Origin of the sequence: Legionella moravica DSM 19234, assembly GCF_000423305.1 — a bacterium.
In the GTDB taxonomy this organism is placed as follows: domain Bacteria; phylum Pseudomonadota; class Gammaproteobacteria; order Legionellales; family Legionellaceae; genus Legionella; species Legionella moravica.
In genome coordinates this window covers 57,672-111,323 of record NZ_AUHS01000019.1, presented here as the reverse complement: position 1 = coordinate 111,323, position 53,652 = coordinate 57,672, and the positions used below count along the sequence as shown (strand labels likewise).

Sequence of the window (53,652 nt, the reverse complement as noted above, 5' to 3'; positions counted from 1 at the left end):
GGTAACATAAATGACCAGGTAAATAGATAACACTATAAACCGGTTACACAAACTACTCCCTTCTTCATTAAAAGGGAGGAGGAAAGAAATCAATGGCAACACTCAAACCGATTGCGCTATCTGTTCCCTTCTCCCTTTTTAAGGGAGAAGGGAACAAGCATGGCATTTAAAACACTAAAGAATACATACTATTTTAATGAATTTAAAATAACGTCCATACCACCCAAATAAGGTTTTAAAACAGTAGGGATATGAATAGCGCCGTTTTTATCCTGGTAATTCTCCATAATGGCAACCAAAGTTCTTCCTACCGCCAATCCTGAGCCATTTAAGGTATGTACCAGTTCTATTTCATTAGTTTCTGGATTGCGATATCGCGCTTTCATTCGACGTGCTTGAAAGGCTTCCATATTGGAGCAGGATGAAATTTCTCTATACGTATTTTGGCTAGGCAGCCAAACCTCAAGATCATACGTTTTTGCAGATCCAGCCCCCATGTCCCCGGTGCACAGAGCAAGTACCCGATAAGGCAACTCCAATCGCTGCAAAATGACTTCAGCATGGTGGGTTAGCTGCTCCAGAGCATCATAAGAATCTTCTGGCTTCGTTATCCAGACCAACTCAACTTTTTCAAATTGATGCTGGCGAATCATCCCTTTAGTATCTTTGCCATAAGAACCGGCCTCACTTCTGAAACAGGGTGAATGGCATGCATAGCGAACAGGCAAGGATTCGACAGGCAAAATGGTATCTCTTACTGTATTAGTTACAGGGATTTCTGCTGTGGAAGTCAGATAATAACCATTATCTCCAGTCAGTTTAAACAAATCCTCTTCAAATTTAGGTAACTGACCAGTCCCCAAAAGACTGTCAGAATTCACAATATAGGGTACATAGATCTCTTGATAACCATGCTGTTGGGTATGAGTATCGAGCATAAACTGAATTAAAGCACGATGCAGTCGCGCAATTTGATGTTTCATTACTACAAAACGGCTTCCCGTAATTTTAGCAGCCAGAGCAAAATCCATTTGTCCAAGTGCATCTCCCAACTCATCATGAGATTTCACTGGAAAATCAAACTCGGGAACTGTACCCCAACGCCTAACCTCTTGGTTATCTTGTTCATCTTTACCTACAGGGACGGATTCATGCGGAATATTAGGCAGAGATAATGCAATAGCCTCAATGTGCTGTAATACCGTTTCAAGCTCTGCTTTCTGTTGCTCTAATCGCGCCCCCAATTGATTAACCTCTTCTCGCATAGGCTCTATATCTTCACCGCGAGATTTTGCCGCGCCAATGGCTTTGGAGCGCATATTCCGTTCATTTTGCAGCGACTGGGTGCTGACTTGTAATGCTTTACGTTTTTCTTCCAATTCAGAAAAGGCATCCACATCAAATTTAAAGCCACGCTTTAAAAGTTGAGAAGCAACACGTTGGGGATCTTCACGAAGTAATTGATTATCTAACATAAGTAAACACTCTGAGTTTTAAGTTGGATCAAGGTACCCTGCAAGCAAACATCGAGCAACACAGGTACCTACAAGTACCATTGTCAAGGCACCAATGTTATTAACTAAAATATTCACCAGTAATTTGAACCATTGTCCTTGTTCATACAAAAACAATGATTCAGCAGCAAAACTTGAAAAGGTGGTAAATGCACCTAAAAAACCAGTAAAGAAAAATAAACGCCAATATTCTTCAGCACTGAAACGCCCCACTAATAAAGTAAGAAAAAATCCCGCTAAAAAAGAACCTAAAGTATTGACGATTAAAGTACCGTATGGAAATCGTAATCCCCATATATTCTGCGCAAAAAGTACAGTTGCATAACGCGACATTGCTCCCAAAGACCCTCCAAAAGCTACAGCCAGGTAGGGAGCAATCATCATTTATCTCACAATACCGCGCGTGGATTGATTCAGAGCATCAATCATAGGAATAACCTCAGGACATTCCCCCTGCATCAACTCCAGTTCAGCTACAGCTTGTTGCACTGTCAAACCCTTACGGAAAATAATTTTATAAGCCCGTCTTAGACTGTCTATTGCCGAAGAAGAAAAGCCCCGTCTGCGCAATCCAACAGTATTTATTCCACATGCTGAAGTTGTATGTCCTGCAATCATAACATAGGGCAATACATCTTTAGTAACGTACGTTGCACGCGCAATAAATGCATAAGCCCCTACATGACAAAATTGATGTACCGCCGCATAAGGACCAATGATCGCGAAATCATTAACGATAACGTGACCAGATAAGGCCGCGTAATTCACCATAATAATTTGGTCACCAACCATACAATCATGACCTATATGAGAATAAGCCATTAAAAAATTATTATTTCCGATGCGAGTAACACCACCGCCTTTGACGGTGCCACGGCTAATCATACAATATTCGCGTATTACATTATTATCACCAATTTCCAAACGAGTTGGCTCGCCCTTATAAGTGATGTCCTGTGGCTCATCACCTACTGAAGCAAATTGAAATATTTTATTGTTTTTACCAATCGTTGTTGGCCCATCAATTACTACATGCGGACCAATCCAGGTATTTTCACCAATCTCAACATCTGCACCGATAACTGTACCAGGGCCAATAGATACCCCTTTTCCCAGCTTTGCAGATGGATGAATCATTGCTCTTTCATCTATCACTTTAGAATTTCCTTTGCTGCGCTTAATAAGTCTGCGGAACAAGCCAATTTATCACCTACATAAGCTTCACCATGCATACGCCAAAAATCTCTCTTTTGCCCTATTAACTTTACTTCCAATCTTAATTGATCACCTGGGGTGACTATTTGTTTAAAGCGAGCATTATCAATTCCTGCAAAATAATGCAAAAATTCGTACCCTTCTTTAGGTTGGCGGGAAAGATTAGACAAAATAGCACAGGCTTGAGCTAATGCTTCAAGCATTAGTACACCTGGCATGATTGGATTTCCTGGAAAATGGCCAGTAAAAAAATTCTCATTCATGGTCACATTTTTGATTGCTGTCAAATAATCCATTTTTTTATAATCCAGGACTCTGTCAACCAAAAGAAATGGATAACGGTGCGGCAACAGATTTATTATCTGATTTATATCAATATGCTCACTCATACATTGTTTCTCATTGAATCATTTCATCATTATGAATTCTATAAAAGAATATTCATTATCTTGTTTTACACTACTCTAATCAATCGAATAATTAAAAAATATCCAATTGACTACCTAAACCAATCAGAAATCTGAATCAACCCTACTCTTGCTGTACCTGTATTGATGGATCATCATTCCTTAGTTTTTTCTCTAGTGCACCCATTCTGGTTATATAATCATCCAGCCGTTTGAATCGCGCCGCATTTTTGCGCCATCGATTATGTTCATGGGCCATGGTTCCAGAAGAATAAATACCTGACTTGGCTATCGATTTACTGACCGTAGACATTCCAGTAATCACAATATTTTCGCCTAATCGAACATTAGCGGCAATGCTGCTTGCCCCCCCTATAATGCAATCAGAGCCAATATGAGCATAAGCACCTACAGCAGCACAACCAGCTATTGCGGTATTGCTCCCGATATACACATCGTGCGCGATCTGCACCAGATTATCGACGCAAACGCCTTCTGCGAGATAAGTATCGCCCAGAGCTCCTCTATCAATTACCGTATTGGCACCTAAATGCACTTCATCAGAAAGAATCACCGCACCAATATCAGGGCCTTGCTGCCAAACTCCATGTTCTTTGTAATAATTAAAGGGAGATGAACCAATAATACATCCTGAATTGATACGTACATTCCTTCCAAGACGACAGCCTGAATGAATCATCACGCCACAACCAATCCTGCTGTCTTCTCCAATGGACACAGCCGATTCAATGACAGTATTGGAACCCAGGATAACGCCATCAGCTATGTGGACATCTTCACCAATAACACTATAAGCACCTATGGAAACCTGGTTACCTATTTGTGCAGAATGATGAATACGAACTGTTTCGTGTATTCCCCTGTTAGGAGATTGGGCAGAGGAAAACAACTTAACTGCTTCAGTCATGGAGGCCAGAGGATTTGAAACCGCTATAGAATTCACTGGACATAGAGGCACATGCTCTGCTTTCAGAATGACAGCGCCTGCAGCAGTATGTCCTAGTGTATTGTACAACAAAGGGTTATCGAAATAAGCGACATCCCTAGATGTGGCTCGCGCCAAAGAAGACAAACCAAAAATGGCGTGACTGGCATTTCCATGCCAGACGCCATCTAAAATATCAGCTAATTGCGCAAGGGTCAGCAACTGGTCCGCCGAACTAATTTATTGCTTTAATAACTTTATCGGTTACATCTAATGAATCAGAACTGAAAGGAGTTGCATCTTTTTGTACGATTATATCGTATTTTTCGTCTTTGGCAACTTTAGAAATTGCAGAACGAACTTTAGTATACAGACCTTCCATTGCTTCATTGTGAGCAGTGCTTAATTCTTGCTGATATTGCTGTCCATCTCGCTCAAATTGTTGTTGTGCAGCAACAATTTTCTTTTCCAGATCTTTCTTTTGAGTAGCACTCATAATAGCGCTATCACGCTTGAATTTTTCCATGTCAGACTTTAGACTTGCTTCTACAGCCATTAACTTATCACGACGTGGTTTAAATTCTTTTTCCAGTTTTGCCTGGATGTCTTTCATTTGACTTGATGTCTGCATGATTTTTTGTAAATCAACAACACCTATTTTTGCCCAATCTGCAAATGCAGATGTGCCAACCAAACTAAAAACCAATGCGACTAATACCGCACCAAAACGTTTCATATTTATCTCCTAATTTAAAGATAGTGATGCTAGCACAATTCGAAAAGGGTTGCGATATGTGCAGCAACACTTTTCAACAAACCTTTTCATTACAAATTCCTTTGTGCTTTCCCCTAAAATCCTGAAGAGAGAGCAAATTGGAAATACTGTGTTTGATCAAACGGTTGTGGATTCAACGCCTTCGCAATACTGAATGCCAGCGGACCGAATGGAGAACGCCATTCTAACGAAACACCCGCTGAATAACGCATAGGACCTGCAGGAGTTCCACGTAATGCGTCTGGAGTGCCATAAGAAAACACATTACCCGCATCTGCAAAGATAGTTGTTCTGATATTGTCGCGGCTTAAAGGGTACGGCAATATAAGACCAGCACTGGCATTAAGCAGAAGGTTCGCTCCCATAGCATTACCCATATTATCCAGTGGGCCTAAAGAATAACTGTCATAACCCCGAACTTGACCCGGTTGTGCAGTACCCCCTGCATAATAGTTTTCAAAGAATGGCAGCCCATTGTAACTAAAGGTATTTCCATATCCCACATTGCCTAATGCTGAGAATATCCATCCACGAAACAATGGATAATACACGTGCGCTTGGTATGAGCTCTTATAGTAAGTTAAAGATTGCGATGTTGCAGGCAGAGCAACAAAAGCGATTGCCTGTTGATTCAAACCGCTATTGGGATAAGGCATCTGATCATAGCTGTTTCTACTCCAACCAGTAGTTAAGCGAATTTCCTGGAAATGAGTGCCATACAGATTGACGAAATTCTGAATTGGAATTACAGCGCCAACTGATTTGATATCAATATCCTGATAACCATAACCGATCTGGAAGCTGCTCGCTTCTCCCAGAGGGAAATTATAATTAATATCTCCTCCAAATCGGTTCGAGCTGTAGGTACTGACGTTCAGGTTTGTAGGGTCTATCCGAGAATAATAGAGACTGCCTCCTCGTCCAACCCCCGTATCTGTATAGAATGGATTGTAGTAATTAAATGAATAATCCTGTCCCCATTGACTGGCGTTAAAAGATGCTCCCATGGAGCGGCCTGTTCCCATAAAGTTATGTTGGTTTACAGAAGTATTAAACTGATAACCGTTAGTACCATAACCTATGGAAGCACTGGCTTCAGCAGATGGGGCTTCTTCAACCTGAACATCCAAATCAACCTGATTATTGGTTCCCTGAACAGGATTGGTCTTAACATCAATATTCTTTAAATAGCCAAGTAAGCGTAATTGTCTCTCTGATTCTTTAATATTATGTAAGGACAAAAGGCCGCCTTCATTCTGGCGAATAATATTTCTTAATACATAATCTGCGGTTTTGGTGTTGCCGTGAAAATTAATTCTACGAACATAAACATGGCGGCCTGGCTCCACTACAAAAGTAATAAAGACCGATTTATCATTCTCATCGATGCGAGGTTCGGCACTTATTGCTGGAAAACCATAACCGACATCACCTAAAGCCAAGCCAATAGCCGAAATGGATTCAGTTACTTTTTTCCGGGAAAATACATCACCCTTTTTCACTTGAACCAGAGGATCAATTTTTTCCTTCGGCAGTATTGTTTTCCCAACGACTGAATAGCCGGCGAAATGATATTGTGGCCCTTCTTCTATATGCACATTGATATAAACATCTTTCCGGTCAGGAGATAGCAGAACTTGTGATGAAACAATATTAAATTTCAAGTAGCCCCGATCCAGGTAGAACGATCTCAACGCTTCCAGAGAGGCATCCATTGATGCCTTGGAGTACTGATCCTTTTTAGAAAAATAGGTAAATAGATTACTGGTAGACAAAGCAAATTCAGGCAACAATTCATTGGTAGTAAAATCGTGATTGCCTATTATTTTGATTTCTTTAATTCGAGAAACCCGACCTTCTGAAACTGAAATGGTAATGGCTACTCTGTTATCAGTTAATGAAGAAACTTTAGCTTCAATACGTGAATTGTATTTGCCTCGAGCCGTATAAGCTTGTTTGAGTTCTTTTTCCAAGCGCTCCAATGAAGACTTCTGAAATACGCGACCTTTGACCAGTCCCATTTCCTTGAGAAAAGCTTTCATTTTATCGCTGGGAATGTCTTTATTTCCGACAACAGTGATGCTACCAATGGTTGCTCTTTCAACCACATTGACGATTAGAATGTTCCCTTGACGCTCAAGTGAGACAGACTGGAAAAATCCAGTATCATATAGGGTTCGTATAATCTGGCCTGTTGAACTTGAGTTAATCTCTTCGCCAACCTGGACTGGTATGTAATTTAACACGGTTCCAGTAGAGACTCTTTGTAATCCCGTAACTTTGATACCCCGAACGATGAACCCATCAGAAGCCATAGTTTGTGCGGACCACGCCAACATAGTAGAACAACAAACACCCAATATTATTTTATTACCGACTTTTTTCATTATTTTTTTACGTCCAGTACTACGCGATTTTCTGAAATTTTACTACAGTCCAGTCACGCCAAAAATTGAAACCGTTTTATAGGAAGAAGAAACTACTGTCAAGTTTCTTAACTCTAATATCCTATTTTAATCACTCATCTCCAGGAATTGTTCATCACCAGTACCGCGGCAGGATGGAGATCCTGAATGCATTAAATGTATAGAGACTCCTACCCCGTTAATCTTGATATATCATTAGTAAGCGCTACAAACATTAAGGCAACCAATAAGACCAAACCTAAATACACTCCAACAGTTTTGACTCCATCAGACAAAGGCTTGCGTCTAATAATTTCCAGAACATAATACAGCAAATGTCCCCCATCCAGGATAGGTATTGGTAATAAATTTAAAGCACCTAAACTAATGCTCACCAAGGCAAGAAAAAACAAATAAGATACCAAACCACCCCGCCCGGAACTTCCTGCTCCTTGAGCAATCCCAACGGGCCCGCTAATGCTGTTTAATCCCAAGCGACCTGTAACCAATCTGCCCATCAGCGTAAATGTTGTCCCCGTGAGATGGATTGTTTGATTGAATGCGGTACCCAAAGCGGATATTGGCCCCTCCCTCTCCAGGCGTAACCAATGTGCTGGCCAGTCAACTTTTTGGGAGCGAACGCCAATAATACCCTCTATCTTGTCTTTGTTTTTTTGACTTCCTGTCAGTATGGATATGCTCTGTTTTATTCCTTTTCTTTTTATTTGCAGAGTTAATTGGGTATCAGGCCGTTCTCGCACATAATCTACCAGAAACATCCAATCATCAAATGACTGGCCATCGACGCTCAATAGTTCGTCGCCGACCTTCAGACCTGCCTTTTCAGCAGGAGAGTCTGGTACAACCTCTCCAATCACGGGGGGAATTGTTGGAATAAATGGCTCAATACCAAGACTATCCAGAGGATCGGGTGCCTTATCATCGAGTTTCCAATCAGTTAAAGGCAAACTGAGCTGACTTTGATGGCCATCGACTAAAGATTTGACCGTTATGTTGACTGTTTCCCGTGAACCAATAAGCGGCATCATGGCGTATTGAAAATCTCGCCAACTGTTTATCCTGGTGCCGTTCAGTGCGATTATTTCCTGTTTAGGCCCAAGACCCGCTTTAGCTGCCAAACTGCCAGGTTTGACTGAGTCAATCATCGGAGCGAGTGAGTGCATTCCTATAACCAACACCAGCCATAATGCGACAAAAGCAAAAATAAAATTAAACATGGGGCCAGCCAGAACGATGGCTATTCGCGCCCAAACTGATTTGTTATTGAAAGCGTAAGGCTTATCCTGCTCCGCTACTTCCCCTTCCGTTTCATCAAGCATTTTGACGTATCCGCCAAGGGGAAAAAGAGACCAGGCGTATTCAGTTCCCTTTTTGTCACGCCATCTCGCAAGTACCTTTCCAAAACCAAATGAAAAACGTAATACTTTGACTCCACACCACCGTGCTACCTGAAAATGGCCATATTCATGTACGGTAACCAGTAATAATAAAGCCAGTAAAAAATACAACAGAGTTAAAAGCATGCTGTCATCCAAAATTTAATCCAACCAGTAAACTAAATTCCCAAGGGGATAAAAGTTAATCCAAAATAAAATAAAGGTAAGGCCGCTATTAAACTATCCAGACGATCCAAAATACCGCCATGGCCGGGAATAATAGTACCTGTATCCTTCAAATGACAACGTCGTTTTAAAATACTGATGAATAAATCGCCAAAAATTGAAATGGTCACAGTAATGAATGCCAGTCCAAACCAGATTAAAATGGAATAAGGCATAAAATAATAAAACCCGACACCCGCAACAACCATTGAAAGCAGATATCCTCCCAACACGCCTTCCCAGGATTTACCCGGACTAACCTGTGGAATTAATTTGTGTGTTCCCCATTGCTTTCCAGCAAGATAGGCACCAACATCAGAAGCCCAAATCAAGAACAGTAAATAAATAACCAGGGCTTTACCCTGAGGCAACTCATACACATGGGCCAGGCTTTGAATAAATAAAGGTAAAAGTATCAACAGTAGACTGCCAACAACTGAAGGATATCCCCAATAACGCTGTGAATCAGGAAAACCAAGAATGGCAATACAATTAAATACCCAAAGTACCAAACCTATGGTTAACCAATAAGAAAACAAATAACCACATAACCACAAAGCCAAGAGCATTAACGCTAAAAAGGCAATCTGGTGTGCTCTATTATTTATGGGAATGAGTTGCAAGCTTTCTTTCCATGCAGCAACAAAAACCAGCAAAAGTACGCCCGCTAAAAACCAGGATGGCGCATAAAAAAGCGTCATCAAGACCAAGGGCACTAAAATTAATGATGTGATTAAACGTTGCATGAACATATATATGCCCTTATTAAAAGTCTAAATTTGACCAAAGCGCCTTTTGCGCTTACTAAAGGAATCGAGAGCGAATTCAAGCTCTTCATTATTAAAATCTGGCCAGTGCACTTCAGTGAAATAAAGTTCGGTATAAGCTAACTGCCACAGAAAGAAATTACTAATCCGCAACTCTCCGCTGGTCCGAATAAAAAGATCAGGTTCAGGTAACCCATCTGTATCCAGAAATTGGGCGAAATTAGACTCATTTATTTCATCCAGGGCAATGGTACCATTACTAATAGCCCGGGACATTTTTTTGGCTGCGGTAACTATATCCCATTTTCCTCCGTAATTAACAACAACATTTACAATTAATTGTTGATTATTCTGCGTCAGCAACTCAGCTTCCTGCATTTCTTTTTGCAGAACAGAGGATAACGGCTCTCTGTCTCCGGTAAACCGAATACGGATTCCATGTTGATTTAATTCCGCCAGTTCATTTCTTAAAGCCTCTACGAATAACTCCATAAGAAAATTGACTTCAGCAATGGGTCTTGCCCAGTTTTCAGAACTAAACGCAAATAAGCTAAGGCAGCCAATTTTCTTTTCGAGACACGATTTGATCATTGTTTTAACTGTCTTAACGCCAGCCTTGTGCCCTTCTATTCGAGCCAAACCTCGATTTTCAGCCCAGCGACCGTTGCCATCCATCACAATGGCAATGTGTTGGGGTAATTTGTAATCCAAAACTACACTTCCTACCATTCAAAATGGCACATAGTCTAACCTCTTTAAAGTAAAAATTTAAGTGCTACCAAGAAATCAATTGACCTTATTGGTTAAAATCATCATTATGATGTTCTGCAAATCAACGAAACGAGCAATCACTTCACGTCATTGACGATTATCATGGAGAATGGACTAATGACTTTTAGTGTTCTACGAAGAATCTGGCCTGTATTGCTTATTCTGTTGTTATTATTTCTTCTCTACTCTTTTAGAGTGAATCAGTATTTAACTTTTTCATCCTTACAATTACACCATCAGCAGCTTATTTCATGGACCAATGATCATTATATTTTGGCAGTGGCAACATTCATGATTTCTTATGTTATTTGTGTCGCAGCTTCTTTTCCTGGAGCATTAATCCTCACCTTGACCGGAGGCCTTTTATTTGGCTTTTTCTGGGGAACATTGTTTGTAGTAATCAGCGCAACGATAGGCTCCATACTGATATTTCTCACTGTAAAATACGCTTTTAGTGACTTGGTTGCTCAAAAAACCTCAGGATGGGTAAATAAAATGCGACAAGGATTCCAGCATAATGCATTTTCCTATTTACTTGTTTTACGGTTGATTCCGATATTTCCTTTCTGGGTAGTCAACATCGTACCTGCATTACTTGGGGTTAAAGCCAGAACCTTTGTTCTTGCGACATTCCTCGGAATAATACCCGGATCGCTCATTTATGCTTCTGTCGGTAACAGTCTGAATCATCTTTTCGAACAGGGGCAAGCACCCAATTTTAAGATTATTTTTTCCCCGGAATTGTTACTACCTCTTTTAGCGTTAGCTTTTCTTTCCTTAATGCCTGTATTCTACAAAAAAATCAAAGGTTACTATGAACAAAGAAATTAGCTGTGATATTGCAATTATCGGTGCTGGAGCAGGAGGACTGAGTCTGGCAGCTGGTGCCGCACAATTAGGGCTAAAGGTCGTTTTGGTAGAACAAGGATTGATGGGAGGAGATTGTCTAAATTATGGATGTGTGCCCTCCAAAGCGCTTCTGGCAGCCGCTGCAGCTCATTGGCATACCGGCCATAATGAAGTTCTTGGAATGACTATTCCTCAGGAACCAGTAGATTTTACCCGCATTATGCAGCATGTCCGAGAAGTGATTGATACTATTGCCGTACATGATTCAGTAGAGCGATTTGAAGGACTGGGTGTACAAGTTATACAAGCTAAAGGAACGTTCATCAATGACCGGACTTTAAAAGCAGGTTCAGCGGAAATTAAAGCAAAGCGTTACGTGATTGCTACAGGGTCATCCGCGGCAATCCCCCCTATACCAGGGTTAAATTCTACTCATTTCTACACGAATGAAACCATTTTTAAACTCATTCAATTACCCCCTGAACTGTTAATCATAGGCGGCGGACCAATCGGTTGTGAATTAGCACAAGCCTTTGCCATGCTTGGGTCAAAAGTAACCTTATTGGAACATTTTGGCATTTTAAATCATGACGATCCTGAAGCGGTTGAACAGGTACGACAATCGCTGATTGGATATGGCATAACCCTTTATGAGCAGATCGATATTGTACGAATTGAAACCAATGAAGCCAAGCAAACACTCATTCAGTGCAAACAGAATAATGATGAAATCCTTATCACCGGAACTCACTTGCTTGTGGCTACAGGTCGAAAACCTAATATTGATCAATTAAATTGTGGACAGGCAGGAATTCAATTCAGTCCGAAAGGAATACTGGTCGATAAACGACTTAGGACGAGTAACAAAAAAATATTCGCTATTGGAGATGTTACAGGAATCATGCTGTTTACTCATATTGCAAACTATCATGCAGGGATAGTGCTGCAAAATATTGCGTTTAAACTCCCAGTCAAGATGCATGATAACGCGATCCCCTGGGTCACCTATACTACTCCGGAATTAGCCCATGTGGGTAAAAGTGAATCGATGTGTGCCTCTATGGGCATAAAATATGAACTGCTAAAAGCGGACTATTCCAGCAATGATAGAGCTCAGACCTGTAAAAAGACGAATGGATTTATTAAAGTAATCGTAAATCCAAAGGGGGTCATTCTCGGTGTCACTATAGTAGGAGATCAGGCTGGCGAATTATTACTCCCGTGGGTCATGGCGATTAGGGAAGGTAAAACCTTAAGAGCATTCACAGATACCATTGTCGCCTACCCTACTCTAAGTGAACTAAGCAAACGAGTAGCAAGCCAATTTTATACACCTAAATTGTTTTCTAAAAAGGTTAAAAAACTGGTCAAATTTTTATCCTATTTTTAATAATATAAAGCTTATTGCCAATAAGCCCATCCATTAGCCATCAGAACAAATAATAAACACATGGAGCGATAAAAGAACTATACTCTTATAAAGATAAGGAATTTTTAACGAGGGAGTTTAGGTACACTCAATGACTTGATTAGATATTCCTTTTAACGAAGATATTAGGCATTTTCGTAAGTCGTGAACATTTTATGGATTAGGAACTTATGACTTTTATCAGGAGAAATTTATGAGCTCATTAAGGCGGAATTACCCCGTTTCTCGCGCACTATTCTTCGTAATTGGTTTATCTGCTTCCATGATGTGTTTTGGCGATCGATTTGGCGGTGGATTTCATCCCAATGTCGGCTATGGAGGATGGAATCATCCTGATTACACTATTCACAATAATGATATTTCCATTGGTAATTATCACCCAGGAAATGGCTGGGTTGCACCAGTATATGTAGCGCCAGCTTACGTCGCGCCAACGTACATAATCAACAACTCATATGATGACGAAGACTCTGATTGTCAGACCGTGCAGCAATGCGATTCAAATGGAAATTGCACCCAAACTCAAAGTTGTGATTAGATACTGTGCATTTTTATCGCGGCATCCAGGATGGCTATGCTTGAACCATAGATTAGCTATGTCTCAGCATCAGGTAGCTGCCGTTAAATAAATCTAAGCCGAATTCCCGCGGCGAAGACCGCGGGATCTAATACTTGAATGCCACCATCATGGATCCCGCGGTCACAGCCGCAGGAATTCGGTTGAGATGAGAATTAAGTAGTCTGGTTGCGAGCAAACAGTACCTACAACTCCCGCAATCAATACAAGAGCACTACTCTCTCTAATAGAGCAATATGACAAAAATAAGGAACATTGTCTCGCGTTTGCAAGGATAAAAGATAAAATTAAAGCCATTCGGCATGCAAAGCCTGACAAAGCAAAAAATACCAATTGATAATGCAAAGTTTTTAATACCCCGTTAATGAAATAAATCACCCTAACAATATCAATTCTTTCAGCTATATACCTCTTTAATTACCAAAGGTATAATCATTTTTATTGACATTTAACTGCTTGATTCAGGATTTATCTCATGTCCCAAAATACTCCCCTGGTACTCATGATTCTTGATGGATGGGGCTACAACGCTAGTGATAAACATAATGCCATTGCGTCAGCTCATACACCTCAATGGGATAAATGGTGGCAAAATTGCCCCCACATCCTTCTGCAAGCGTCTGGTGAACCAGTAGGCCTTCCAGACAAACAAATGGGTAATTCTGAAGTTGGGCACATGCATATTGGTTCAGGCAGAGTTATACAACAAGATTTCACACGAATTAATAAAGCCATACAACAAGGTGAGTTTGCTGATAATCCCGTTTTTAATCAAGCGATTGAGATATTGGGGCAAACAGGTAAATCGCTACACATCATGGGGTTATTCTCTCCTGGAGGAGTTCATAGCCATGAGTGCCATTTATTTGCATTACTGAATTTATGTCACGAGAAACAATTCAGCTCCGTTTATTTGCATCTGTTCCTTGACGGCAGAGATACTCCGCCACAAAGCGCCCTGGACAGTTTGCACCGCTTGAACAAGGAACTTGAAACCCATCCTGGAATCACCATAAGCTCAATCACTGGCCGTTACTATGCAATGGACCGAGATAAGCGTTGGGACCGTGTAGAACCCGTTTATAATTTACTCACTCAGGGACAAAGTACCCACCACTTTGATGATGTAGAAACGGCTATAAAGCATTTTTATCAAAATGAGCTTTCAGATGAATTTATTCCCCCAACCCTGATTGGAAATCCTAAAATAATAGAAGACGGAGATGCTATTTTATTCTTTAATTTTCGTGCAGACAGGGCACGACAATTATCATCAGCATTTATCGATCCCGCATTTTCAGGATTTAAAAGAACGATCTGCCCCAAATTATCCTGCTTTATCAGCATGACTCAATACGATAAAAATCTGAAGACAACTCCGGCATTTCCACCTGTGCCATTAAATAATACTTTAGGAGAAGTTATTGCCCGCCAGGGTTTAAAACAATTACGAATTGCGGAAACAGAAAAATACGCTCACGTAACATTCTTTTTTAATGGTGGCAGTGAACATGTATTTGCCAACGAAGAACGAATTTTAATACCCTCCCCCAAGGTTGCAACTTATGATCTTCAACCGGAAATGAGTGCTCCTGAACTTACCGATATTTTGGTAGACGTCATCAATCAAAAAAAATATGACGTAATCATCTGCAATTATGCAAACGCTGATATGGTAGGACATAGTGGTAATTTTAATGCCACAGTTCGGGCTATAGAATGTCTTGATCAGTGCATGAAACGTGTTGGGGACGCACTCAAAAGTCAAGGCGGAACGCTGTTAATTACATCAGATCATGGTAATGCAGAAGAAATGTTTGATGACACAACCCGTCAGGCTCATACTGCCCATACCAGTGAACCAGTGCCCTTTATGTGTGTTGGAGGAGATTGGCATTTTACTCAATCAGAGGGCAGTTTAATCGACATCGCCCCCACACTTCTCTCAATAATCGGCATCACTCCACCTAAAGAAATGACCGGACACATCTTACTGGAAAATAGCCATGTCCACGCAATCTAGCCAGTATTCTTCGAAACCTGCATTCCTGAGCGTCATTGCATTGGGAATGTTGATTCATTTTAGTCTTGAGGCAACACCAGCTCCCTCGCCAGTACTGCAAACTCAAACCAAGCTAAAACAGCTGGATGCTCAGATTAACAATCTAAAGCAAACACTGGCCACAGCTCATGACAAGCGGGGGATTTTAAATCAGGAACTTTCCGGTACTGAAAAACAAATCGGTGAAGGAATACATAGACTGCGTTCAATTCAAAACGATATAAAATCTAAAGAGCAAAAAATTGCCGAATTGCATGCCAAAGCTGAATTATTGAATAAACAATTAGCCACACAGCAGCAATTACTGGCAAATCATGTACGAGCACGATATCAAATGGGTGAATACCAACCATTGAAATGGATACTTACCCAGGATGATCCCTATAAAATAAGCCGAATTTTGACTTATTATCAATACATAATTAAATCCCGGCAAGAATTGATCGACAAAATAGGCGAAACTCGTACCAATCTAAGCGAGAATAAGGATAAATTAAATAACGAATTAGCTGAAAATCAAAAACTGCATAATCAATTGTCACAACATCAGCAACAGCTGGAACAAAATAAACGATACCACACAACATTAATTGAATCACTAAATAATGATATTCAGAACAAACAACATGACTTACAAGAATTTGAAAAAGATAAAGCTAATTTATCTCGCCTGTTAAAGTCATTATCGCAACAAAGTGTTGTCCAAAGCAGCAAACCCTTCATTCAAATGCGCAAAAAATTGCCGCTACCAGTACAAAATGTACAGAGATCCTTACGTAGAATGAATCAAGGCGTGACATTTTTTGCCGATGAAGGAGCAGTAGTTACTGCCGTTTATCCAGGAAAAGTAGTATTCAGTGATTGGTTAAAAGGCTATGGTTTACTCCTGATTATCGACCATGGCCAAGGTTTCATGACCCTGTATGCCCATAATCAATCGCTGTTCAAACATAAAGGGCAGACAGTCCGCCAAAACGAGCAAATTGCCAGTGTAGGACACAGCGGTGGAATTAAGCAAAACGGTCTATACTTTGAAATAAGACTCAGAGGAAAAGCGGTGCCCCCGCTAGACTGGTTGTCTTAGATTTCGCGCTTGGCATTTAAATTGCATTTCAATAATTAATAAAAACAAAAGAAAGCGGCTGATTTTATGGCCTTGCATCCTAGGAGATCGCTATGGTTATCAAGAAAATTCTTCCCAGCACAGTAGCGCTTATTTTCGCGCTCGCGTTGATGCTCCCATTAACAGCGTTTACAGCCGATGAGACTGATACAAATAATACTAATACGAAACGTATACCATTGGAAGATGTCCAACGATTTTCTAATGCAATTGGTGAAATAAAAAAATACTACGTCAAACCAATTGACGATAAAGAACTCTTTGACAATGCCATTCGAGGCATGCTCACCGGATTGGATCCCCATTCAAGTTATCTTAATGAAGAAGAGTTTAAAGAGCTACAAACCTCAACCAGTGGTGAATTTGGTGGATTAGGCATCGAAGTTACCATGGAAGACGGGGTTGTAAAAGTAATTACACCTCTAGTTGATACTCCAGCCTTCAAGGCAGGAATAAAATCTGGGGACTATATTATTAAACTAGGTAAAGAATCAGTACAAGGTCTTACTCTAAAAGACGCAGTGAATCTGATGAGGGGCAAAGCAGGCACAACAATAGAATTAACCGTATTACGTAAAGGAGTCAGCAAACCACTTACCTTTGACCTGATTAGGGAAGTAATTCAAATTAAAAGTGTTAAAAGTAAAATGTTAAGTGATGGCTACGGTTACATCCGATTAACTCAATTCCAGGCTTTAACCGGTAAAGACATGCTGCAAGCAATCGAGCAGTTAAAGCAACAGTCTAATGGAAAATTAAAAGGTTTGGTACTGGATCTTAGAAACAACCCCGGAGGTTTACTGGATTCTGCCATCCAGGTTTCTGACGCCTTCCTAGGTAATGACAAATCCGGCAAACAAGAGCTAATCGTTTACACTGAAGGACGCTTACCGGGCTCTAAATTTACCGCCTTGGCTAATCCTGGGGATGTTTTGGATAATGCTCCAATTGTAGTTCTAATCAATAATGGTTCGGCTTCAGCATCAGAGATTGTAGCAGGTGCTCTGAAAGATAATAAGAGAGCCATTATTCTTGGTACCAAAAGTTTTGGTAAAGGATCTGTACAAACCGTATTACCTCTGGATGGTAAAACTGGAATTAAGTTAACTACCGCTTTATACTACACCCCTTCTGGAACTTCCATACAAGCTAAAGGAATTATTCCAGACATCGTTGTAGAAGAAATGGATGTTCCCAAAAATTCCATAAAAAAATCTGACGCAACCGGATTCAGTGAAGCCGATCTGAGTGGACACTTGATCAATAAGAATAATCCGGAAAATACCAATACTAAAAACGAAGCTAAATCCGACGATTTAATTCACGAAGATTACCAGCTTTATGCAGCATTAACGGTGTTGGAAGGTATGGCCTTGGCAAACAGATAATAACCAAACAGAACAATCTATTCGATGGGCATTGTTGCTAAAGCGACATGCCCATCAGTCTTTTTATAAACCATAATTAATTAAACAGTGACTACATGACCGTCTTTTATGGTTTTGATCTCAGATTTGGTAAACAAAACACCATTTTTTTCTAAATTAAATGGTCCCATTACCCCTGTTCCTTTTGCCAGTACATGAATTTGATTGGCAACTTCCTTACTGGAAAAATGATGTTTGGTTTTCAACACCATGGCAACACTTTGATTCAAAATGTGAAATACATCAAAGGCATATCCTGCTTCAGTTACAGGATAATTTAGATAGTGTTCCTTAAACTTTTGGATAAATTCAGGTTTCATTTCATGAGTATCAATATACCATTGCCCATCAAAAACTTTCATTACCTTAGGGGTCACCCTTCCGATAATACTGGTTATCGGTTTGTTCACATGAGCATGGCTCATTTCTGATTGGATGATTTCAATATCCTCAGGAGAAGCCATAATAAAATACAAATCCGGTTTTTTCTTTTCAATGCTCTGAATTAGATGCGAAACGTCCTTCATTCCAGGTTCAATCTGCTCATAAGCAGCAATTTTAATTGCAGAATGAAGCTGTAACTGCTTTATCACGCTTTGCGTTAAAACCATGGATGAAGGGCGTTTTGAAGTTATAATCCCGATTTGGCCTATCTTTTTACGCTGGAGTTCTTCAACCAAAACAGCCGCTTGTTCATAGGCAGGACTCCAGGCCAGAAAGTTATTCTTGCCATCAGCAATTGCAGGATCATTGGCCAAGCTAAAATGCAGAATATTGTTTTTACGTGCAAGGGGCGCTGCCAATAAACCATTATCAGAACCTTCAGTTACTAAAACATTGATATGGTGGGTCGTGACAAATTTTTGAAGCGTCTCAGCGGCATGACTTTGTTTTGGTAGCTCATCCAAAGTGTAGAACGTATAATGAATTCGAGAGGATTTTAATTGATCACGTCCCATTTCCATAGCGGCAAGAATATTTCTACCTATAAACGCAGATTGATTTGAGAATGGAGCGTAGATTCCCACATTAACCGTAACACTGGTTTTATCGTTCAGATCAGGCGTTCGTACAGCAGCCTGAATGATTCCTCCACCAATCATCCATACGATAAAAGCGCAGTATATCAATGTGGTTTTCAACACTATTTTAGGCATATTCATCTTCAGTGGTTATGAATCTTAAAAAATATTCTGCTATGAATGCATCATAAATACAATGATTATTCATCATTCTTCAAAGCATTCAAGAGCATAACTTCTATCAGATAGTAAACGCTGGCATCAAAACTGATTTTGGAGCTGAGGTAGGTTAAGATGAATTTAATGAAGTACCCAATCACACCAATCAATCTCTATGGTATTTAGCTGTTTTATGCGATAATTCATAATTACCTGACAATCAATAGCTCATTATGAATCTTAATAAAACACTTTCGCTGTTCTTCTGTTCATTATTCTTATCACCTGTTCATGCAGAGATTAATAATTATTTTAATACGATTAAAACAGATCCCAATGCGCTGTATGCATTTTTTAAAAACATGCCTAAAGGTGGGGAATTACATTATCATCTTGCTGGAGGACCTTATCCAGAAACCATGGTGTCGTTAGCAGCTAATGGTAAATATTGTATTGATTTATCTAATTTTTCAGTGAGTAAGACATCTCTTCATTGTGATGGCATTCAGATAAAAGACCTGTTTTATAAGCCCGAACTCTATGCCTCTGTTATTCGGGACTGGTCACTAAAAGACTTTATTCCTGGAAAAGAAACAGGGCACGATCATTTTTTTAATGGCTTCATGAAGTATATGCCGATTGTCTTTGATTACAGGCCGCAATTAATCGCAGATGTCATTCGAACAGCAGCGCAACAACAAGAACAGTATTTGGAACTAATGGACATTACTGATAATGCCAATTCGCTTCGTTTTGGAGAGTTGATCAAAAACACCGATAATTTCGACCAAAAGAAAAAAATTCTTCTGGAAAACAAAGACTTTAAAAATAATATAGAACAAACTGTTTTTGAAAGTGATCGAATGCTTAAAGAAGCCCACAATGAATTAGGCTGCACAACAACCCCGGATAAAGAGGTCTGCAAAGTTAAAATCAAAGTATTGTACTATGTGCTTCGCGAGCAACCAATAGACAGCGTATTCGCTCAGGCGTTGAATGCCTTTGAAGCAGTCAATTTGTCTAAAGGAAATCTGGTTGGCGTTAATTTGGTTCAGCCAGAAGACGGTATTATTTCTTTGCGTGACTATCACAAACAAATGCAAATCTTTGACTATCTCCATAAGCAATACCCCAATGTCAACATTTCCTTGCATGCTGGCGAATTGGCTCCAGAATCTGTTACTCCTGAAGATCTGAGGTTCCATATACACGATGCTTTAACAACCGGACAGGCACAAAGAATTGGGCATGGTGTGTCTATAGCCTATGAAAATAATGCCGAAAAAACCCTACAGTATATGGCAGATCATCATGTACCAGTTGAAATAAACCTAATCAGCAATCAGAAATTACTGAATGTATCAGGCCGTAATCACCCCCTCAATTATTACTTGGCTCATCACGTTCCTGTGGTTTTATCAACGGATGATGAAGGCGTTTTAAGGACCGATTTAACACGGCAATACGTAGAAGCAGTGCTAGGCCACGGACTGGATTATCCCACCCTGAAGCAAATTAATAGAAACACTCTGACTTATGCTTTTCTTCCAGGAAAAAGCCTTTGGAATAATGCAGATAGTGCAGAGCCAGTTGCTGAATGTAAGGATTTAAACAGTGCGATATGCCACAGTTTTATCAATCAAAGTGAAAAAGCAAAATTACAATGGCAATTAGAACAAAAATTAATAGCCTTTGAAAACACGTTTTAATTCTCAAACAGGATACATAAAAACCCGCATTTAAGACTCAATAAATGCGGGTTAATTAATCATTATAAAGTACAACCGAAACATGACCAGTGACCTAAGTACCTATCGCCTTATTTAGCAAAACAAGCACATTCACATCCTGAGAAATCATTGATATTCTTATCTACACTCTACTTGCACTTTAGGAACCCATTAATCATGCCAACCCATTCAATAGACCAGTTTTTTACATCCAGTTCATTTGCAGTCATTGGGGCCTCTTCAAATCGTGACAAATACGGTAATAAAGTATTGCGGTGCTACATTCAGCATGGGAAAAAGGTGTATCCAGTAAATCCCCATGAAGCACAAATTGAAGGTTTGGCGGTAGTATCCAATATAAGTGAGTTGCCTGATGATGTACAAAGTATCTCAATCATTACTCCACCCCCAATTACTGAGCTTTGTGTTAATGAAGCCATTAATAAAGGAATTAAAAATATTTGGATGCAACCTGGTGCGGAAAGTGAGCGAGCTATAGACAGTTGTAGGATAAATCAAATAAATGTTATTGCTAAAGGCCCCTGTATTTTAGTAGTACTAGGTTATAAAGAGTAAGAGGATGACGAGATCTGATCACGGCTGTCCCATTAAAAAAATGACGTCTTTCCGAGCGTAGCGAGGAATCTCCTGCAAGGTTGCACGATCCCATTAAAATGCGGCCATTAAAATCATATCAGTCGAAATGATATAAAAATCTAGGTACATCTTCTGATGACATCATTAAATTCCTTGTAAAAAAAAGAGTTTAAAAGGTAATGATAATTAATGCATTAATTCAGATTGTGCCAATTTGCAGGAGATTCCTCGCTACGCTCGGAAAGACGTCATTTTTTTAATGGGACAGCCGTGGAGATCTGATGGTTCATGAAATAAGCCTGGAACCAGCATGATGTTCCAGGCTATCAATGCATATTATCCTGAAAAAGGATCGCGTAAAATAATGGTTGAATCCCTTTCTGGCCCAGTAGATAACATATCGATTGGAATACCTAATAACTCTTCTATTCGCTTTAAATAAGCTATGGCGTTAGCAGGAAGGTCACTCATCACGGTCACATCAGCTGTTGTCTCGTGCCAGCCAGGCATTTCTTCATACACTGGAACAAGTCCTTCAAAATCATCAGCAGCTTGTGGCGGACGTGATAGTAAATTACCGTTACTGTCTTTGTAATTGACGGCAATTCGCAGAACATCCAGACCATCAAGAACATCGAGTTTAGTAATACATAAACCGGTAATACTATTTAACTCAATTGAACGTCTCAATAATACAGCATCAAACCAACCACATCGTCTCGGTCTTCCGGTTACTGCTCCAAATTCCTGTCCACGCTCTGCAATTTGCTTACCTACCTCATCAACAAGTTCTGTAGGAAAAGGGCCACCACCAACACGAGTTGTATAAGCTTTGGTAATACCTAAGACGTAATCAAGATATCTAGGGCCAAATCCTGCGCCATTAATTACTGAACCAACACAGGTATTTGACGAGGTCACAAAAGGATAAGTCCCATGATCGATATCAAGATATACTCCCTGCGCTCCTTCAAATAAAATATTATCACCCTTTACTCGATGTTCATGCAAACAGGCTGACACATCGCAAACCATAGATCGCAGTTCTTCAGCCCAATGCATGGCCTCATCCAATATTGGCTTTAACTCTACCGCAGGTTGTTTAAAATATTCCGTTAAAACAAAATTATGATAGTCCAGCAAGCTTGTTAGCTTTTGAGTCAATCGCTCAGGATGAAATAAATCACTTACCTTGATTGCACGACGGGCTATTTTATCTTCATAAGCAGGCCCTATACCACGGCCCGTTGTTCCAATAGCTGAATTCCCCATATGTACTTCGCGGGCTTTATCCAAAGCGACATGACAGGGAAGAATTAATGGACAAGCCATACTGATTCGTAAACGATCTCGTACATTAATTCCTTTCTGTTCGAGCTCATTCATTTCCGCTAGCAAAGCCTGAGGTGATAAAACGACCCCATTGGCAATATAACAGGTTACATGAGGTCTGAGCATGCCAGAAGGTATTAAACGAAGTACCGTTTTCACCCCATTAATTTTCAATGTATGACCCGCATTGTGACCGCCTTGATAACGGACAACCACTTGTGCATCCTGTGTTAACAAATCGACAATTTTACCTTTGCCTTCATCGCCCCACTGTGTACCTAAAACAACAACATTCTTACCCATGATCCACTCTTAGTCTGCAAAAGCTGATTGATCTTGAACCCGATTTCAGCAAAATCGGACATTATAATTAATTTTTAGCAGCTACACCATCATTTTTTGGCATGGCGTGTTTAAAGTAATCAAAAAACGAACTGCTTTGATCCAAAACCAAAATATCTTTTTTATTATTAAAACTACCTTCATAGGCAATTAAACTTCGATACAAAGCAAAAAACTCTTTGTTTTGACCGTAAGCCTTAGCGTATATCGCTGCCGCTTCCGCTTGTCCAATCGCACGGGTCCGTTGGGCATTACTTTTCGTTTTCGCCAGTAAGACCATAACATTAGCATCAGCTTTAGCTTGTATTTCCTCAGCCGCAGCTTGCCCATCAGCGCGATGTCTGTTTGCAATTTTCTGCATGTCGGCGCGCATGCGTTGATAAATCGCATTGCTGGTATTAGCAGGAAGCTCTATGCCTTTAATACGAACGTCAACTACATTAATACCCAATTCACCTGCTTGTTTTTCAGCCGCATTTCGTAGTAATTCCATGACGTCTTCACGGCCACCGGAAACAGCATCTGAAATGGTACGTTTACCAAATTGGGCACGTAATAAAGTATTCAATTGTTGTTCCAACAGCGTTTCAGCCTTAAATTCATTACCCCCTGTGGATTTAAAATATTGTGCTAAATCAGCGATCTGCCATTTAACATAATAATCAACCATCACATCCTTTTTTTCTTTAGTCACTATTCGAGTAGATTTGATGTCCATAGTCTGTATACGAGTATCAAAAATGCGAACGCTTTCAATAAAAGGGGTTTTAAAATGCAGTCCTGGCTTAAGGACTTTCACTTTGTCGGTCTGAGCATCTTTTACCAGCCTGCCTAAACGTAAAATAATTCCTTGTTGCCCCTGAGTTACAGTAAAGACACTGGTCAACAATAAAACTAAAATTAAAAATAAAACAATACCGATGCTTGTCTTGGTAGCATTCATAATTAATCCCTCCCTTGACTGTAAGTAGGTCTGGTGAGATCTCGTCCAGAAAGTATTAAACTGTCATTATCATTAGCACTATTCACAGTACTGATTTTGCTCTTTGTGCTATTGGTTTGAGTAGCATTCTGGTTGCCAATGATTTTATCCAAAGGCAAATAAAGCATATTGCCCGATTTACTGTCGACAATAATTTTAGTACTGCTGTTCAATACCTTTTGCATGGTCTCAAGATACATACGTTCGGACATAATTTGTGGTGATGCAACAAATTGAGGAAGTAGAGCTAAAAATTCGGCAACCTCTCCCTGAGCACGTAAAACAACTTGTTTTGAATAGGCCTCGGCCTCCTGTTCAATACGACTGGCATTACCCTCAGCAATAGGAATTACCTTAGCCGCATAGGCATAAGCCTGTTCTTTAAATCGTTTTTCATCTTCCTGAGCTTTAATGGCATCATCAAAGGCATCCTGCACACTCTCAGGTGCGCGGGCAGGTTGAGGAGATACGTTAACAATTGAAATTCCTGGCTTGTATATATCCAGTGTTTTCACCAAAGTATCCTGCACACTATTTCCCCAGATTTCCCGGCCTTCAGTGATAATCTGATCCAGAGTAGTCGTGCCGACTACCTGTCTTAACGCACTGGAGGTGGCTTGCTGCAGGCTCTCTTCAGGATTTGCAACATTAAATAAATACTGCTGTAAATCACTGATCCGGTATTGTACAGCCAAAGATACCGCTACCAGATTTTCATCACTGGTCAACATCTGTGCTGAGTATGAATAATCCATAACCCGATCAACATTCATGACGATTTTGGATGAAATTATTCTTGGTATCCAATGAGGTCCTGGGCCTACGGTCTCAACATATTTACCAAATCGCAAAATGACCGCTTGTTCCGCAGGATCGACAATAAATATTCCAGAAAGAACCCAGAGGATAAAAGCAATCAGGGCGACTATCATCGCCAACAAACCACCACTTGATCCACCAGATGATTGATTTTCGGATGAACCATTGCCTCCAAAAAAAGTGTTCTTCAATTTTTCATGAATACGCTTTAAAGCCTCATCAAGATCTGGAGGCTGATTTTTACCCTTCCATGGATCCTTGCCTTTTTCTGGCTCATTCCACCCCATGTACCACTCCTAACATGTTTAAAGAAAGCTAGAATTCTATGGGGTATATCAAGTTTAAGCAAGTAGATACTGTTTCAAGATTTATTATTTAAGTTCTGCTGCAAATAGAGCCATGCCCATAAACTGACATGGCAACACCACTCAAATTCGATTTGCCAAAGGCTTATCCTGAGCTTCATTATCAAAATCATCTGGCATATTAAATTTTGGAAACATTTCGTTATAGATGATCCCGGTCCGGCTTTTAGGATAAGTTTTTGAGTAACGCTCAACTGCTCCCCAATCACTGCGCCCCTCTGCTATCATCCATCGCATAGTACTCCAGAAATTAGGTAGCAGTTGGTTTTCATAAGCTTGTTTATAGCGTCTCACGAATTCAGCATAGAGTTTTAGAGGATCGTGTTCTGTAGACAAATTAGCACTTGCAGCAGTTTGTAATGGCTCATTTGAGCCTTGAGCAACTAAGGTATTGCTGTATTTTCGAATAACCAACTCCTCAACCAAAAAGGCTGCAGAACAAGGGCTACCTAGAAGATGACGAATCGAACTTCCCCAGGAATGATCAGCGTAAACAATACAATGTAGTGCACTTTCTGTAAGATGGCATCGATTGACAAAGGGATCGACAAGGTCCGGTTTGTCTTCCAGATAACGGTGTACAGCCTTTAATAAAGTAACACGATTATTACGTAATAAAGTACGCATGCTTTCATTACGAGGAGGTTCGGCGCCATGACATAATAAAACAGCCACACCTCGAAGAGCATCTCCCTTTCCTTCATTCTTTGCAATACGCACGCACAACTCTTCAATTGCAGTATGACCTGTTTTTTTATCTTCAAAATAATGATTATTTTCTGCATCAAGATTGAGTTTCTCTACTGGAAACTCCATTAACGCTTCCAATGCATTAATTTTACCCAAACGGGAAGCCAACAAAACAGGAGTATCTTTCATAACTCCCATAGGATTTGAGAGGTTCGCTCCTTCATGAGCTAATAATCGAACTCCATCGGCATAATCCAAAACAACAGCCTGATGAAGTGGTTGAAATTTTGCCTGAGCATTTGATCTGTTGGTTACCGCATGAATATTAGGATCTTTGACCAGAATATGGATAAGTAATTCTGGATTTTTGGTATCTATTGCCAATGAAAGCAGCGTATGGCCTTCATTATCCCGTTTATTCACATCAAACAGGAATGATTGTAACTCTGAGGCCAATTCTTTGGCCTTTTCTCTCAAGGCATTAAGCGCACTGATTACATTGACAGTAATGTATTCGACCAGTGAACAATTCATTTTATCGGCTTGTAACAAATGGAGCGCCAATAGAGTTTTTCCTGAAGTAATAGCCTGGTGTATGGGTTCACCAACATTCACATTACTGGATAACTCCAGAATCACATCGATTTTATCCATCAGTTGTATTGGAGGTTCTGCTGCTTCAGGATCGTTCACAGGTTCTTGATGCTGTTCAATCAAATAATTTAAAACAGTCAATTGCGAGCCATTGGGTAACCAAAAGAGCCTTTGAAGATAATTCTTATCCTGTTGTAATTTGCGAAGGATATAAGCTCTGAATTCCTCCAGACTCAATCCAATTACTTTGTTCATTTCATCTCTAAAATCCATATCGTACATCCCTCTCTATAGCGCTTCTAATGATTCACCGCTCGAACATCGATATTACACAATGGGCAATTGAAGTTCAAACGGGGCTTACAAAACAGGCACAGTACCTTGAGTATTATAATATCCAGTTCCTTCTATATTGTGCTTACTTTAGTTCTGTCAGAACAAATATCAACTCTTTTTAATATTGTCTACAACATCCTGATTTAAATGCTCGGCGATCAGCGTCATCAGCTTCACTGCATTATCATAATCTCGTTTATCAAAAATACCGGCGTGCTGATGTGCATAACGAATAGGAATGCCAATATTTACTACAGGAACACCCGAACCGGAGGCTTGAATTTTTGCTCCATCCTCACCATATCCAGGCTCCACTTCAAGCTGTAAGGGAATATAATTCTTATTAGCCAGTTCAATAACCCATTCAAGCAGCTCCTGATTGGGAATCATTGAATGATCGTATACAAATACGCTGGGGCCTTTTCCTAAAAATATACGGTTTTTACGCTCTGCAAGCAGAGCAGGATAATCATCAGCTATCCCCACTTCAATGTTAATTGCCACGTCAGGATGTGTCGCCTTATAAACAGTACTGGCTCCGCGTAATCCAATTTCTTCTTGCACCGTTGCCGCAACATACAGCTGATTCGGTTGTTGTTTCTGTTTCAATAACTCCAGCATATCGGTAATTGAAGCAAGACCGATACGATCATCCAGTGCTTTAGCCAAAAATCGATGACTGCTTAATCGACTAAACTCACTGATTGGTGTCACTTCAAGCCCAGGACGTATACCAAACTCTTTTTGCGCCTGCTCCTGGCTCTCCGCCCCTATATCCAAAAACAAAAAGTTCATATCAGGAGATCCAAGCATTTTCTTATCTCCTAACAGATGAGGCGAATCCATGCCAGAATAAGCTAAAACAGGACCTTGCGCAGTGGTGACTGTCCAGCGCTGGGCATAAATAACTGAATTAGCAATCCCCCCCAAAGGAACTACTTTTAAAAATCCCTCCGGAGTAATGGATTCGACCATAAAACCAGTTTCATCCAAATGTGCCATCAACAGTAATTTGGGACCATGCTGGTTGTTTTTGCGCCCAATCAAGTTGCCCATTCCATCCACCTTTAAATCAGTTAATAAAGGTTGCCAATTCTTTTGCATCGCCTGTCGTACAGGCTTTTCAAAGCCTGAAGCACCAGCGATTTCGGTAAGATGTGCCAACAAGGGCATTTCGGATGCGGCATTTACAGCCAAAGATACAGTGAAACCACTGATTAGTAGTAGTTTTCCAAACATGTCACATCCCTATTGTTTAATAAAAATCAAATCCCATACTCCATGCCCCAAACGCTCGCCCCGTAATTCAAATTTTGTTAGTGGCCGCGAATCAGGCTTTGGTGAATATCCCCCGTTGTCTTGCTGATTTTTTAATGCAGGTTCTGCAGTTAACACTTCGAGCATATGTTCGGCGTACTCCATCCAGTCTGTGGCGCAGTGTATGAAGCCGCCTTTCCTGATTTTTTGGACTAACAGCCGAATAAACTCGGGTTGAATCAAACGTCGCTTATGATGGCGTTTTTTGTGCCAGGGATCTGGAAAAAAAATTTGTACCCCTGCCAGAGAATCATCTGCTAGTTGAGTTTGGAATACCTCTACAGCATCATGAGCCATTATTCGGACGTTAGACAACTGATGATCATGCAAATCAGCTACCAGACTGCCTACACCTGCTTTATGAACCTCGATACCTAAATAATTTATTTGAGGATTGGATTTTGCCATAGTTAATAACGATGTACCCATGCCAAAACCAATTTCGACAACGGTATCCGCAGCTCGATTGAATTCTTTTGATAAATCCAGGGGTTCGTTATCCATGGTTATCTCAAAATCTTTAAGCCACAAATCCAATCCTTGCTGCTGGCGATTACTCACTCGTCCTGCACGCAGAACATAACTTTTAATCTTACGATGCATCGTTAAAACTCAATTCAAAAGCATCGAATTATACTGATTTTGTTTAAAACTTCTACCAAGCTTCCTCATTCAACGTTTTTTTGATAAATTAAAAGAAGCAATAGCTCATTTTACGTTATGATTCGCTACACTCTATTGAGTAAAAATAAAAAGAATCGTTTTAAACGATTTAAGCGAGCCCTGCTGATTGTCTCAAATATTGGGTTTTAATTAGCAGAGTGAAGTAAAAATTATTGCAATATTGGAGTTTTTTTGTTATAAAACCGCTCTTGTATTTCACATCCGGCTATTTTGTTTAACGAAAGCCCCGAATTTTACAAAGACGAACACAATATAGAACCTATTTGGAGTAACAGAATGTCTAGAGTATGTCAGGTAACTGGCAAGCGACCCATGACTGGTAACAAAGTGTCGCACGCTAACAATAAAACTAAAAGACGCTTTCTGCCCAACATACAGAACCACAAGTTCTGGGTTGAAGAAGAAAATCGATTTGTCTCATTAAAACTGAGTACTAAAGGTATGCGTATTATTGACAAATTAGGTATTAAAGCAGTTCTGGATCAAATCAGAGCTAAAGGCGAGAAAGTATAACTCAAGGGGATAAGCCATGGCAGCTGTTACTGTAAAAGTCAAAATGGAATCCACAGCAGGAACTGGATACTATAAAACAACAACAAAGAACCCACGTAACCATCCTGAAAAGATGGAACTTATGATGTACGATCCAAAAGTACGCAAGCACGTGCTCTTTAAAGAGAAAAAAGTAAAATAATTGCTTTAGCCCCATATCTTATGGGGCACTCTTTCTTCTTCATTACTTAAAATAAATCCAATCTGTAACATTTAATTATTAATCTGTTCATTTAGTTAATGAAATCAAATAATTAAGCATGGTAATCTTCAAATTAAGCACGGCAAACACTGGATAATCCTTACGGATCGTTTAAACTGATAGTTAATAGCAGTGAAAACAAAGAGGATTTGCATGAAACCGTCATTACAACTTAGTATTGGCCAACATCTCACGCTAACACCACAGCTACAGCAAGCAATAAGACTGTTACAATTATCAACAATAGATTTACAACAGGAAATTCAACTGGTCGTTGAATCAAATCCCATGTTGGAAGCAACTCCTGTTGAAGAAAAGGAAGAACCACGCCAGAATGCTTCTGAACAACAAAATAATGATGAATTTACTGATTTTCAATGGTCTCAACTCTATAACAATTTAAGCAAACGCAATAATTTTGATGACAACGATTATAATTTTGACAACTTGCATTGCACTACAACCAATTTACAGGATCATTTGCGCTGGCAACTTGACCTCTCGCCTATGAGCGATATTGACCGAGTGATAGCAACAACCATCATTGATGCGATTAATGACGACGGGTTCCTCTCTATGTCCATTAATGACATCCATGCAAGCTTGAATAGTGACGATTTTCCTCTGGATCTGGATGAAATTGAAGCGGTGAGACACAGAATTCAACTTTTTGATCCCGTGGGTTGCGCATCAACCGGTTTGTCAGAAACACTATTGATTCAACTGGAACAACTACCATTAGATACAGGCTATTTAACAATTGCGAAAAAAATTTTGCTGGAAGACATCGATCTGCTCGGCCAGCATAATTACAGGCAATTGATGAAAAAATATCAAATCAATGAAAAAATTATTGATGAAATTCTACAGATTATCCACAGATTGAATCCTAAACCTGGCAATTTAATCCATCAGGATATTACTGAATACATTATTCCCGACTTGATAGTCAAAAAAGCAGACGACCAGTGGAAGGTTATTCTCAATCAAACCGTTTTGCCTCATTTGAGTATCAATAATCAATATGCTGCATTAATTCAAAGAGCGGATAACAGTAGTGATAACCAATATTTAAAAAATAATTTACAAGAAGCCCGCTGGTTTTTAAAAAGCATCCAAAGCCGTCAGGAAACTCTGCTCAAAGTTGCTACCTGTATCGTAGAGTACCAAAAAGGATTTCTGGAGTTTGGTGACGAGGCGATGAAGCCTCTAATCTTGAATGATGTAGCGGCAGCCTTGGATATGCATGAATCAACTATATCCCGAGTGACAACTCAAAAATTTATGCATACCCCCCGAGGCGTGTTCGAGCTAAAGTACTTTTTCTCAAGCCATGTAAACACCGATGCTGGAGGAGAGTGTTCCTCAACAGCAATACGTGCCATCATTAAAAAATTAATTTTGGCAGAGAATAGGAAAAAACCGTTAAGTGATAGTAAAATCGCTGAATTAATTGCTGAGCAAGGCATTCAAGTCGCAAGAAGGACTGTTGCAAAATATCGCGAAGCCATGGGGATAGCCCCATCTAATGAACGAAAAGTAATTCGTAGTTAATTAATTATTCAACTGAAGGAGAGCCTTATGCAAATCAACATCACTGGACATCGATTGGATGTTACTCCTGCACTCAGAGCATTCACCGAAGAAAAATTTGAACGGCTTGAGCGTCATTTTGAACACATCACTGCAATCAATGTAGTATTTGATGTCGAAAAACTGAGACAAATTGCAGAAGCCACTATTTTAGTAACAAAAGGTGAAGTGCATGCAAGTTCTGAATCTGAAGACATGTACGCAGCAATTGATACTCTTGTTGACAAATTGAATCGACAACTGGTGAAACACAAAGAAAAAATACTGGGTCTTAGAGATCATAGAGAGTAAATTTTAATATTCCCAAGGCACACCATCGCAATTTAGAGAAGCGATGATGTGCCTGTTTCACTTCAAACAAGCAAATATCACCTGTTTCTTCCTGAGAACTGTGTTTTTAATGAGTCTAATCTATACCTGACGCCTGAGTCATGATACATTGTAGACGCTATGATAAAGACTAAAATTACCATTATTAATAAATTGGGTTTACACGCCAGAGCTTCTGCAAAATTTGTCTCAACTGCGGCAAGATTTCAAAGCCATATTGATGTAACCAAAGATTCGCAAACCGTTAATGGAAAAAGCATAATGGGTGTGATGATGCTCGCCGCCAATAAAGGCAGTGAGTTAACACTTGAAATAGACGGACCTGATGAGTCCGCCATGAATGATGCTTTAGTCCAGCTAATCAATAACTATTTTGGCGAAGGCGAATAACTGGACCACTACTGGCCAGTTATTTACTACCCTCTCGTCGTTGCTTTCTCTTTTTTTGTACGTATATTAAAGTTAAGACAGGTCCTGATAAAGCATAAATAATAAAACCTCCGAACAACACTATGGACGGATTCAAAGCAATAGCTACAAAAAGGATAATCAAAACCAATACATATAAAAATGGAACTTTACCCTTAAAATCCACTTCTTTAAAACTGTAATATCGCAAGTTACTCACCATCAGCACGGAAGCAGATAGAGCAAATACAGCAGTTAAAATGGAGATGAATAAATTCTGCCACTCATTTTGAAAACAAATCCAGGCAAAAGAAGCCATCACTGCAGCAGCAGGAGGACAGGGAAGTCCCTGAAAATAACGCTTGTCTGCCGTTTCCAGCTGAGTGTTAAAACGTGCCAGGCGTAATGCGACAGCAGCAGTGTATACAAAAGCAACAAGCCACCCAAACTTGCCAAGCTGGCTCAAAGTTAAATTATAAAGCAGCAAAGAAGGCGCCACGCCGAAGGTCACCATATCAGATAAACTGTCGTATTGCGCTCCAAACTCTGTTTGGGTATTCGTAAGACGTGCGATGCGTCCATCAAGCCCATCAGCTATCATTCCAACAAACATCGCAATAACCGCCGCTTCATATTGTCCCTTCATTGAGGAGACCAGAGAATAAAATGCTGCAAATAAACTGGCAGTGGTTAATATATTTGGCAACAAATAAATCCCAGAATGATGTTCTTTTTTCATTCGCAATCAAACCTCATTAATATCAAAATCATGGACATGCTATCATAAATGGAGCAAAAACTACTATTGAAAACCATTTTTAAGCCGTTAATGAAAATAAAATACGACAAAATTGATAAATATCCACGCGCCATGAACGCGATGATGTTATACTTAACATACTGTATTTATAATGCATAGATTTATGGCCGATCGAAAAAAGAAAACAATTGTTATTGAAGGAGTGACCTCCCAAGGAAAAACATTTCGTCCGCGTGACTGGGCTGAACGGATGAGCGGGTCAATGGCGAGCTTTAAAAACAGTCGTATCTATTATTCGCCACTCTTACAGCCCAGCGTAAACAGCGAAGGGTATAATTGCGTTTTACTTGATCCCAAATTAAAAGAATCAAGCCCTCAGGTATATCAATCGATCATGGATTTTGCCAAAGCAAATAACCTGAAGATCTGTGGAGAAGAAGAGTAATCCTCTATTCAGGGCAACCGATAAATTGCGCTATTTCAGCCAGATGAGATAAATAGAGAACCCGGATCTAATAGCCTTGGCTGGCTTTTACCGCTAAAGTCCAGGTAAGAAATTTTTCCAATAAATAATTGATCATGGCAATGGTATTATCAAAGTTCATAGCAAATATTCCTGCAATAATAAAAGCCAATCCTTTTGGCCCTTCCTGAGTCCCTGGCTCGCTGGCATGAATTATCAGTACACAACCTCTGATAAACCATATTACCCCTGCAGTACGAATGATCAAACCCATTGAGCTGTAAATATTGGGTGTCGGAGGCGGAGAATAGGTTAATACATTACCAACCCCGAAAGCCGTATTGGCCATAGTATGAATGACTGTAGGAATGTAGATTAAAGCAGCTCCAAAAGCCAGATACATCAAGGGAGTATACATTTTTTCCTGAGAGGAAGATTGGGCCCTGTGATCGCCAATTTTTTTAAATTTTCCAATTGCTTTCATTACAAATAAAATGCCCAATAGATAAGCTCCCCCAGAGATTAATCGCTGCACGGGATAGAGAGATTGGCTAAAATTGCCCAATATTGTTATTAAATCTATCGTAGTCATATGTTAATTATATGTTCTTAGCTCTTGCAATGCATAATTTTTCCCCTATATTAAGCACTTTATATTAAAAGTTGATATACGTCATGCAAGTAACGACATTTCCTATTACCCTTGAGGAATCATTTATGATTTCTCCTAAAGTAAAACATTTTATTTTTAAATGTGATTTAACCCCGCCCTTTTCTTACTTACCGGGTCAGTTTATTACAATTCACTTTGAGCGAGATGGTAAAAGTTTAAAACGCAGTTACAGTATTGCTAACGCCCCTGGACAGGATAACCGTATTGAATTTGCAGCTGGATATTTTGAGGGCGGTCCTGGCACTGAATTATTATTTAATTTAAAAAAAGGTGACACAATCAATATAAATGGCCCTTTTGGCCGGCTTATATTTAAAGACGAACTGCCTGGTCGATACATTTTAGTAGCAACCAGCACTGGAACTACTCCATACCGAGCCATGCTTAAAGAGTTAAGTCAACGTCTGGACAATAACCCGAATCTGCAAGTCGTTATCTTGCAAGGTGTTCAACGAAGAGAGGAAATACTTTATGCCGATGAATTTCGAAATTTTGCCAAGTCCTATCCTCAAGCAACTTTTAGGCCCTATTTAAGTCGCATAGAGCAACATGAGTTACAAGAGAATGAATTTAAGGGTTATGTGCAACATGCATTTCCCGAACTTAATTTAAATCCAGCTCAGGATGTTGTTTATTTATGTGGAAATCCAGGTATGATCGATGATGCTTTTAATTATTTAAAAGATCATGGTTTTGCAATGCAGCACATTATCCGTGAGAAATACATTTCACGCTAAAATGCTATGTCTTAATGCCGTTTCCAATCAAAAGAAATGGCAACAATCCGTAATCGAGGAGAATAATACATTATGAATTATGAAGAACTGTCCAATACGATGGAACAAATGCTACAGGATGGTAAAGGTATATTAGCTGCTGATGAGAGTAACAGTACTATAGGGAAACGTTTTGCATCAATTAACACAGAGAATACCGAGCAAAACCGTAGAGACTATCGTTTGTTGCTGGCGACAACTCCTGATTTGGAACAATACATCAATGGAGTAATCCTGTTTGAAGAGACCTTTCATCAAAAGGATGATGCAGGTACTCCTATAGCCGAGTTATTTGCCCAAAAAGGAATAGTTCCCGGAATTAAGGTAGATAAAGGACTGGTTGATTTGCCGAACACGGAACAAGAAAAAGTGACACAAGGTCTGGATGGTTTAACCGATAGATTAGTTGAATACAAAGCCTTGGGGGCCAAATTTGCCAAGTGGCGAAATGTTTATACCATATCCGAGCATACACCCAGTTTAACCGCTATAAAATCCGGTGCTGAAAATCTCGCTCGTTACGCAGCAGCCTGTCAAGCCGTGGGTATCGTTCCAATAGTTGAACCTGAAGTATTAATGGACGGAAATCACAGCATTGAGCATTGCGCAGAAGTGTGTGAGATGGTATTACATGAATTATTTCATGCATTATTCATCCATCAGGTTGAATTAGAACTTATTATTTTAAAACCCAGTATGGTTACTTGTGGTAAAGAAGCAAAACCATTTAGTGATCCCGATGAAGTAGCCGATTTTACAATCAATGTATTTCGCAATAATGTTCCAGCATCTGTGCCAACCATTAACTTCTTATCTGGCGGCCAGACTCCCCAACAGGCAACAGCGAACTTAAATGCAATGAATACCATTGGCCATCAACCTTGGTTATTGAGCTTTTCATTTGGTAGAGCCTTACAGGAAGATTGTTTGAAAGCTTGGGCTGGAAAAAAAGAAAATACAGCCACAGCTCAGGAAGCATTACTCAAAAGAGCCCGTTTAAACAGCATGGCGTGCCTCGGAGAGTATCAAAGCGATATGGAGTAAACTCACTCAAGGTAGGTTGGGCGTTTCGTCCAACCTACCTTTAAAACACAACAAAAGCGGTATCAGGATTTTGAAAGTAACTCAAAACGCGCATAAAGAGGCAAATGATCAGACAACATCCGCCAGGGCTTCCCCTGCAAACAGGCAACCTCTTTTACTTTCATGCCCCTAAAATACACTCGATCAACACATAATGCGGGCTTAATGGCTGGAAAGGAACGAGCATGCTGCCCTTCTACTGTCACAAAAGCCTCCTCTATGCCTAAATCCTCAGCCAATGTTTTAGAAATGATCGTACGCCAATCATTAAAGTCCCCAGCCATCAATAATGGCTCATCGTGGGGAACCATATCCTCAATACGCTGCATCAAGGCCTTACATTGTTCAGCACGCTCTGCTTTAAATAACCCTAAATGAATACACAATAAATGAAGCGTAACACTTCCAATATTCAATTGAGTATGCAATATCCCTCTGGAGGCTCTATTGATGGTTGAAAGATTAATACTTTCAAAGCGCTCAAAAGGATATTTACTTAAAATGGCATTTCCATGATGACCTGATTGATATACTGCATTTTTTGCATAAATATAGTGAGGCCATATGTTTTCAGCGATGTATTCAAATTGAGGGGTATCAGGCCAGGAATTAATTCGCCTTTCGCGTCGTCGATGTTTTCCCTGAACCTCTTGCAAAAAAACAAAATCTGGATTTAAGCCTGTAATCGCCTCCCTCATTTCCGGAAGCAAAAAACGAACGGCACCAACTCCAAACCCCTTATGAATATTGTAAGTTATCAGCGAAATGTCGGTTTCACCTTGTTGCATTTTAGCTATACCCTTAGGTTTATAATCCAAGCATAACATCAACCTGACAATAAAAATAACGTGTTCTTAAAATTATAGCGCTTAGAATAAAGTATTAGTACCGTTTACTGTAGAGAAATGGCTGGATTTACATCACTACCCATGAGGTTATATGCTATAAATAAAATAAACAATGAAGATGGCACATGAACTCACTTGAACTCAGCATCCCAGGATTAACTATAGCGTGTAAAGTCTGGGGGAATCCTGAAAATCCACCCGTTATTGCACTTCATGGTTGGTTGGATAATGCCAATAGCTTCGATAAGTTGGCACAATACCTTCATCATGATTATTATTTTATTGCAGTCGATCTTCCTGGTCATGGGCATTCATCGCACCTTCCCATAAGCAGCAATTACCATTTTATTGATGGAATCTTCACGATAATTCAGATCCTGGACTCTCTAAAGCTGAATAAAGTTCATTTATTAGGTCACTCAATGGGCGCATGCCTTGGAAGTCTCGTTGCCGGTGTGGCTCCTGATCGGTTCTTATCATTAAGCTTGATTGAGGGATTAGGCCCTTTTTCTTCACCTGAAGAATCTGCATGCAAACAATTATCGAAATATCTGGAATCTCTTACTCAAAAAGAAACAAAAAAAATAAAGGGATATCCAGAATTTGATAGAGCCGCATTGGCACGTGCTCTAAAGGGTTACGTGTCATTAGATATAGCAAAATCTCTATGTGAGCGTGGGGTAAAAGAAGATAAGGGAATTTATTATTGGCGACATGACCGTCGATTATTGGATCCCTCGCCGCTACGCATGACGGAACAACAAATTCTTTCCTGCCTGAAAAACATCAAGGTAAAGACCTGTTTAATTTGGGCAAGCAAAGGATTTTCGTTTGATTCAGCTCAGATGCAAAAACGAATTAAGGCAGTTAAAAATTTAAAAATTGAGCATCTGGATGGAGGACATCATATACATATGGAAAAGCCAGAAGCTGTAGGAACGCTTCTGGCTGAATTTTATAGAATGGAGTAATTAATTAACTTCAGTAAAGCATGATTGATAGTTGATTGTCACTTCACTCAATGATTTTTTAATATCATCTAAATTGTAACCAAGGTCTTTGGCTGCACTTAACATACCACAACCACCTTCATCGAATGTTGAATAAGGTGTCCAATAATCCATATTTGCTTTTACCATCACGTCAAAAGCTTTACGAATATTCCATTCAGGTTGATTGGCCAGTATGTAGAACAAGTGATTAAATACACCGCTGGAGTAATGCACGTCCAGACCACCATAATAATCATCAGCAACGTCAATAGACCGACCATCACGACTTGGTTTGTCCATATAGCGTAATGCATCATAACCACTGTCTTCTTTCATGATTTCAGGGCCAATTTGCCAGCTGCTCTTACCTACAGAATAGTATTCTGCTGCCTGAGCTGCCATATCAGAAAAGGCCTCGTTCATACCGCCTGACTGACCGAAATATTCCAATCCAGAATGTTGTTCAGTAAAACCATGGCTGATTTCATGCGCACCGACGCCAAGTGAAACCAATGGGTACATCATCGTATCACCATCACCAAAGGTCATTTGTTTTCCATCCCAGTAGGCATTTTCATAGCCATAACCGTAATGAACCCGCATAACCAATTGCATTGGAGAACCATCTGATTTGGTTAATGCTTCAATACCATACCAATCATGATACATGTGCTTGATTACATATCCTGCATATAATGCATCATTTGTTGGAGAAGCTGCTCCATTGTCTCTATCATACCCATCGGCTGAATAACCGGTATAATAAACATTGGATTGGTCGGATGGATTGGATTTACAAGAGAACTGCATTGGCTTGTTGGCTGAGTAGTATTTATGACCCATGTCCACTACTTTAACATTGGTATTTTCCATAAAACACATTTCAACAGTGTTATCACGGCTTATTTCTAATAAAGGCAAATCTTTACCAAACTGGTACTCACCAATTTTACGATTACCACCAAAGCCAATTCCGCTCACAGGAGACACTCCAGTCTTCACATCATCCCATTGAACAAAAGGCTTGTTGGTTTCAGCATCAAGAATTGCTGTTGGGCGCTCAGGAATTCTATCGTCATGACTTACAAACACACTCACCTTATAAGCCCAGTGTGCATTATGTTTGTCGTCAATATAAACCATAGGGGTAACCTGTTCTTCGCTTACCCGCTTATTAGCGTATTTATTCTTGAATTGGAGTAATGCTGCTTTAGAGTTTTTAACAAAAGAATCTTTTGGCTGACCGAGTTCCGCCTGCAAACCTTGATAAACCACGCCATTCATTTGAACATCCGCTTTAGCATTGGCTAACATCTTGGCTGAATGGGTGCTGTGCATAATGGCGTAACCACCAAAAACAGGGAAACCAGCATAGTGTTGTTGCATGCGAACGTGAGTAACTTTATTGTTATCTGTATGTTGTTTTATAAATTGTAAACTATCAGTAGCAACCGCAGAGCCTTTTAAAGCACCAGGCGTGGATAATTGAAATTTTTGCTTAAGCTCAGCAATAGAAGATTTTTGCAGAGGCATAGGTTCTGCTGCTTTTACTGGTGAAGCAATACCTAAAGCTAAGGCAACAGCCAGAGGTGACAGATAATAATTTGGGTGCATTGATTCTAACTCCTTAAACTTGATTCGCATGTGACAACTCTTCCTGGAGCGCCCATGTTGTTATATAACCCCATAATTTTTCAGTTATATCGCCAAAGTACCGCTGAAACAGGATACTTTGGAAGCTTGTGCTGCGTTAAAACTTCCAAATCAAGGATGATCCAAACTTGACTTATACCGAATGAGTTATTAGGCTCATCCAATACAAGCCTGTTTTAATTAACTTATTGAAATAAAACACTAATATTTTAATTACAACAGGCAATAAGCCAACTTAGTTTTTTTCAAAATGTAAAAACATCTCTCCAAACGCTTCAAAGCTAGCATAGTTTTAACATTTTGGAAATTAATATTTATGGGGTGATAAAATAATTCAAAATTAAAGCATAGAAGACGATTTGTATACAGTTTGGCGAGGCTTTGAAGAACGAATAAAATGAAATGCTGCCGCATTGTTCAAAGACAGAGTGCTTGCGTTATAACAAATCATCCTGATTTATTTCATTTTTATAAGAACCTGCTCGGGCGTCACTTTATCACCCTTATGACACAATACTTCCAAAATCTCGCCATCCCGAGTAGCTTGAATCTCGGTTTCCATTTTCATTGCTTCAATTACCAATACGGGTTGTCCACGTTTCACCAAATCGCCTGCACTGACGTGTACCGCAACAATGGTCCCAGGGATGGCTACAGTGATGTCATTTGGACCTAATCGGGTTTTAGCCGATGGGGTAGCGATGTCCTCAAACTCAGCACGTTGAACAACGACTTCTTCAGGAACTCCATCAACCCATAAAAAGCAGGATTGTTGTCCCTGTTCTGCTGTTCCAAACCCAGCAACCTTTACATGATAACTTTCACCATGAAAGGCGATATCAAACTCTGACAATGCTTTTTTGTCTTTAGAACCTGATTCAGGTAATAAAGGCTCCGGAACCAAAACATTATTTTTACGTTGTTCCAAAAATTGACGACCAATCTCTGGGAACATGGCGTAGATCAATACGTCTTCATCACTCAACGCCAGTTCAGCAATTTCTTTGCGTAATTGAACTATTTCATCAGGCAGCAGGTCAGCGGGCCGTACATCAATTACATCAGTATTCCCAATGGCTTTTTTGCGTAAGGCTGGACTAATTTTTCCAGGAGCCATGCCGTATTTACCCTGACAATACAATTTCACCTCATTGGTAATCGTTTTATAGCGTTCCCCAGTGAGAACATTAATGACGGCCTGGGTTCCAACGACCTGAGAAGTTGGCGTTACCAAAGGGGGATACCCCAAGTCCTTACGTACTTTAGGGATTTCCATATGAACCGCATCAATTTTATCCAGCGCATTTTGTTCTTTTAGCTGACTGTATAAATTGGAGATCATACCACCTGGAACCTGATAGAGTTGAACGCGAGGATCGGTGTCTCTGGCTTCGCTTTCAAACTGAGCATATTTTTTGCGAACTTTCTTAAAATAATCATCAATTTCCAATAAAAGATTCAGATCAAGTCCAGTGTCATACTCAGTGCCTGCAAATGCTGCAACCAATGCTTCTGTAGGAGGATGAGATGCTCCTCCGGAAAAGGAAGAAATGGCGGTATCAATATGATGGCATCCTGCAACTACCGCTTCATAATGACAGGTCGTAGCCAATCCAGAGGTTGCATGACTGTGCAAATGCACAGGCAAATGGGTCGTTTCCGATAAAGCATTAAATAGCTCTACTGTTGCGGATGGGGTCAACAAACCCGCCATATCCTTTATGGCAATGCTGTCACAGCCCATTTCTGCAAGTGATCGCCCCAGATCGACAAAATTTTTGAGCGTATGGACAGGGCTGGTGGTATAACAAATAGTTCCCTGCGCATGCTTCTTCAGCAATTTAACTTCATCAATTGCAACCCTTAAATTTCGAGGATCATTAAGCGCATCAAAAATACGAAAGACATCAACACCGTTATGTGCTGCAGATTGGATAAACGCCTTAACCACATCATCAGCATAATGCCGATAACCCAACAAATTTTGGCCTCGCAATAGCATGGATAATTGTGTATTGGGCAGAGCATTACGAAGTAAACGCAAACGCGCCCATGGATCTTCCTTTAAAAAGCGCAAACACGAATCAAAAGTTGCCCCACCCCATACTTCCATAGCCCAATAACCAACCTGATCCATCTTGCGGCAAACAGGCAACATATCCTCAGTACGCATCCGTGTAGCAATCAAACATTGATGGGCATCACGAAGAGTAACGTCTGTTATATAAGTCCTAACCATAAAGTTATCTCAAATATAAGTCTATGAAAAAACAATAACATAAACCAGGCAACAGGACACCTCGTAAATACTTAACTCATATAAATCCAATAACCAGGAGGGTTCATTTGCAGTAACTACCCTACTTTTAATAATGAAGCTAACATGCGGAGATCTTGCCGATATCCTCGAAGATATATAGACAAATTCTCCAAGATAGGGCAAAATCTGCCAAACTCGGACTAGACTGAAGTCTAATGAAAAAAATTCTTGTTCTACATGGCCCCAACCTAAACCTTTTAGGTACTCGAGAACCATCGATTTACGGTGCGACTTCATTAAGTCAAATCAATGCTGATTTGCTCAATGAAGCAAACAATTCAGGCATTCAGTTAACTTGCTACCAAAGCAATTCCGAAGGTGCGTTGATTGACGCAATTCATCAGGCAAGCAGTGACAAAATTAACTATATAATTATAAATCCCGCAGCATTTTCCCATACCAGTGTGGCATTACGCGATGCGCTTAGTGCGGTTGCCATACCGTTTATAGAAGTTCACATCAGCAATATTTACACTCGTGAAACCTTTCGTCATCATTCCTATTTTTCTGATATAGCAGTAGGTATTATCAGCGGTCTTGGGGCGCAAGGTTATTTATTAGCATTAAAAGCAATTATTCAAGAATTACAGTAGAGAGATTAAATAATGGATATACGCAAAATCAGAAAACTAATCGAATTGCTGGAAGAAACAGGCATTTCGGAAATTGAAATTAAAGAGGGTGAGGAATCATTAAGACTCAGTCGCCACAGCAGTGTGACCATGGAGTCTCCACAGGTTCACTATGTTGCACCTCCTGTGCAGCAACAGAATGCACCTGCCCAAGCTCCAACAGCCCCATCAGCACATCATCATGAAAGCAAACCAGCAGCACCGGTCTCATCAGGGCATAAGATTCGCTCACCTATGGTAGGAACCATGTACACCTCTCCATCACCAGAAACGCCCCCTTTTGTAACTTTGGGCCAATCCGTCAAAGTCGGTGATACTTTATGTATCGTAGAAGCCATGAAAATGTTCAATGAAATTGAAGCAGATCGAGCAGGTAAAATCGTAGAAATATTAGTGAAAAACGGGGAACCCGTTGAATACGATCAGGCCTTGTTTATCATAGAATAGTGAGAAGTGTCTATGCTCAGTAAAATAGTTATTGCGAATAGAGGTGAAATTGCACTTCGTATATTACGTGCTTGTAAAGAGCTTGGCATTCAAACTGTCGCGGTACATTCAGACGTTGATAAAGATTTGTTGCATGTCCGCCTTGCTGATGAAACCGTTTGTATCGGCCCTGCTCCTGCACAAAAAAGTTATCTGAACATCCCTGCCATAATCTCTGCTGCTGAAATTACTGATGCGGTAGCGATTCATCCGGGATATGGTTTTTTATCTGAAAATGCTGATTTTGCCGATATAGTAGAACAAAGTGGTTTTCGATTTATTGGACCAAGAGGCGATACGATTCGCTTGATGGGCGATAAAGTATCTGCTATTGCCGCCATGAAAAAGGCAGGCGTTCCCTGTGTCCCGGGTTCTGATGGCCCCTTGAGCGATGATGATAATCTCAATCTCGAAATAGGTCGGAACATTGGTTATCCCGTAATTATTAAAGCAGCAGGCGGTGGCGGTGGCCGCGGAATGCGTGTTGTTCACAGCGAGTCTAATTTATTAAATGCCATAGCTCTCACCCGAAGTGAGGCTAAAGCCGCGTTTAACAATCCCATAGTCTATATGGAAAAATTCCTTGAAAATCCAAGGCACGTAGAGTTCCAGGTACTTGGAGACGGTAAAGGACATGCCATTCACTTGGGTGAACGCGATTGCTCCATGCAAAGACGGCACCAAAAGGTTATTGAAGAGGCTCCAGCACCTGGCATTACAGCAGAATTAAGAAAAAAAGTAGGTGACTCGGTTATTAAAGCCTGTAAAGATCTTCAATACCGTGGGGCAGGAACTTTTGAATTCTTATACCAGGACGGTTGTTTTTACTTCATTGAGATGAATACACGTATTCAGGTAGAGCATCCGGTCACTGAAATGATTACCGGAATCGATTTAATCAAGGAACAGATCAAAATCGCCAGTGATATACCGCTTACCCTCAATCAAGAAGACATCAAATTCCGAGGCCATGCTATCGAATGCAGAATAAATGCCGAAGACCCTAAAACCTTTATGCCATCTCCTGGAACCATTAAATTGTTGCATCAGCCTGGGGGCCCTGGAGTACGTTTTGACTCACACATCTACAGCAGCTATACCGTACCCCCTAATTATGATTCCATGATAGGCAAACTTATCAGTTATGGTGAATCGCGAGCAGAGGCTATCGGCAGGATGAGAAATGCTCTTGATGAGATCATCATTGACGGGATAAAAACCAATATTGAATTACATCAGCGTATTCTGCATGACAAATCATTTATAGATGGTGGGACTAATATCCACTATTTAGAAAAAATGCTGAAGGATTAATATGGTGTGGTATCAATTAAAAATAGAACATTGTCCAAGTGAAGAAATCGAACAAATCAGTGAGGAACTGGAAGAAACGGGAGCGTTATCCATTATGCTCACTGATAAAAATGACAATCCTGTGCTAGAACCTGAACCAGGTACTACTCCATTATGGCCTGAAGTGATTATTCAAGCCCTCTATGCTCAGGCAGAGCATGCTCAAGAGGCAAAACACGCCCTGTCCCTAAGTCGCCCTCCCCTGGAGTGCAGTATTGAAGTACTGGCCGACAAAGACTGGGAACGAGCCTGGATGGATGATTTTAAGCCGCAACAATTTGGTCGCCGCTTGTGGATTTGCCCCACCTGGATGACACCACCCGCCCCTGATGCAGTCAATCTAATGCTGGATCCCGGTTTAGCATTTGGAACGGGCACTCATCCAACCACGGCTCTTTGTTTAACCTGGCTGGAGCAAGCAGATCTTCACAACAAATCACTCATCGATTATGGATGTGGTTCTGGCATTCTTTCATTGGCCGCCGTAAAGCTTGGGGCTCAACATGTGGTTGCTGTTGATATAGACAATCAAGCTTTGCAAGCCACGCAAAATAATGCATTGACAAATCACATTACTGAACAACAGCTCTCTATCAGTTTTCCTGAAGCGCTGCAAGATCCTGTCGATTTGATTGTCGCGAACATTCTATTAGCGCCACTAATGTCTCTTAAAGACCGATTTTATCAACTGCTCAACCAAGGAGCTGAGTTGGTGGTATCAGGGATTTTGGCAGAACAAGCCGACTCACTTATAGAATCATATACAGGTTCGTTCATCCACGTCAAAACGAATCATCTGGATGGATGGGCTTTATTAGTTTTTGCGCGCAAGTAATACAGATTCAGTAAGGGTACTTTAAAATGACCAAACAGCAGGTTCTGACAGCATTTCAGCCCAAAAGAGCATTGATCAGTGTTTCTGATAAACAAGGAATCACAGAACTTGCCAAAGTGTTACATCAGCAAAAAATCGAAATAATTGCGACAGGAAATACCGCTGCAGTGGTACGAGAACAAGGCATACCGATTACGGAAGTAAGTGAATGTACCGGGTTTCCTGAAATAATGGATGGCCGGGTAAAAACCCTTCACCCTGCTATTCATGCCGGTTTGCTTGCCCGAGGTGAACAGGATAAAAAGGTTCTGGAACAACTCAATATTAAGCCCATCGATTTGCTGATAGTCAATTTATACCCCTTTGAACAAATCATAAGCCGGCCGGATTGCGATTTTAATAATGCGATTGAACATATTGATATCGGTGGTCCAACCATGGTTCGAGCTGCAGCCAAAAATCATGCTCATACCTATGTAATTGTTTCTCCCGATGACTACGCTGAGCTGATACAGTTCCTGAGGGCAAAAAAAGCTCCAGCACAGTGGGGATTCGCTCTAGCAAAAAAAGCATTTGCTCACACTGCAGCTTACGATGCGGCAATTACAAATTATTTAACGACTTTAGATGAACAGTGTACCCCAAGCGGATTTCCTGACACCCTTACCTGCCAATTTAAAAAAGCAAGTGAACTTCGTTATGGAGAGAATCCCCATCAACAAGCAATATTTTATGCTGATAGAAACGTTACACCCGGATCATTAGGGGCTGCAACTCTGATTCAGGGTAAGCAATTGTCTTATAATAATATTCTCGATGCAGATGCTGCACTTGATTGCGTCAAATCATTTCCAATGGATAAACCGATTTGCGTTATAGTCAAGCATGCTAACCCCTGCGGTATTGCATTGGGTGATTCTTCTTTAAAGGCCTATTTAAGAGCGTTTCAAAGCGACCCGTTGTCAGCTTATGGGGGCATAATCGCTTTTAATCGAGTGCTCGATGCTGAAACAGCCAAAGCCATTATGGATCAACAATTTGTCGAAGTAATTATCGCTCCTGAGGTGAGTAAGGACGCAAAGAACATTCTCTCAACCAAGGAAAATATTCGCCTTCTTGCAACAGGCGACTGGCGGGTAGACAATGAGTTCAGATTGAACATGAAAAAAGTGGATGGAGGTTTGCTTGTTCAGGAACACGATTCAATCTCAATGGTTCAGTGTGAACTTAAAACAGTAACTGCCAATAAAACTACAGAACAACAAATGAACGATTTATTGTTTGCCTGGCTGGCAGCAAAACATGTCAAATCCAACGCCATAGTGTATGCCAAAGACGGAGCGACCATTGGCATTGGTGGAGGACAAACAAGCCGGGTAATGAGTGCACGAATCGGAGTATGGCAAGCACAACAAATGGGCTTTAGTACTCAAGGCAGTGTTATGGCTTCAGATGCATTTATACCTTTTGCAGATACCATTGAGATTGCTGCACAGGCAGGAATTGCCGCGATCATCCAGCCAGGAGGCTCCATCCGAGATGCTCAGATTATTAAATGCGCAGAAGACCACGGTATTGCTATGGTATTTACTGGTACGCGCCATTTTAAACATTAGGATCTGTTGATATTGACTTGTTTCATGACGTGCAAACAGCGATGTACCGCTGCTCGATTTCACGGTCAACGCCATGGAAATTTAAAGTTTAACACCTGTTTGCCCAATTCGTGATGAATAAGCTCTGTTCATTTGATTGATTAAGCCCAACTGCTGCAATATCTGAAAAGTGGGCCACGGCTGTCCCATTAAAAATAGGACGTCATTCCGAGCGTAGCGAGGAATCTCCTGCAAGGTTGCACGATCCCATTACAATGCGGCCATTAAAATCATATCAGTCGAAATGATATAAAAATCCAGGTACATCTTCTGATGACATCATTAAATTCCTTGTAAAAAAAGAGTTTAAAAGGTAATGATAATTAATGCATTAATTCAGATTGTGCCAATTTGCAGGAGATTCCTCGCTACGCTCGGAATGACGTCCTATTTTTAATGGGACAGCCATGAAAAGTGGGCTTGACTAACTTGAACAAATAGCAGTATATAACGTATCATCTTATTTTTAACTGAAGCTTTTGCAATTGCAGCAATGAATTTCTTGTAAAAAGGTCTTCACAAGTAATTGAGAAGATCTTAATGCCTGCAAAAAGAAGGGTATCCAGAGTACCCAAAGCTTTGCTGACATTATTACGTGACTTCGTTATTTAACGAGCAGTATCACAGGAACTCCAATGCATTGCCAAAACTCTTTTGGAGCAAACTCATGACAGCTGAGCATTATCCGGCCTCACTTGTCAGCCGTCTTGCAATTTCGGGACCCACACTTGTTCCGCAGGGATACTATCGCTCCAAGCTTTTTATCGCACCGTTTTCCAGTAATTCCTTAGTTGCAGCTGCAGGACCACTTTTATCCTTACTCGAACGGCTTTGTTTAAGCCCTAGCCTTCCGCCAATAGAGAATATAAGAGAAAATATAGAGCATGAATTACGTGCCTTTCACAGCAAACTCGACGCATCCAAGTACCCACAGGATCTCATCAGCATCGCTCATTATTTATTATCCGCTACAATTGATGAAATTCTGGGTAAAAGTTATTTAAGAATATATAATCAGGCGGCTGAATTTAAATCATTTACCCCCTTAACAAGCGATGGCGCTCAACCACAACAGCGTTTTTTTGAAATTCTGAATTACATCAAAGATCGACCGAATCAATTTCTTGATTTAATCGAATTGGTTTATTTTTGCCTGATTGTCGGATTTGAAGGTGAATATCATTTAAGAGCTGATGGGCGACAAATGTTGGATAACACGATTGAAGATTTGTATCAAATCATTCAACAATACCGGTTCAATAAACCGCATCGGTTATTTAATGAAAATCCCATACCCAAAACCATTAAGAAAAGCTATAAAGCCTCGATGATAACCACTATTATCGCTGTAAGTTTTGTAGCCCTTGCATTATTGACCAGCCACATCGTATTGGAAAATAAAGCGAAGACTCTGTTGTTTGGACACACCCAACTTGCAATGCTGGATGACTAATGGATAATTCTTTACGCGCATTATGTGATGCTATAAAAAAAATACTGGCTCAGTTAAAACCCCAAAGCAATCAACTTTCCTTCATTGTTATCACAGGAAACAACGAACAGGGAAAATCAGCACTCTTAAAACAAAGTGCGATGGAAATAATGCCTGTATTCAGCGAACAGAATGCAAAAATATACTTTAACCAACAGGGTATTATCGTTGAACTGAGTGAAAGTTGGCTCACAAACAGCAAAACACTATTACAAAATACCTTAAAACAGCTCAATCGATGCAACCGCTACCTTAAAATTACAGGATTCATTTTATGCGTTGACGTCAATGATTTATTAATTGCTGAACCCACTGCTTTTACGGAAAAACGTAAATCCCATTTACAGTTATTGGAACGGCTGGGCACAAACCTGGGCTATCAAGTTGAGTTGGCATTCATATTTACTAAAATGGATACATTGGCAGGATTCACTGAATTTTATCAAATGGATCATGCCACTGAATTATCAAAACCCTTAGGCTTTTCTTTGGATTGTATTAATCAGACTCGCAAAAAAATTGAACTGTACTCACAACAATTTAACCAATTAATCGAACAAATCAGTCACCAGGTCATCGCCAAGATGCACCCCGTACGTTCAACAATTAAACGAAGTTTAATTCGTGAGTTCCCGCTTCAGTTATCCAGCTTACGTGCACCAATTCAAGCCTTGATCCAGGGAGTGTCTCCTAAACTGTTCCATCTGCATTCACTTTATTTTACGAGCGCGGAACAAGGCGGCGTCAGTATCGATCGATTAAACAAAAAAATTCAGCACGAATATGCATTGATTGTTCAGGATACCTTCCCGCAAGCAACCAACTTCAGAGCCTATTTTGTTGAAGGAGCATTGAAATCCATCCAGGAACAATGCAGTCAAGCCCCTCAAATCAGAACCGTTTCACAAAAACCAATAATCGCCATAGCCTCAAGTATCGCTGTGATCAGTTTATTGACGTTAAGTTACAATCACTACAAAACGGCTCATTTATTAGATCAAACCAGTAAAGAATTATTGGCTTATGATACTTTAAACAGCCAAGGACACAATGGCCCTCAGGCTTTATACCACTTGACCAAAGCAGCAGACAGCATGGAACGTATTTCCGCAAACTCGGTATCGCTCCCTACAGTCCATCAATTAAAAGTCAATCTGCATAATAATGCGAAGCTCAAACTTGAAGGTGAATTTCTTCCCTCTTTAACGAATGAACTGGAACAAGTCATCACCAACCCCAGCAATACACCTATTACCCGGTATAAGGCATTGAAGATTTATTTGATGCTTGGACAGCCAGAGCATTTTTCTGAATATGAAGTCTATAACTGGTTTAAACAACAATGGCAACAATCGCCAAACGCAAACAAAAATCAGTTAATCTTATTGAAGAATACATTGAGTAAACCTCTGCGTGGTGTACAAACCAAACCTCAAATTATCAGTGATGCAAGAAATTATTTAAACGCGCTGCCTACAAGCTATTTATATTATTCCATAGCGAAAGAATCATTCCCTGAAGCAAAGCAAAAAATTGCCATTGAAGGATTTAATTTATCAACTAATGAGTTACCGGTTTATTTTACAAAAACCGGTTTTACAACAGTGATAAAAGCCATTCCCAACATTAGCAGCAAACTTCAAGCCGAGAATTGGGTTCTTGCCCGTCAGGACTTGGCTCAACTCAATAATTTGTTAATCCAGGCTTATTGTTTTGATTATGTGACCTGGTGGCAAACGTTTATAAAAAGATCTCAGCCATTGCATTATCATGATTATCAACAAGGCCGTAAGATTGTAAAATCCTTACAACAAACTGATGCGATAGGAAAACTGATTACTCTGGTTCAACAGGCCACAAAACCTGATTTGTCGGAGGACGGCACCTCCAATTTCAATCAATTTGTTGCCCATAAATTCACTGACTTGAACTTAACCAGCACGACCAGCATTAAAGAACTCAGCTTAAGAATTAATGAGCTAGAACATTTTATTGCGACATTATCCGTTGTAAACGACGGGGGTAAAACAGCATTTTCATTGACAAAATCACGATTTATAAATGAATACTCTACAGATCCGGTGAGCGCTCTCTTTATGCAATCTCGTCAATTACCTGAACCGCTGAGCTCCTGGGCAAAACAACTGGCTGGTGACACTTGGGTTATACTCATCAAAGACACCAGACAATACATTAATCAACAATGGCAACAAACCGTTTATCGAGAATTTCAAAATACGATAGCCAAACGTTATCCATTTGATTCCAGGCAAAGTGAAGAAATTCAAATACGCGATTTTAATCGTTTCTTTTCAACACATGGCGTATTAAATACATTTTCTGAGCAATATATTAAACCCTTCCTGGATGTATCCAGTGCTGAATGGAAAACTAAATCAGTAAATGATTTTGTAATGCCTATCTCCAGTGACGCAATTGATGAAATCATCCGCGCCAATATTATTACTAATATGTTTTTCCCTGCTCATAGTGATGAAAGTAAAATTGAATTCAGTTTGCAGAAAATCAGTCTGGATCCTGTAGTTGCCAGTTTGAACCTGGAAATCGGCACTACCAAGTTAACTGATACTCAAAACAGCGAATCGTTTATACAATTTACCTGGCCACAAAATAATGCCAAATTAGCTTTAAATTCTATCGAAGGAAATCACTACGAGCTTGCCGAACAAGGTTCTTGGGCAATATTTAAATTATTAGAAAAAGTGAATGTTCTGGTTGATGAACAAGACAGTTCGAGTTTACAAATACTTTTTGAAGTGAACAGTAATTCAGGCCGCTATTTGCTTAAAACAAATAACCAGGTGAATCCTTTCACACCAGGAATTTTAAACGGTTTTACACTGAATGAAGCCATTGTATAAATCACTCAATTGATTTATCTGCTAAGGGAGCACAAGGATGCGTTTACCTATACTGGTGTCGTTATGTATTTTATTAGTTAACCTGAGTGGTTGTGAACAGATTGCTCTGATGGCTACGCCCCCCAAGAAGGCTAAAGATTCCAAAAACAAACTGGCCGTTCAGGCAAAGCACTATTTCTGGACTTCATTACATCATGGGCGTTATCAAAACATTCCCAGAGTTAATTATTTATTAACCGCAGCTTATCTTGAAAATCCCGATGACCCCCAATTAGCAGCCTATTTAGGCTTCACTCATATATGGAACATTACTGAGCGTTTTAGAACTCAGGATCACTCGCCATTAATTACCAATGAGATTGTTTTATCTAAAAAATATTTCCTTGATGCACTTCAACTTGATCCACATAACCCTATTTATCTGGGTTTTTATGGAGATACTCAGCTTATTGAAGGACAGATATATCAGGATAAACAAGAAGAAGTAAGAGGCTACTTTACTTTAAAAAAAGCAATTCAAGCGTGGCCACAATTTAATTATTTTACCGCAGGCTATCCTATGAGTAGTCTTCCTGCCGATTCAGAGCATTATAAAGAAGGATTACAATGGCAATGGAAAACGCTGGATTTATGTTCTAGAACAAAAATTAATAGAAACAATCCGGATTATCATCCTTATATGAATAAAGAACTACATACAGGAAAACAAAGAGCCTGCTGGAATTCAATTATTGCCCCACATAATTTCGAAGGTTTTTTTATGAACATGGGGGATATGCTGGTTAAATCGGGAGATGTAGAAACTGGAATCATTATCTACAAAAACGCGAAATTGTCTAAAACCTACAATCTGTGGCCATATAAAGAAATGTTGGAACAGCGTATTTTAAATGCCCGCAACAATGCAGTTAATTTTAATAAAAAAGCTGCGACAGCAAATAAAAGCATCGTCTTCAATTCGGGATATGGCTGCGTTGTATGTCATCAAAAATAAGAGGAATTACAATCCTGCACATTATAAGTAAGCGGTTTAATGCAACTAATCATCTAAAGAAGAACACACACTATGAATAAAAAAGAACAATACAGTATTATTGCAGGTTTGTATGGTAATACCCTCGAGTGGTATGATTTCATTCTCTACGCCAGTTTTGCCCCGGTTTTTGCCGAAATTTTTTTTCCTTCTGAAATTCATTTTGTTTCTCTACTTGCTACCTTCAGCCTATTTGCTATAGGGTTTATTATGCGCCCTTTTGGAGGCATCCTGATAGGGCAATATGCAGATCATTTTGGTAGACGAAAAGCACTGATCCTCTCTATGTCCATCATGACCCTGTCAACGACCTTAATTGCTTTGGTTCCCGACTATAAATCGCTTGGTATTGCAGCCCCAATAATTTTTTCAATTTTAAGACTTATCCAAGGTCTGGCTGTAGGTGGCGAACTTCCTGGTTCGACGACCTATTTAATTGAGCATATGTTTGCACACAAACGTGGACTTGCAGGAAGTCTGGTTCTCAGCAGCGCTTTTTTCGGTATTTTTTTAGGTGCTCTCATTGCTTCGGTATTCAGCGCTTACTTTACTGGGAATGCTCTACTGCAGGCGGGATGGAGATATACTTATTTGCTGGGTGGAGTCCTGGGAATTTTTGGTATTTATTTACGCCTGAAAAGCAGTGAATCCCCTGCATTTCAAAGCAAATCGCATCACCATAAACACGATGCGCCTATAAAAATTATTTTCTCCCAATACAAAATGCAATTATTTAAAGCGGTAATGCTTACCAGCATATTGGCCATGTCAAATTATTTACTCATCGCTTATGTCACTACATTTTTAGTCAAATATCAGGGATTTCAGTTACACGATGCTTTACTAATTAACTTATTAGCACTTTTGTCGCTTACACTATTTATTCCAATTATGGGTTATTTGTCTGATGTTATTGGTAGAAAACCTGTATATTTAGTTGGGTTAATGGCGCTCTTACTGTATGTCTTTCCATTCTTTTTATTACTGGTCAGTAAAGACTGGTGGCATGTTCTCTACTGTGAACTCCTGTTAGCATTGATACTGGCTCCTATCAATGCAACCGTCCCAACCATGTTAGCCGAGATGTTTCCAACCAGTATTCGAGCCAGTGGTATTTCCACTGGTTATAACATAGGCCAAGCCCTTTTTGGGGGAACAATGCCTTTGATTGCGTTCACATTAATTGAACTCTTTAATAACCAGTTAGCTCCGGCCTGGTACCTGTTTGCTTGGGCAATAATAGTTCTTGGAACAACTTTTTATGTTCTTGAAACCTATAAAAACAATTTGGACTAGCTAGATGCGCTGACAATTGCTCCCCTAACCTACGTTCCGTGCTTTATGCGCAGAATCTAGTAATGGTTGGAGTTTAAGCAGGTGCATTTTAGTGAGCAAATATACTCACATCTCAAGCAAATTCCCGCGACTGTGGCCGCGGGAAGCGGGGTAAATAGATGAAATGGCATCAGACTCTTATTAACCGATTTTTACAGGCAACGATTTAATATTAGGATCTTTTGCATAAGCTTCCAAAATATCAGTTACAAGCTGATCAATAGCTCCGTCACGCTCGTCCTCTTCAATTAAACCGACTTGTTCCTTCATTGTTGCCAATCGTGCTTCCAATTCCTTGGCGATAGAACCATTGGGAAACAATGCAGCAAGCAATCTTCTCGCCTCAGAAGGCCCTAAATGACGGTATAAATGATTTCTAACAGTCGCATCCTCTGCAGTCGTACTGAATGCCCAGAGTTCTACAGGCCCCAGAGTTAA

General features: G+C 40.0%; 49 protein-coding genes (1 of these 49 cut by a window edge). 26 read left to right on the top strand and 23 right to left on the bottom strand.

Annotation, left to right across the window (positions count from 1 at the left end):
• Nucleotides 1–188: 188 nt before the first annotated feature.
• The 10 genes from serS to uppS all read right to left on the bottom strand — a co-directional run bounded on the left by serS (nucleotide 189) and on the right by uppS (nucleotide 10,362).
• Entirely contained in the window at nucleotides 189–1,475 is a 1,287-nt protein-coding gene (gene serS, locus G543_RS0105810; protein ID WP_028383707.1) for a serine--tRNA ligase, read from the bottom strand.
• A gap of 18 nt (nucleotides 1,476–1,493) precedes the next feature.
• Nucleotides 1,494–1,898, bottom strand: coding sequence for a fluoride efflux transporter CrcB (crcB, locus tag G543_RS0105805; RefSeq protein WP_028383706.1), 405 nt, complete (start codon nucleotides 1,896–1,898; stop codon nucleotides 1,494–1,496).
• Nucleotides 1,899–2,669, bottom strand: coding sequence for an acyl-ACP--UDP-N-acetylglucosamine O-acyltransferase (gene lpxA, locus G543_RS0105800; RefSeq protein ID WP_028383705.1), 771 nt, complete (start codon nucleotides 2,667–2,669; stop codon nucleotides 1,899–1,901).
• On the bottom strand, nucleotides 2,666–3,118 hold the full coding sequence (gene fabZ, locus G543_RS0105795; RefSeq protein ID WP_028383704.1) for a 3-hydroxyacyl-ACP dehydratase FabZ: 453 nt from the start codon (nucleotides 3,116–3,118) through the stop codon (nucleotides 2,666–2,668). The genes lpxA and fabZ overlap by 4 nt, the downstream gene beginning before the upstream one ends.
• A 142-nt stretch (nucleotides 3,119–3,260) precedes the next feature.
• Nucleotides 3,261–4,304, bottom strand: coding sequence for a UDP-3-O-(3-hydroxymyristoyl)glucosamine N-acyltransferase (gene lpxD / locus G543_RS0105790; protein WP_028383703.1), 1,044 nt, complete (start codon nucleotides 4,302–4,304; stop codon nucleotides 3,261–3,263).
• Between the two features lie 13 nt (nucleotides 4,305–4,317).
• Nucleotides 4,318–4,818, bottom strand: coding sequence for an OmpH/Skp family outer membrane protein (locus tag G543_RS0105785; protein ID WP_028383702.1), 501 nt, complete (start codon nucleotides 4,816–4,818; stop codon nucleotides 4,318–4,320).
• A gap of 113 nt (nucleotides 4,819–4,931) precedes the next feature.
• Entirely contained in the window at nucleotides 4,932–7,244 is a 2,313-nt protein-coding gene (gene bamA / locus G543_RS0105780; protein WP_028383701.1) for an outer membrane protein assembly factor BamA, read from the bottom strand.
• A 209-nt stretch (nucleotides 7,245–7,453) separates the two neighbouring features.
• Entirely contained in the window at nucleotides 7,454–8,806 is a 1,353-nt protein-coding gene (rseP, locus tag G543_RS0105775; protein WP_028383700.1) for an RIP metalloprotease RseP, read from the bottom strand.
• 32 nt (nucleotides 8,807–8,838) lie between these two features.
• Nucleotides 8,839–9,636, bottom strand: coding sequence for a phosphatidate cytidylyltransferase (locus tag G543_RS0105770; protein ID WP_028383699.1), 798 nt, complete (start codon nucleotides 9,634–9,636; stop codon nucleotides 8,839–8,841).
• A gap of 21 nt (nucleotides 9,637–9,657) precedes the next feature.
• Nucleotides 9,658–10,362 carry a polyprenyl diphosphate synthase gene (gene uppS / locus G543_RS0105765; RefSeq protein ID WP_028383698.1) on the bottom strand — a complete coding sequence of 235 codons (705 nt, stop codon included), beginning with the start codon at nucleotides 10,360–10,362 and terminating at the stop codon, nucleotides 9,658–9,660.
• A 177-nt stretch (nucleotides 10,363–10,539) separates the two neighbouring features.
• On the opposite strand from uppS, the gene G543_RS19305 reads away from it, so the two are divergent.
• From G543_RS19305 to G543_RS0105735, 6 genes are all read left to right on the top strand, one after another.
• Nucleotides 10,540–11,253, top strand: a complete 714-nt coding sequence (locus G543_RS19305; protein ID WP_035921528.1) for a TVP38/TMEM64 family protein — start codon at nucleotides 10,540–10,542, stop codon at nucleotides 11,251–11,253.
• The gene (locus tag G543_RS0105755; protein ID WP_028383696.1) at nucleotides 11,237–12,661 is read left to right on the top strand and encodes a dihydrolipoyl dehydrogenase family protein; all 1,425 of its coding nucleotides are present in this window, start codon (nucleotides 11,237–11,239) and stop codon (nucleotides 12,659–12,661) included. The genes G543_RS19305 and G543_RS0105755 overlap by 17 nt, the downstream gene beginning before the upstream one ends.
• A 232-nt stretch (nucleotides 12,662–12,893) precedes the next feature.
• Nucleotides 12,894–13,238, top strand: coding sequence for a hypothetical protein (locus tag G543_RS0105750; protein WP_028383695.1), 345 nt, complete (start codon nucleotides 12,894–12,896; stop codon nucleotides 13,236–13,238).
• A 514-nt stretch (nucleotides 13,239–13,752) separates the two neighbouring features.
• Nucleotides 13,753–15,300, top strand: a complete 1,548-nt coding sequence (gene gpmI, locus G543_RS0105745) for a 2,3-bisphosphoglycerate-independent phosphoglycerate mutase (protein WP_028383694.1) — start codon at nucleotides 13,753–13,755, stop codon at nucleotides 15,298–15,300.
• Between the two features lie 46 nt (nucleotides 15,301–15,346).
• Nucleotides 15,347–16,423 (top strand): murein hydrolase activator EnvC family protein, encoded by a 1,077-nt coding sequence (locus tag G543_RS0105740; protein ID WP_081675625.1) that lies wholly within the window; start codon nucleotides 15,347–15,349, stop codon nucleotides 16,421–16,423.
• Nucleotides 16,424–16,515: 92 nt separating this feature from the next.
• Nucleotides 16,516–17,850 carry a S41 family peptidase gene (locus G543_RS0105735; protein ID WP_028383692.1) on the top strand — a complete coding sequence of 445 codons (1,335 nt, stop codon included), beginning with the start codon at nucleotides 16,516–16,518 and terminating at the stop codon, nucleotides 17,848–17,850.
• Between the two features lie 80 nt (nucleotides 17,851–17,930).
• On the opposite strand, the gene G543_RS0105730 is transcribed toward G543_RS0105735, so the two are convergent.
• Nucleotides 17,931–19,046 carry an ABC transporter substrate-binding protein gene (locus G543_RS0105730; RefSeq protein ID WP_028383691.1) on the bottom strand — a complete coding sequence of 372 codons (1,116 nt, stop codon included), beginning with the start codon at nucleotides 19,044–19,046 and terminating at the stop codon, nucleotides 17,931–17,933.
• A gap of 257 nt (nucleotides 19,047–19,303) precedes the next feature.
• Here G543_RS0105730 and G543_RS0105725 point away from each other — a divergent pair, with 257 nt between their 5' ends.
• Together G543_RS0105725 and G543_RS0105720 are read left to right on the top strand one after the other, a co-directional pair.
• A complete protein-coding gene (locus G543_RS0105725; protein WP_028383690.1) occupies nucleotides 19,304–20,779 on the top strand; it encodes an adenosine deaminase family protein in 1,476 nt (491 codons plus the stop codon).
• A gap of 198 nt (nucleotides 20,780–20,977) precedes the next feature.
• Nucleotides 20,978–21,376 (top strand): CoA-binding protein, encoded by a 399-nt coding sequence (locus tag G543_RS0105720; RefSeq protein WP_028383689.1) that lies wholly within the window; start codon nucleotides 20,978–20,980, stop codon nucleotides 21,374–21,376.
• A 357-nt stretch (nucleotides 21,377–21,733) separates the two neighbouring features.
• Here the strand turns inward: G543_RS0105720 and G543_RS0105715 are convergent, their stop codons facing one another.
• The 6 genes from G543_RS0105715 to trmB all read right to left on the bottom strand — a co-directional run bounded on the left by G543_RS0105715 (nucleotide 21,734) and on the right by trmB (nucleotide 28,777).
• A complete protein-coding gene (locus G543_RS0105715; RefSeq protein WP_028383688.1) occupies nucleotides 21,734–23,032 on the bottom strand; it encodes an adenylosuccinate synthase in 1,299 nt (432 codons plus the stop codon).
• Nucleotides 23,033–23,099: 67 nt separating this feature from the next.
• Nucleotides 23,100–24,014 carry a protease modulator HflC gene (hflC, locus tag G543_RS0105710; protein ID WP_028383687.1) on the bottom strand — a complete coding sequence of 305 codons (915 nt, stop codon included), beginning with the start codon at nucleotides 24,012–24,014 and terminating at the stop codon, nucleotides 23,100–23,102.
• Between the two features lie 2 nt (nucleotides 24,015–24,016).
• Nucleotides 24,017–25,159, bottom strand: coding sequence for an FtsH protease activity modulator HflK (gene hflK, locus G543_RS0105705; protein ID WP_028383686.1), 1,143 nt, complete (start codon nucleotides 25,157–25,159; stop codon nucleotides 24,017–24,019).
• A 141-nt stretch (nucleotides 25,160–25,300) separates the two neighbouring features.
• Complete coding sequence (ankC, locus tag G543_RS0105700) at nucleotides 25,301–26,794, bottom strand: Dot/Icm T4SS effector AnkC/LegA12 (protein WP_028383685.1); 1,494 nt, start codon at nucleotides 26,792–26,794, stop codon at nucleotides 25,301–25,303.
• A 171-nt stretch (nucleotides 26,795–26,965) separates the two neighbouring features.
• Nucleotides 26,966–28,096 (bottom strand): M42 family metallopeptidase, encoded by a 1,131-nt coding sequence (locus G543_RS0105695; protein ID WP_028383684.1) that lies wholly within the window; start codon nucleotides 28,094–28,096, stop codon nucleotides 26,966–26,968.
• A gap of 9 nt (nucleotides 28,097–28,105) precedes the next feature.
• A complete protein-coding gene (trmB, locus tag G543_RS0105690; RefSeq protein ID WP_028383683.1) occupies nucleotides 28,106–28,777 on the bottom strand; it encodes a tRNA (guanosine(46)-N7)-methyltransferase TrmB in 672 nt (223 codons plus the stop codon).
• 357 nt (nucleotides 28,778–29,134) lie between these two features.
• Here trmB and rpmB point away from each other — a divergent pair, with 357 nt between their 5' ends.
• The 5 genes from rpmB (at nucleotide 29,135) to G543_RS0105665 (ending at nucleotide 31,925) form a co-directional block, all read left to right on the top strand.
• Nucleotides 29,135–29,371, top strand: coding sequence for a 50S ribosomal protein L28 (rpmB, locus tag G543_RS0105685; protein ID WP_028383682.1), 237 nt, complete (start codon nucleotides 29,135–29,137; stop codon nucleotides 29,369–29,371).
• A 16-nt stretch (nucleotides 29,372–29,387) separates the two neighbouring features.
• A complete protein-coding gene (rpmG, locus tag G543_RS0105680) occupies nucleotides 29,388–29,552 on the top strand; it encodes a 50S ribosomal protein L33 (protein WP_006872450.1) in 165 nt (54 codons plus the stop codon).
• A 213-nt stretch (nucleotides 29,553–29,765) separates the two neighbouring features.
• The gene (locus G543_RS0105675; RefSeq protein ID WP_028383681.1) at nucleotides 29,766–31,166 is read left to right on the top strand and encodes an RNA polymerase factor sigma-54; all 1,401 of its coding nucleotides are present in this window, start codon (nucleotides 29,766–29,768) and stop codon (nucleotides 31,164–31,166) included.
• 27 nt (nucleotides 31,167–31,193) lie between these two features.
• The gene (hpf, locus tag G543_RS0105670; protein WP_028383680.1) at nucleotides 31,194–31,496 is read left to right on the top strand and encodes a ribosome hibernation-promoting factor, HPF/YfiA family; all 303 of its coding nucleotides are present in this window, start codon (nucleotides 31,194–31,196) and stop codon (nucleotides 31,494–31,496) included.
• A gap of 159 nt (nucleotides 31,497–31,655) precedes the next feature.
• Nucleotides 31,656–31,925 carry an HPr family phosphocarrier protein gene (locus G543_RS0105665; RefSeq protein ID WP_028383679.1) on the top strand — a complete coding sequence of 90 codons (270 nt, stop codon included), beginning with the start codon at nucleotides 31,656–31,658 and terminating at the stop codon, nucleotides 31,923–31,925.
• Nucleotides 31,926–31,944: 19 nt separating this feature from the next.
• On the opposite strand, the gene pssA is transcribed toward G543_RS0105665, so the two are convergent.
• Entirely contained in the window at nucleotides 31,945–32,682 is a 738-nt protein-coding gene (gene pssA, locus G543_RS0105660) for a CDP-diacylglycerol--serine O-phosphatidyltransferase (RefSeq protein ID WP_028383678.1), read from the bottom strand.
• A gap of 184 nt (nucleotides 32,683–32,866) precedes the next feature.
• Here pssA and G543_RS0105655 point away from each other — a divergent pair, with 184 nt between their 5' ends.
• The gene (locus G543_RS0105655; protein ID WP_028383677.1) at nucleotides 32,867–33,148 is read left to right on the top strand and encodes a DUF3579 domain-containing protein; all 282 of its coding nucleotides are present in this window, start codon (nucleotides 32,867–32,869) and stop codon (nucleotides 33,146–33,148) included.
• A gap of 67 nt (nucleotides 33,149–33,215) precedes the next feature.
• Here the strand turns inward: G543_RS0105655 and G543_RS0105650 are convergent, their stop codons facing one another.
• Nucleotides 33,216–33,758 carry a hypothetical protein gene (locus G543_RS0105650; RefSeq protein WP_028383676.1) on the bottom strand — a complete coding sequence of 181 codons (543 nt, stop codon included), beginning with the start codon at nucleotides 33,756–33,758 and terminating at the stop codon, nucleotides 33,216–33,218.
• 83 nt (nucleotides 33,759–33,841) lie between these two features.
• On the opposite strand from G543_RS0105650, the gene G543_RS0105645 reads away from it, so the two are divergent.
• Complete coding sequence (locus G543_RS0105645) at nucleotides 33,842–34,576, top strand: ferredoxin--NADP reductase (RefSeq protein ID WP_028383675.1); 735 nt, start codon at nucleotides 33,842–33,844, stop codon at nucleotides 34,574–34,576.
• A 72-nt stretch (nucleotides 34,577–34,648) separates the two neighbouring features.
• The gene (locus tag G543_RS0105640; protein ID WP_028383674.1) at nucleotides 34,649–35,659 is read left to right on the top strand and encodes a class I fructose-bisphosphate aldolase; all 1,011 of its coding nucleotides are present in this window, start codon (nucleotides 34,649–34,651) and stop codon (nucleotides 35,657–35,659) included.
• Between the two features lie 62 nt (nucleotides 35,660–35,721).
• Here G543_RS0105640 and G543_RS0105635 read toward each other — a convergent pair whose 3' ends face one another.
• Nucleotides 35,722–36,486: an endonuclease/exonuclease/phosphatase family protein gene (locus G543_RS0105635; protein ID WP_028383673.1), complete on the bottom strand. Its 765-nt coding sequence runs from the start codon at nucleotides 36,484–36,486 to the stop codon at nucleotides 35,722–35,724.
• Between the two features lie 185 nt (nucleotides 36,487–36,671).
• On the opposite strand from G543_RS0105635, the gene G543_RS0105630 reads away from it, so the two are divergent.
• Entirely contained in the window at nucleotides 36,672–37,517 is an 846-nt protein-coding gene (locus tag G543_RS0105630) for an alpha/beta fold hydrolase (RefSeq protein WP_028383672.1), read from the top strand.
• Here the strand turns inward: G543_RS0105630 and proA are convergent, their stop codons facing one another.
• Entirely contained in the window at nucleotides 37,518–39,152 is a 1,635-nt protein-coding gene (proA, locus tag G543_RS0105625) for a zinc metalloprotease ProA (protein WP_028383671.1), read from the bottom strand.
• 496 nt (nucleotides 39,153–39,648) lie between these two features.
• On the bottom strand, nucleotides 39,649–41,430 hold the full coding sequence (gene oadA / locus G543_RS0105620; RefSeq protein WP_028383670.1) for a sodium-extruding oxaloacetate decarboxylase subunit alpha: 1,782 nt from the start codon (nucleotides 41,428–41,430) through the stop codon (nucleotides 39,649–39,651).
• 236 nt (nucleotides 41,431–41,666) lie between these two features.
• On the opposite strand from oadA, the gene aroQ reads away from it, so the two are divergent.
• The 9 genes from aroQ (at nucleotide 41,667) to G543_RS0105575 (ending at nucleotide 53,175) form a co-directional block, all read left to right on the top strand.
• The gene (gene aroQ, locus G543_RS0105615; RefSeq protein ID WP_028383669.1) at nucleotides 41,667–42,104 is read left to right on the top strand and encodes a type II 3-dehydroquinate dehydratase; all 438 of its coding nucleotides are present in this window, start codon (nucleotides 41,667–41,669) and stop codon (nucleotides 42,102–42,104) included.
• A gap of 12 nt (nucleotides 42,105–42,116) precedes the next feature.
• Nucleotides 42,117–42,590, top strand: coding sequence for an acetyl-CoA carboxylase biotin carboxyl carrier protein (gene accB, locus G543_RS0105610; protein WP_028383668.1), 474 nt, complete (start codon nucleotides 42,117–42,119; stop codon nucleotides 42,588–42,590).
• A gap of 12 nt (nucleotides 42,591–42,602) precedes the next feature.
• Nucleotides 42,603–43,943 carry an acetyl-CoA carboxylase biotin carboxylase subunit gene (gene accC / locus G543_RS0105605; RefSeq protein ID WP_028383667.1) on the top strand — a complete coding sequence of 447 codons (1,341 nt, stop codon included), beginning with the start codon at nucleotides 42,603–42,605 and terminating at the stop codon, nucleotides 43,941–43,943.
• A gap of 4 nt (nucleotides 43,944–43,947) precedes the next feature.
• Complete coding sequence (gene prmA, locus G543_RS0105600) at nucleotides 43,948–44,817, top strand: 50S ribosomal protein L11 methyltransferase (protein ID WP_028383666.1); 870 nt, start codon at nucleotides 43,948–43,950, stop codon at nucleotides 44,815–44,817.
• A gap of 26 nt (nucleotides 44,818–44,843) precedes the next feature.
• Nucleotides 44,844–46,433 (top strand): bifunctional phosphoribosylaminoimidazolecarboxamide formyltransferase/IMP cyclohydrolase, encoded by a 1,590-nt coding sequence (gene purH, locus G543_RS0105595; RefSeq protein ID WP_028383665.1) that lies wholly within the window; start codon nucleotides 44,844–44,846, stop codon nucleotides 46,431–46,433.
• A gap of 706 nt (nucleotides 46,434–47,139) precedes the next feature.
• Nucleotides 47,140–47,925: a type IVB secretion system protein IcmH/DotU gene (icmH, locus tag G543_RS0105590; RefSeq protein WP_028383664.1), complete on the top strand. Its 786-nt coding sequence runs from the start codon at nucleotides 47,140–47,142 to the stop codon at nucleotides 47,923–47,925.
• Entirely contained in the window at nucleotides 47,925–50,846 is a 2,922-nt protein-coding gene (gene icmF / locus G543_RS0105585) for a type IVB secretion system protein IcmF (RefSeq protein ID WP_028383663.1), read from the top strand. The genes icmH and icmF overlap by 1 nt, the downstream gene beginning before the upstream one ends.
• 37 nt (nucleotides 50,847–50,883) lie before the next feature.
• On the top strand, nucleotides 50,884–51,840 hold the full coding sequence (locus tag G543_RS0105580; RefSeq protein WP_028383662.1) for a hypothetical protein: 957 nt from the start codon (nucleotides 50,884–50,886) through the stop codon (nucleotides 51,838–51,840).
• Nucleotides 51,841–51,912: 72 nt separating this feature from the next.
• Nucleotides 51,913–53,175 (top strand): MFS transporter, encoded by a 1,263-nt coding sequence (locus G543_RS0105575; RefSeq protein WP_028383661.1) that lies wholly within the window; start codon nucleotides 51,913–51,915, stop codon nucleotides 53,173–53,175.
• A 180-nt stretch (nucleotides 53,176–53,355) separates the two neighbouring features.
• Here the strand turns inward: G543_RS0105575 and G543_RS0105570 are convergent, their stop codons facing one another.
• Nucleotides 53,356–53,652: the 3' portion of a type IV secretion protein IcmB gene (locus tag G543_RS0105570; RefSeq protein WP_028383660.1), read on the bottom strand. 2,733 nt of this gene lie beyond the right edge of the window; 297 of the gene's 3,030 nt are visible here — the last part of the coding sequence; the start codon falls outside the window, past its right edge; it ends in the stop codon at nucleotides 53,356–53,358.

Coding starts and splice junctions, on each gene's coding strand:
- serS (WP_028383707.1), bottom strand. CDS start 1,475: ATGTTAGATAATCAATTACTTCGTGAAGATCCCCAACGTGTTGCTTCT.
- crcB (WP_028383706.1), bottom strand. CDS start 1,898: ATGATGATTGCTCCCTACCTGGCTGTAGCTTTTGGAGGGTCTTTGGGA.
- fabZ (WP_028383704.1), bottom strand. CDS start 3,118: ATGAGTGAGCATATTGATATAAATCAGATAATAAATCTGTTGCCGCAC.
- G543_RS0105785 (WP_028383702.1), bottom strand. CDS start 4,818: ATGAAACGTTTTGGTGCGGTATTAGTCGCATTGGTTTTTAGTTTGGTT.
- bamA (WP_028383701.1), bottom strand. CDS start 7,244: ATGAAAAAAGTCGGTAATAAAATAATATTGGGTGTTTGTTGTTCTACT.
- rseP (WP_028383700.1), bottom strand. CDS start 8,806: ATGCTTTTAACTCTGTTGTATTTTTTACTGGCTTTATTATTACTGGTT.
- G543_RS0105770 (WP_028383699.1), bottom strand. CDS start 9,636: ATGTTCATGCAACGTTTAATCACATCATTAATTTTAGTGCCCTTGGTC.
- G543_RS19305 (WP_035921528.1), top strand. CDS start 10,540: ATGACTTTTAGTGTTCTACGAAGAATCTGGCCTGTATTGCTTATTCTG.
- G543_RS0105755 (WP_028383696.1), top strand. CDS start 11,237: ATGAACAAAGAAATTAGCTGTGATATTGCAATTATCGGTGCTGGAGCA.
- G543_RS0105750 (WP_028383695.1), top strand. CDS start 12,894: ATGAGCTCATTAAGGCGGAATTACCCCGTTTCTCGCGCACTATTCTTC.
- gpmI (WP_028383694.1), top strand. CDS start 13,753: ATGTCCCAAAATACTCCCCTGGTACTCATGATTCTTGATGGATGGGGC.
- G543_RS0105740 (WP_081675625.1), top strand. CDS start 15,347: ATGTTGATTCATTTTAGTCTTGAGGCAACACCAGCTCCCTCGCCAGTA.
- G543_RS0105735 (WP_028383692.1), top strand. CDS start 16,516: ATGGTTATCAAGAAAATTCTTCCCAGCACAGTAGCGCTTATTTTCGCG.
- G543_RS0105730 (WP_028383691.1), bottom strand. CDS start 19,046: ATGCCTAAAATAGTGTTGAAAACCACATTGATATACTGCGCTTTTATC.
- G543_RS0105725 (WP_028383690.1), top strand. CDS start 19,304: ATGAATCTTAATAAAACACTTTCGCTGTTCTTCTGTTCATTATTCTTA.
- G543_RS0105720 (WP_028383689.1), top strand. CDS start 20,978: ATGCCAACCCATTCAATAGACCAGTTTTTTACATCCAGTTCATTTGCA.
- G543_RS0105715 (WP_028383688.1), bottom strand. CDS start 23,032: ATGGGTAAGAATGTTGTTGTTTTAGGTACACAGTGGGGCGATGAAGGC.
- hflC (WP_028383687.1), bottom strand. CDS start 24,014: ATGAATGCTACCAAGACAAGCATCGGTATTGTTTTATTTTTAATTTTA.
- hflK (WP_028383686.1), bottom strand. CDS start 25,159: ATGGGGTGGAATGAGCCAGAAAAAGGCAAGGATCCATGGAAGGGTAAA.
- ankC (WP_028383685.1), bottom strand. CDS start 26,794: ATGGATTTTAGAGATGAAATGAACAAAGTAATTGGATTGAGTCTGGAG.
- G543_RS0105695 (WP_028383684.1), bottom strand. CDS start 28,096: ATGTTTGGAAAACTACTACTAATCAGTGGTTTCACTGTATCTTTGGCT.
- trmB (WP_028383683.1), bottom strand. CDS start 28,777: ATGCATCGTAAGATTAAAAGTTATGTTCTGCGTGCAGGACGAGTGAGT.
- rpmB (WP_028383682.1), top strand. CDS start 29,135: ATGTCTAGAGTATGTCAGGTAACTGGCAAGCGACCCATGACTGGTAAC.
- rpmG (WP_006872450.1), top strand. CDS start 29,388: ATGGCAGCTGTTACTGTAAAAGTCAAAATGGAATCCACAGCAGGAACT.
- G543_RS0105675 (WP_028383681.1), top strand. CDS start 29,766: ATGAAACCGTCATTACAACTTAGTATTGGCCAACATCTCACGCTAACA.
- hpf (WP_028383680.1), top strand. CDS start 31,194: ATGCAAATCAACATCACTGGACATCGATTGGATGTTACTCCTGCACTC.
- G543_RS0105665 (WP_028383679.1), top strand. CDS start 31,656: ATGATAAAGACTAAAATTACCATTATTAATAAATTGGGTTTACACGCC.
- pssA (WP_028383678.1), bottom strand. CDS start 32,682: ATGAAAAAAGAACATCATTCTGGGATTTATTTGTTGCCAAATATATTA.
- G543_RS0105655 (WP_028383677.1), top strand. CDS start 32,867: ATGGCCGATCGAAAAAAGAAAACAATTGTTATTGAAGGAGTGACCTCC.
- G543_RS0105650 (WP_028383676.1), bottom strand. CDS start 33,758: ATGACTACGATAGATTTAATAACAATATTGGGCAATTTTAGCCAATCT.
- G543_RS0105645 (WP_028383675.1), top strand. CDS start 33,842: ATGCAAGTAACGACATTTCCTATTACCCTTGAGGAATCATTTATGATT.
- G543_RS0105640 (WP_028383674.1), top strand. CDS start 34,649: ATGAATTATGAAGAACTGTCCAATACGATGGAACAAATGCTACAGGAT.
- G543_RS0105635 (WP_028383673.1), bottom strand. CDS start 36,486: ATGCAACAAGGTGAAACCGACATTTCGCTGATAACTTACAATATTCAT.
- G543_RS0105630 (WP_028383672.1), top strand. CDS start 36,672: ATGAACTCACTTGAACTCAGCATCCCAGGATTAACTATAGCGTGTAAA.
- proA (WP_028383671.1), bottom strand. CDS start 39,152: ATGCACCCAAATTATTATCTGTCACCTCTGGCTGTTGCCTTAGCTTTA.
- oadA (WP_028383670.1), bottom strand. CDS start 41,430: ATGGTTAGGACTTATATAACAGACGTTACTCTTCGTGATGCCCATCAA.
- aroQ (WP_028383669.1), top strand. CDS start 41,667: ATGAAAAAAATTCTTGTTCTACATGGCCCCAACCTAAACCTTTTAGGT.
- accB (WP_028383668.1), top strand. CDS start 42,117: ATGGATATACGCAAAATCAGAAAACTAATCGAATTGCTGGAAGAAACA.
- accC (WP_028383667.1), top strand. CDS start 42,603: ATGCTCAGTAAAATAGTTATTGCGAATAGAGGTGAAATTGCACTTCGT.
- purH (WP_028383665.1), top strand. CDS start 44,844: ATGACCAAACAGCAGGTTCTGACAGCATTTCAGCCCAAAAGAGCATTG.
- icmH (WP_028383664.1), top strand. CDS start 47,140: ATGACAGCTGAGCATTATCCGGCCTCACTTGTCAGCCGTCTTGCAATT.
- icmF (WP_028383663.1), top strand. CDS start 47,925: ATGGATAATTCTTTACGCGCATTATGTGATGCTATAAAAAAAATACTG.
- G543_RS0105580 (WP_028383662.1), top strand. CDS start 50,884: ATGCGTTTACCTATACTGGTGTCGTTATGTATTTTATTAGTTAACCTG.
- G543_RS0105575 (WP_028383661.1), top strand. CDS start 51,913: ATGAATAAAAAAGAACAATACAGTATTATTGCAGGTTTGTATGGTAAT.